Source organism: Halodesulfovibrio aestuarii DSM 17919 = ATCC 29578, assembly GCF_000384815.1.
Taxonomy (GTDB): domain Bacteria; phylum Desulfobacterota; class Desulfovibrionia; order Desulfovibrionales; family Desulfovibrionaceae; genus Halodesulfovibrio; species Halodesulfovibrio aestuarii.
The window spans coordinates 230,687-288,357 of the sequence record NZ_ARQF01000020.1; the positions used below are offsets into that span (position 1 = coordinate 230,687).

At 45.0% G+C, this 57,671-nt stretch carries 57 protein-coding genes and 1 tRNA gene (2 of these 58 running past the window's edge); 39 read left to right on the forward strand and 19 right to left on the reverse strand.

Annotated elements, in window-relative coordinates; genetic code table 11:
* Positions 1-281: the end of an LTA synthase family protein gene (locus F461_RS0107050; protein WP_020000450.1), read on the forward strand. It extends 1,675 nt beyond the left edge of the window; 281 of the gene's 1,956 nt are visible here — the last part of the coding sequence; the start codon falls outside the window, past its left edge; it ends in the stop codon at positions 279-281.
* 138 nt (positions 282-419) lie between these two features.
* Here the strand turns inward: F461_RS0107050 and F461_RS0107055 are convergent, their stop codons facing one another.
* On the reverse strand, positions 420-2,003 hold the full coding sequence (locus F461_RS0107055) for a glycerol-3-phosphate dehydrogenase/oxidase (protein WP_020000451.1): 1,584 nt from the start codon (positions 2,001-2,003) through the stop codon (positions 420-422).
* A 461-nt stretch (positions 2,004-2,464) separates the two neighbouring features.
* Positions 2,465-2,965, reverse strand: a complete 501-nt coding sequence (locus tag F461_RS0107060; protein ID WP_143154786.1) for a hypothetical protein — start codon at positions 2,963-2,965, stop codon at positions 2,465-2,467.
* Positions 2,966-3,210: 245 nt separating this feature from the next.
* Between F461_RS0107060 and F461_RS0107065 the strand changes: the two genes are divergently transcribed.
* The 10 genes from F461_RS0107065 (at position 3,211) to F461_RS17305 (ending at position 13,492) form a co-directional block, all read left to right on the forward strand.
* Positions 3,211-3,296: transfer RNA gene (locus F461_RS0107065), tRNA-Leu, on the forward strand.
* A 171-nt stretch (positions 3,297-3,467) separates the two neighbouring features.
* Entirely contained in the window at positions 3,468-5,876 is a 2,409-nt protein-coding gene (locus F461_RS0107070) for a methyl-accepting chemotaxis protein (RefSeq protein WP_020000453.1), read from the forward strand.
* 1,634 nt (positions 5,877-7,510) lie between these two features.
* The gene (locus tag F461_RS0107075) at positions 7,511-8,782 is read left to right on the forward strand and encodes a proton-conducting transporter transmembrane domain-containing protein (protein ID WP_020000454.1); all 1,272 of its coding nucleotides are present in this window, start codon (positions 7,511-7,513) and stop codon (positions 8,780-8,782) included.
* Between the two features lie 124 nt (positions 8,783-8,906).
* Positions 8,907-9,866: a respiratory chain complex I subunit 1 family protein gene (locus F461_RS0107080; RefSeq protein ID WP_020000455.1), complete on the forward strand. Its 960-nt coding sequence runs from the start codon at positions 8,907-8,909 to the stop codon at positions 9,864-9,866.
* Between the two features lie 11 nt (positions 9,867-9,877).
* On the forward strand, positions 9,878-10,315 hold the full coding sequence (locus tag F461_RS0107085) for an NADH-quinone oxidoreductase subunit B family protein (RefSeq protein WP_020000456.1): 438 nt from the start codon (positions 9,878-9,880) through the stop codon (positions 10,313-10,315).
* A 7-nt stretch (positions 10,316-10,322) separates the two neighbouring features.
* Entirely contained in the window at positions 10,323-10,847 is a 525-nt protein-coding gene (locus F461_RS0107090; RefSeq protein WP_020000457.1) for a 4Fe-4S dicluster domain-containing protein, read from the forward strand.
* Positions 10,840-11,367, forward strand: coding sequence for an NADH-quinone oxidoreductase subunit C (locus F461_RS0107095; protein WP_020000458.1), 528 nt, complete (start codon positions 10,840-10,842; stop codon positions 11,365-11,367). The genes F461_RS0107090 and F461_RS0107095 overlap by 8 nt, the downstream gene beginning before the upstream one ends.
* 1 nt (position 11,368) lies before the next feature.
* Positions 11,369-12,454: a hydrogenase large subunit gene (locus F461_RS0107100; protein WP_020000459.1), complete on the forward strand. Its 1,086-nt coding sequence runs from the start codon at positions 11,369-11,371 to the stop codon at positions 12,452-12,454.
* A gap of 113 nt (positions 12,455-12,567) precedes the next feature.
* Positions 12,568-12,933: a hydrogenase maturation nickel metallochaperone HypA gene (gene hypA, locus F461_RS0107105; RefSeq protein ID WP_020000460.1), complete on the forward strand. Its 366-nt coding sequence runs from the start codon at positions 12,568-12,570 to the stop codon at positions 12,931-12,933.
* On the forward strand, positions 12,923-13,492 hold the full coding sequence (locus F461_RS17305; protein ID WP_020000461.1) for a 4Fe-4S dicluster domain-containing protein: 570 nt from the start codon (positions 12,923-12,925) through the stop codon (positions 13,490-13,492). The genes hypA and F461_RS17305 overlap by 11 nt, the downstream gene beginning before the upstream one ends.
* A gap of 71 nt (positions 13,493-13,563) precedes the next feature.
* Here the strand turns inward: F461_RS17305 and F461_RS17310 are convergent, their stop codons facing one another.
* Complete coding sequence (locus F461_RS17310) at positions 13,564-14,322, reverse strand: C-GCAxxG-C-C family protein (RefSeq protein ID WP_020000462.1); 759 nt, start codon at positions 14,320-14,322, stop codon at positions 13,564-13,566.
* A gap of 988 nt (positions 14,323-15,310) precedes the next feature.
* Positions 15,311-15,907, reverse strand: a complete 597-nt coding sequence (locus F461_RS17315; RefSeq protein WP_020000465.1) for a GDSL-type esterase/lipase family protein — start codon at positions 15,905-15,907, stop codon at positions 15,311-15,313.
* Positions 15,908-16,518: 611 nt separating this feature from the next.
* Between F461_RS17315 and F461_RS0107135 the strand changes: the two genes are divergently transcribed.
* Entirely contained in the window at positions 16,519-16,896 is a 378-nt protein-coding gene (locus F461_RS0107135; protein WP_020000466.1) for a ferredoxin-thioredoxin reductase catalytic domain-containing protein, read from the forward strand.
* Positions 16,897-17,185: 289 nt separating this feature from the next.
* On the opposite strand, the gene F461_RS0107140 is transcribed toward F461_RS0107135, so the two are convergent.
* The 4 genes from F461_RS0107140 to F461_RS0107155 form a co-directional block, all read right to left on the reverse strand.
* Positions 17,186-18,601: a sigma-54-dependent transcriptional regulator gene (locus F461_RS0107140; RefSeq protein ID WP_020000467.1), complete on the reverse strand. Its 1,416-nt coding sequence runs from the start codon at positions 18,599-18,601 to the stop codon at positions 17,186-17,188.
* A gap of 2 nt (positions 18,602-18,603) precedes the next feature.
* Positions 18,604-21,027, reverse strand: coding sequence for an ATP-binding protein (locus F461_RS0107145; RefSeq protein ID WP_020000468.1), 2,424 nt, complete (start codon positions 21,025-21,027; stop codon positions 18,604-18,606).
* Between the two features lie 239 nt (positions 21,028-21,266).
* Positions 21,267-21,527 (reverse strand): hypothetical protein, encoded by a 261-nt coding sequence (locus F461_RS17320; protein WP_143154783.1) that lies wholly within the window; start codon positions 21,525-21,527, stop codon positions 21,267-21,269.
* A gap of 104 nt (positions 21,528-21,631) precedes the next feature.
* Positions 21,632-23,368: a YeiH family protein gene (locus F461_RS0107155; RefSeq protein ID WP_020000470.1), complete on the reverse strand. Its 1,737-nt coding sequence runs from the start codon at positions 23,366-23,368 to the stop codon at positions 21,632-21,634.
* A gap of 468 nt (positions 23,369-23,836) precedes the next feature.
* Between F461_RS0107155 and F461_RS0107165 the strand changes: the two genes are divergently transcribed.
* Positions 23,837-24,682, forward strand: a complete 846-nt coding sequence (locus tag F461_RS0107165) for a hypothetical protein (RefSeq protein ID WP_020000472.1) — start codon at positions 23,837-23,839, stop codon at positions 24,680-24,682.
* Between the two features lie 34 nt (positions 24,683-24,716).
* On the opposite strand, the gene F461_RS0107170 is transcribed toward F461_RS0107165, so the two are convergent.
* Entirely contained in the window at positions 24,717-25,628 is a 912-nt protein-coding gene (locus F461_RS0107170; protein ID WP_020000473.1) for a mechanosensitive ion channel family protein, read from the reverse strand.
* Between the two features lie 98 nt (positions 25,629-25,726).
* Here F461_RS0107170 and F461_RS0107175 point away from each other — a divergent pair, with 98 nt between their 5' ends.
* The 3 genes from F461_RS0107175 to F461_RS0107190 all read left to right on the forward strand — a co-directional run bounded on the left by F461_RS0107175 (position 25,727) and on the right by F461_RS0107190 (position 29,705).
* Positions 25,727-27,076 carry a sigma-54-dependent transcriptional regulator gene (locus tag F461_RS0107175; protein ID WP_020000474.1) on the forward strand — a complete coding sequence of 450 codons (1,350 nt, stop codon included), beginning with the start codon at positions 25,727-25,729 and terminating at the stop codon, positions 27,074-27,076.
* Between the two features lie 549 nt (positions 27,077-27,625).
* Positions 27,626-29,053, forward strand: coding sequence for an aminopeptidase P family protein (locus F461_RS0107185; RefSeq protein ID WP_020000475.1), 1,428 nt, complete (start codon positions 27,626-27,628; stop codon positions 29,051-29,053).
* Between the two features lie 115 nt (positions 29,054-29,168).
* Positions 29,169-29,705, forward strand: coding sequence for a ferritin-like domain-containing protein (locus tag F461_RS0107190; protein ID WP_020000476.1), 537 nt, complete (start codon positions 29,169-29,171; stop codon positions 29,703-29,705).
* A 166-nt stretch (positions 29,706-29,871) separates the two neighbouring features.
* Here the strand turns inward: F461_RS0107190 and folE2 are convergent, their stop codons facing one another.
* Genes folE2 through F461_RS0107205 form a run of 3 tightly spaced genes read right to left on the reverse strand, consistent with a single transcriptional unit; the run spans position 29,872 to position 31,753 of the window.
* Positions 29,872-30,651 carry a GTP cyclohydrolase FolE2 gene (gene folE2, locus F461_RS0107195; protein ID WP_020000477.1) on the reverse strand — a complete coding sequence of 260 codons (780 nt, stop codon included), beginning with the start codon at positions 30,649-30,651 and terminating at the stop codon, positions 29,872-29,874.
* Complete coding sequence (gene nikR, locus F461_RS0107200) at positions 30,644-31,063, reverse strand: nickel-responsive transcriptional regulator NikR (RefSeq protein WP_020000478.1); 420 nt, start codon at positions 31,061-31,063, stop codon at positions 30,644-30,646. The genes folE2 and nikR overlap by 8 nt, the downstream gene beginning before the upstream one ends.
* A 24-nt stretch (positions 31,064-31,087) precedes the next feature.
* Positions 31,088-31,753, reverse strand: a complete 666-nt coding sequence (locus tag F461_RS0107205; protein WP_248642540.1) for a class I SAM-dependent methyltransferase — start codon at positions 31,751-31,753, stop codon at positions 31,088-31,090.
* 249 nt (positions 31,754-32,002) lie between these two features.
* Here F461_RS0107205 and F461_RS0107210 point away from each other — a divergent pair, with 249 nt between their 5' ends.
* Both F461_RS0107210 and F461_RS0107215 read left to right on the forward strand, forming a co-directional pair.
* The gene (locus tag F461_RS0107210) at positions 32,003-32,539 is read left to right on the forward strand and encodes a biotin transporter BioY (protein WP_020000480.1); all 537 of its coding nucleotides are present in this window, start codon (positions 32,003-32,005) and stop codon (positions 32,537-32,539) included.
* Entirely contained in the window at positions 32,536-33,270 is a 735-nt protein-coding gene (locus F461_RS0107215; protein WP_020000481.1) for an energy-coupling factor ABC transporter ATP-binding protein, read from the forward strand. The genes F461_RS0107210 and F461_RS0107215 overlap by 4 nt, the downstream gene beginning before the upstream one ends.
* Positions 33,271-33,437: 167 nt before the next feature.
* Here the strand turns inward: F461_RS0107215 and F461_RS0107220 are convergent, their stop codons facing one another.
* From F461_RS0107220 to F461_RS0107235, 4 genes are all read right to left on the reverse strand, one after another.
* A complete protein-coding gene (locus tag F461_RS0107220) occupies positions 33,438-34,619 on the reverse strand; it encodes an iron-containing alcohol dehydrogenase (protein WP_020000482.1) in 1,182 nt (393 codons plus the stop codon).
* A 334-nt stretch (positions 34,620-34,953) separates the two neighbouring features.
* Positions 34,954-36,342 (reverse strand): aminopeptidase, encoded by a 1,389-nt coding sequence (locus F461_RS0107225; RefSeq protein WP_020000483.1) that lies wholly within the window; start codon positions 36,340-36,342, stop codon positions 34,954-34,956.
* 34 nt (positions 36,343-36,376) lie between these two features.
* On the reverse strand, positions 36,377-37,780 hold the full coding sequence (gene selA, locus F461_RS0107230; protein WP_020000484.1) for an L-seryl-tRNA(Sec) selenium transferase: 1,404 nt from the start codon (positions 37,778-37,780) through the stop codon (positions 36,377-36,379).
* Between the two features lie 10 nt (positions 37,781-37,790).
* Entirely contained in the window at positions 37,791-39,056 is a 1,266-nt protein-coding gene (locus F461_RS0107235; protein ID WP_020000485.1) for a bifunctional folylpolyglutamate synthase/dihydrofolate synthase, read from the reverse strand.
* A 399-nt stretch (positions 39,057-39,455) separates the two neighbouring features.
* On the opposite strand from F461_RS0107235, the gene F461_RS0107240 reads away from it, so the two are divergent.
* The 11 genes from F461_RS0107240 (at position 39,456) to trbJ (ending at position 48,098) form a co-directional block, all read left to right on the forward strand.
* Positions 39,456-39,893: a DUF1937 family protein gene (locus F461_RS0107240; RefSeq protein WP_020000486.1), complete on the forward strand. Its 438-nt coding sequence runs from the start codon at positions 39,456-39,458 to the stop codon at positions 39,891-39,893.
* 18 nt (positions 39,894-39,911) lie between these two features.
* Entirely contained in the window at positions 39,912-40,286 is a 375-nt protein-coding gene (locus F461_RS0107245) for a hypothetical protein (protein WP_020000487.1), read from the forward strand.
* 213 nt (positions 40,287-40,499) lie between these two features.
* Positions 40,500-41,792: a helix-turn-helix domain-containing protein gene (locus F461_RS0107250; RefSeq protein WP_020000488.1), complete on the forward strand. Its 1,293-nt coding sequence runs from the start codon at positions 40,500-40,502 to the stop codon at positions 41,790-41,792.
* Positions 41,785-42,123 carry a TraK family protein gene (locus tag F461_RS18580; RefSeq protein ID WP_020000489.1) on the forward strand — a complete coding sequence of 113 codons (339 nt, stop codon included), beginning with the start codon at positions 41,785-41,787 and terminating at the stop codon, positions 42,121-42,123. The genes F461_RS0107250 and F461_RS18580 overlap by 8 nt, the downstream gene beginning before the upstream one ends.
* Before the next feature lie 18 nt (positions 42,124-42,141).
* Complete coding sequence (locus F461_RS0107260) at positions 42,142-42,882, forward strand: nucleotide-binding protein (protein WP_020000490.1); 741 nt, start codon at positions 42,142-42,144, stop codon at positions 42,880-42,882.
* Positions 42,882-43,298, forward strand: a complete 417-nt coding sequence (locus tag F461_RS0107265) for a hypothetical protein (RefSeq protein ID WP_020000491.1) — start codon at positions 42,882-42,884, stop codon at positions 43,296-43,298. Before F461_RS0107260 ends, F461_RS0107265 begins: the two co-directional genes overlap by 1 nt.
* Before the next feature lie 2 nt (positions 43,299-43,300).
* Positions 43,301-44,281 carry a P-type conjugative transfer ATPase TrbB gene (gene trbB, locus F461_RS0107270; protein ID WP_020000492.1) on the forward strand — a complete coding sequence of 327 codons (981 nt, stop codon included), beginning with the start codon at positions 43,301-43,303 and terminating at the stop codon, positions 44,279-44,281.
* Positions 44,262-44,582, forward strand: a complete 321-nt coding sequence (locus tag F461_RS0107275; protein ID WP_020000493.1) for a TrbC/VirB2 family type IV secretion system protein — start codon at positions 44,262-44,264, stop codon at positions 44,580-44,582. Before trbB ends, F461_RS0107275 begins: the two co-directional genes overlap by 20 nt.
* Positions 44,582-44,872: a conjugal transfer protein TrbD gene (gene trbD / locus F461_RS0107280; RefSeq protein WP_020000494.1), complete on the forward strand. Its 291-nt coding sequence runs from the start codon at positions 44,582-44,584 to the stop codon at positions 44,870-44,872. The genes F461_RS0107275 and trbD overlap by 1 nt, the downstream gene beginning before the upstream one ends.
* A gap of 3 nt (positions 44,873-44,875) precedes the next feature.
* Positions 44,876-47,290 (forward strand): VirB4 family type IV secretion/conjugal transfer ATPase, encoded by a 2,415-nt coding sequence (locus F461_RS0107285; protein WP_020000495.1) that lies wholly within the window; start codon positions 44,876-44,878, stop codon positions 47,288-47,290.
* 133 nt (positions 47,291-47,423) lie between these two features.
* Positions 47,424-48,098: a P-type conjugative transfer protein TrbJ gene (gene trbJ / locus F461_RS18925; RefSeq protein WP_162139289.1), complete on the forward strand. Its 675-nt coding sequence runs from the start codon at positions 47,424-47,426 to the stop codon at positions 48,096-48,098.
* Here the strand turns inward: trbJ and F461_RS0107295 are convergent.
* Entirely contained in the window at positions 48,095-48,283 is a 189-nt protein-coding gene (locus F461_RS0107295; RefSeq protein WP_020000497.1) for a hypothetical protein, read from the reverse strand. The two genes, trbJ and F461_RS0107295, sit on opposite strands and share 4 nt — an antisense overlap.
* 39 nt (positions 48,284-48,322) lie before the next feature.
* On the opposite strand from F461_RS0107295, the gene trbL reads away from it, so the two are divergent.
* Both trbL and F461_RS0107305 read left to right on the forward strand, forming a co-directional pair.
* A complete protein-coding gene (gene trbL, locus F461_RS0107300; RefSeq protein ID WP_020000498.1) occupies positions 48,323-49,528 on the forward strand; it encodes a P-type conjugative transfer protein TrbL in 1,206 nt (401 codons plus the stop codon).
* Between the two features lie 3 nt (positions 49,529-49,531).
* Entirely contained in the window at positions 49,532-49,942 is a 411-nt protein-coding gene (locus F461_RS0107305; RefSeq protein ID WP_020000499.1) for a hypothetical protein, read from the forward strand.
* 26 nt (positions 49,943-49,968) lie between these two features.
* Here F461_RS0107305 and F461_RS17335 read toward each other — a convergent pair whose 3' ends face one another.
* Positions 49,969-50,193, reverse strand: a complete 225-nt coding sequence (locus tag F461_RS17335) for a hypothetical protein (protein WP_020000500.1) — start codon at positions 50,191-50,193, stop codon at positions 49,969-49,971.
* Positions 50,194-50,271: 78 nt separating this feature from the next.
* Here F461_RS17335 and F461_RS0107310 point away from each other — a divergent pair, with 78 nt between their 5' ends.
* Positions 50,272-50,790, forward strand: a complete 519-nt coding sequence (locus tag F461_RS0107310; RefSeq protein WP_020000501.1) for a hypothetical protein — start codon at positions 50,272-50,274, stop codon at positions 50,788-50,790.
* Here the strand turns inward: F461_RS0107310 and F461_RS17340 are convergent.
* Positions 50,771-51,520: a hypothetical protein gene (locus F461_RS17340; RefSeq protein ID WP_020000502.1), complete on the reverse strand. Its 750-nt coding sequence runs from the start codon at positions 51,518-51,520 to the stop codon at positions 50,771-50,773. The two genes, F461_RS0107310 and F461_RS17340, sit on opposite strands and share 20 nt — an antisense overlap.
* Before the next feature lie 47 nt (positions 51,521-51,567).
* On the opposite strand from F461_RS17340, the gene F461_RS0107320 reads away from it, so the two are divergent.
* The 7 genes in view from F461_RS0107320 to F461_RS0107350 are tightly spaced (at most 34 nt apart) and all read left to right on the forward strand, a layout consistent with a single transcriptional unit that may run on beyond the window.
* Positions 51,568-52,218, forward strand: coding sequence for a VirB8/TrbF family protein (locus F461_RS0107320; protein WP_020000503.1), 651 nt, complete (start codon positions 51,568-51,570; stop codon positions 52,216-52,218).
* A 34-nt stretch (positions 52,219-52,252) separates the two neighbouring features.
* A complete protein-coding gene (trbG, locus tag F461_RS17345; RefSeq protein WP_020000504.1) occupies positions 52,253-53,350 on the forward strand; it encodes a P-type conjugative transfer protein TrbG in 1,098 nt (365 codons plus the stop codon).
* Positions 53,347-54,126 carry a TcpQ domain-containing protein gene (locus tag F461_RS0107330; RefSeq protein WP_020000505.1) on the forward strand — a complete coding sequence of 260 codons (780 nt, stop codon included), beginning with the start codon at positions 53,347-53,349 and terminating at the stop codon, positions 54,124-54,126. The genes trbG and F461_RS0107330 overlap by 4 nt, the downstream gene beginning before the upstream one ends.
* A 2-nt stretch (positions 54,127-54,128) precedes the next feature.
* Positions 54,129-55,628 carry a hypothetical protein gene (locus F461_RS0107335; RefSeq protein WP_020000506.1) on the forward strand — a complete coding sequence of 500 codons (1,500 nt, stop codon included), beginning with the start codon at positions 54,129-54,131 and terminating at the stop codon, positions 55,626-55,628.
* The gene (pilO2, locus tag F461_RS0107340) at positions 55,621-56,886 is read left to right on the forward strand and encodes a type 4b pilus protein PilO2 (protein ID WP_020000507.1); all 1,266 of its coding nucleotides are present in this window, start codon (positions 55,621-55,623) and stop codon (positions 56,884-56,886) included. Before F461_RS0107335 ends, pilO2 begins: the two co-directional genes overlap by 8 nt.
* On the forward strand, positions 56,873-57,613 hold the full coding sequence (locus tag F461_RS0107345) for a hypothetical protein (protein ID WP_020000508.1): 741 nt from the start codon (positions 56,873-56,875) through the stop codon (positions 57,611-57,613). The genes pilO2 and F461_RS0107345 overlap by 14 nt, the downstream gene beginning before the upstream one ends.
* A 3-nt stretch (positions 57,614-57,616) precedes the next feature.
* On the forward strand, positions 57,617-57,671 hold the start of the coding sequence (locus F461_RS0107350) for an ATPase, T2SS/T4P/T4SS family (protein WP_020000509.1). 1,532 nt of this gene lie beyond the right edge of the window; only the first 55 of its 1,587 coding nucleotides appear in the window; it begins with the start codon at positions 57,617-57,619; its stop codon lies beyond the right edge, outside the window.

Here is a 57,671-nt window from a genome sequence, read left to right on the forward strand (position 1 = left end):
GAAAAGACATTGCCCAGATGGCTCCAGAAGAAGGAAGAGCATTTATTGGCAACTACCAATACCTTGGCTTGTTTGACGGAAAGCGGATGGCGGTACTTGGACCTAGAAAAAGTATTGAGGTTGAAACCATTGAAAACGAGAGAGCAGTGAAAACCCAAAAGGGATCAACAGATGATCCCCTCGTGCAAAGAGCTATCTCCTACTATCAAAATGCGGCATGGGCTTACAAAAACAAACTAAATACTGACACACTTCTTTCTAACAATACTTCCAAAAAATAGAGTCCTGTGATGATAGTCCATCGAATGAACACAACTGTTCCTCCAACACATTTCCCTATTCCCAATTAGCTGGAGATGGCTTAATATAGTTCCCCAAACAAAAACGCCCCGCGTCTTAATCGAAGCGGGGCGTTTTTGTTATAACTGACAGCAGGTTCCGGCCATATATTGTGATGCGACTTCGGTGAACTCTGCAAGTTGCGTATCAATCCAAGCTGCTGCATCTTCTCCTGAAAGGCCAAGCTCAACAGCCATAAGCCGTGCCACTTCCGGCGCAGCCTCAACCGCTGCTGCGGCATCGAGGAGAAGAGCACGGGTGCGCAATGCAAGTACACCGTACAGAGTTTGTGCCATTTCGGATCGTACAGCCCATACAACTTCCACTTTTCGGTATGGAAGACGTTTGTGCAGCAACTCTGCAAGAGTCTCATCTTCATCCATCAAATCATACAAATACTGCACATCACTACCATACGCGCGGAACGGATCATCCTTATCGAAATCACGTGTCCAGCCATGCAATGGCATATTACTTGTGCGGCACTCCACGGCAGGAAGTTGTGCTGTTTTCGCACAGGTATTTACGACATCTTCTGCCATTTTGCGATACGTAGTCCACTTACCACCGGCAATGGTCACCAAACCAGATTCAGATACAGTAAGGTAGTGGTCGCGTGAAAGCGCAGACGTTCCATCTGCTCCTTCAGCCTTAATAAGAGGACGAATGCCGTTAAACACACTGCGCACATCTTTTCGTTGCGGCTTACGGGCAAGGAAGCGGCCAACATGTTCAAGCAGGAAGTCCACTTCGTCATTTGTTGCTTTCGGTTCCATCTCAGGTCCGGAAACTTCCGTATCAGTGGTACCGATAATAAGTTTGTCGTGCCACGGCAGAACAAAAACAACACGTCCATCGTCTGTTTTAGGAATCAATATTCCGGCTTCACCCGGACAGAATGTTCTGTCGAGCATAATATGAATCCCCTGACTCGGCTGCAAAATAGGCGTTACAGACGGGTCGTCCATCTGACGGATCTCATCTGTAAAAATACCTGTTGCGTTTACAACAGAACGGGCATGGATCGTATGTTCTTTACCTGTCAGCAAATCAACAGCAACTACACCACGCACAACGCCATCCTCTTTAATCAGAGAACGAACCTGCATATGGTTCACAGGACATCCACCCAACTCATTCATAGTTAAGGCAAGAGTCATCGCATAGCGGGCATCATCAAATTGACCGTCATGATACCGGACACCAGCCTTTACCCCGACAGGATTTAATCCCGGCACATGATAGAATGCGCTGTTACGCACCATGGGATAGGAACGGCCAAAGCTGAACGGGCCGGAAAGAAGGTCGTACATGACAAGGCCAATTCCATAGTAGAATGTTTCCCACCAGCTATATGTCGGCACAATGAAGGACTGATCGTCCACAAGATGCGGAGCATTACGGCGCATGCGGCCACGCTCATGCAATGCATCATATACTAAGGAAAAGTTCATCTGCTCCAGATACCGAACACCACCGTGCGCAAGCTTGGTGCTTCTGCTTGAAGTGGCCTGACAAAAATCTGCCGCCTCAAGCAGAACGGTTGAATACCCTCTGGATGCTGCATCAACACCGGTACCTAGACCAGTTGCACCACCGCCAACGATAAGAACATCCCACATATCCTGACTTTCAATTTTTTCTATAGATTCTGAACGTTGCACACTCATCTCCTCATAGTTTTGTTCCTACCGAATGGGCGGTGATAGAAACACTCCGTAAAATATGCATAGAATGCACACATATGTACTTTCGCACAAAAACAATTAAGGGAAACTTTTTATTTCCAATAATACTGTTACGAATGTTCTGCTTATTTTTTTTCAAAGCAGATAATACACTATTTTACCATGTTAAAAGCTTACATAAGCTACTTAACCAAATATAAACGTTTCATCTTCGCAATACGCTACCTCTTACAATAGCAATTCTATAAAAAAATGAGATATTACTATCACCACAGACTCTTAACTGCTTTTTTTTATAAATATGTATTCCCTCAGAATTGTAAAGCTATTAATTATCGTTACTATTATCATTATATAAAATCAATCATTCACTAACAAATTTACAAAAAAACACCCCGCAATTGCAGGGTGTTCCTAATAAAAAAAGGAGTAAAATTTTACTTCAGCATACCGCCGTTCATCATTAACGGTATAGTCATAGGCATCATCATCCCATCTTTCATAGCCATAGGCATCATCATGCCTTCCTTCATCATTATTGGCATCATCACCATAATTCCATTGTTCATCACTACAGGCATCATCATACATTCCATATTCATATCTTTCATCAGCATAGACTTATTGTTAGTACCTTTCATCATCGGCATCATCATTCCATCTTTCACCATCATAGGCATTTTCAACATACTGCCTTTCATCATCATCATAGGCATTTTCATGTCTTTCATCATCATGCCGTCTTTCATCATCATCGGCACCATCGAACCATCTTTCATCGTCATTGGCATAAGCGTACCATTAGGAGCCATCATCATCATAACCATACCGTTTTTCATCATCGGCTGCTTCACCATCATGTCTTGCTTCATTGCAAGTGATGACACTGCGATGCACATAACTAATGCTGTTGCTATAAAAAATCGTACAAGCTTCATGAAAATCTCCCTATCAATATGTTGACCCATCGCCTTAATCTCCTCACTCAAAAGCAAATACAAGGTACATACTACCTCATCATCAAGACATCACAACCATGGTATTTTGATTCGCATCATTCTTTCTTCAAAAAAAAATAAAAAAAGCTTGCCAAATGGAAGCAATCCGCATAAACAAATTTCCGCGCTAAGGAACAACAACTTAGCGAACCTCAGAGTGACGCACTAGCGAAGCTCATATAAGTGCCCAGGTGGTGGAATTGGTAGACACGCTATCTTGAGGGGGTAGTGGGCCACGCCCGTGGGAGTTCGAGTCTCCCCCTGGGCACCATGCACTTATGAAAAGATCATACGAAAGTATGATCTTTTTTCCCGCAACGCTTTCTTCCAGAAGACCGGTTCTCCCAAAAGCACATTTTTCACCCCGCCTTAACCAGTCTGTAACATTAGTGATCTATCTACCTCATCACCCTGATAACACTAATAAAAGGACTGAAAAACAATGCGGCTACGCACCAAGTTGACCCTTTTCAGTATTTGTATAGGCCTCCTTCCATTGCTCGCGATGGGCACCTACAGCGTACACACCGCTGCAGTCAGCTTGGAAGAAAACTCCTTTTCGCAACTTAAAGCCACACAGGACGCGCAACGACGACATATACAGACACTTATCAACGTCTGGAAACAGGAAGCTGTCATCTTCTCCAAAGTAAAAGAAGTATACAACGCTATAGGCATGCTCCGCGATGCAACATACACAGCGGTAAAAGGGGAACCGCTTGAGCTGGATGAGGAGTACGAAAACATATATCAATATGTTGCCCCATCCTTTCTCCCGTTTGTTAAAGAATTAGGGTTTGAAGATGCCCTGCTCATGGATGACTATGGCAGAATTATTTTTTCGGTAAAGCGCGGAAAAGAACTTGGCTACGATTTCAAACACGGGGCGCAGAGCGGCTCACCGCTCTCAAAAGCATGGGCAAAGGCCATGAAGGGGGAAATCTGCTTTACAGACATTGCGCCTTTTGCTCCGGACAATAACACACCTGCAGCCTTCATCGCCGCCCCGGTTTACAGCTACACGCAGGAAATACTCGGAGTTGCAGTCCTGAGACTGCCGGTCAACATGCTTTCTACCCTCATTAATGATAAGGACAACTCCAGCAAAAGTGATTCCTACCTTGTAGGCATGGACAAGTTAATGCGTTCCGACTTATCCCGCGCAGCACAAACCCACAGCCTAAAAAACTCCCTTGCTACACCGTCAACAGGACGCGCCACACAACAGGCAGTAACACTGGCGCTTTCCGGAAAAAGCGGGACACTTATAGATACAAGTTTTGACGGCAAGAAATACGCAACAGCATATTCTCCCGTCCATTTCGGCTCACACACATGGGCAATCATCAGCGAACTGCCTACCTCAATCGCCTTCTCAGCCGTGCAGGAACTACGCAACGCAACCCTTATTCTCGGCATAATCAGCACACTGATCATACTAATTGCGACATTCAGCATGATTCATATTTCGCTGGCAAAACCATTCCAACAAATTCTCACCTTTGCCAAAGAAGTTTCAGAAGGAAATCTCTCTGCACGACTCGACAACAGTTTCAGCGGTGAGATTGCAGAATTGACAGCAGGAATGCTCCACATGGTCAACCAACTTAAAGAAAAGCTTGGGTTCGCGGAAAGCATTCTTTTAGGACTGACACACCCTTGCATCATTACAGACAATGAAAACAAAATCGTTTTCACAAACACCCAGCTCACTACCCTTGTAGAATCCACCAGTGAGCCGTCTTTTTACATCGGAAAACCAGCTGCTTCATTATTAGAACACAGCGAAACATCTACAGAACATGTACTTCGTGAGCAGCAGGCAATTCTCAATAATGAACAGATCTGGACAACTCCGGACAACAGGAAACGCATAGTTCGTGTCGACTGTGCACCACTATACGACATGGATAAACAGCTCATTGGCTCCATAGCTCTTGTCAGCGACCTCACAGATATCCGAACCAAAGAGCAGCAAATTCAACTGCAAAACGATAAAATGCTTAAGGTTGCGGAGCAGGCAGAAAGCATTGCATCAAACGTTTCAACAGAAGCCGTTACTTTATCCGGACAGGTTGAACAGATCGGGGTGGGAGCACGTCTGCAAATAACGAAACTGAAAGAGGCAACTGACATTGTGGACGACATGAACACCGTCCTCGGACATTCTGCATCCTACGCAGAAGATGCTGTAAAAAATGCCCAGACAGCCAAAACAAAGGCCGAACATGGTGCAGATGTTATGAAGAAGACAGCAACAGCAATGCAAAAAGTACAAAATCTTTCAGGCGAGCTCAAAGAGAGCATGCACGAATTCGGTTCACAGACGGCAGGCATTGGTAACCTTATCGGCGTAATTAGCGAAATCGCCGATCAGACAAATCTGTTGGCACTTAATGCTGCAATTGAAGCAGCCCGGGCGGGTGATTCTGGACGCGGGTTTGCTGTTGTTGCCGACGAGGTACGCAAACTGGCAGAAAGAACCATGGAAGCGACAACTACAGTAAACAAAAGTATAGACACAATCCGTACGCAGATAACAAACAACATATCCAGCACAAACGCAGCAGTAGAAGCCGTCGCGGAAAGTACAAGGCTTGTGGCAGCATCTTCTGAGGCACTTCAGGATATCACTTCATTATCCACTTCAATGGGTGAACACATTGAACAGATAGCGCAATTCTCCAGAACACATGCCGACCAGCAGGCAACAATTCTCAACAGCGTAACTGCAATCAATGAAGTTGCTACAGAAACAGGGGCAGGTATGGGTGAATCAACAGAAGTAGTGAAAGCCCTTGCCGAAAACTCAAGAGAGCTCAGTAAGCTGATAGGTACATTGCGCGGCTAATCCCCCCCCTTTCAATAAAGCGTGTAAGCGCAACGTAACATTACCACACAAAAAAAGCCTGATCATAACATGATCAGGCTTTTTTTACCGGCACACAGTCCGGCTTCATACATTATATAAATCTATGGTGACATTTTCGAACATATGTTTAGTTTGGCGCTTACCATATGAAAGATAATGCGGTGTGCCTTGCATTTCTTTTCGAAAACATAGATTTTTTCTTTCATGTGAAAAGTATCACATAGCTACGGTACTTAGCAACTATTTTGCACCATTTTAGTATGATAGCAGAACAAACATGCTTTACTGCTATATTATGCTTTTATTTCAGAAAGTTAAAACAAAAACTAAAACAGTCTTCATCTATAGCATCCTACGGTAACACTTTGAAATACGGGACTAATAATGCATTTTTTTAGCTTGTGACATTTATCACTATGCATTAAATATTATACAGTCCCCAACTACGCCTTCTTTGCCATTTTCGACAAAATATTTAATTAGCAATTCAATGAAATATATATTTTTATTTTTTACTTTTTTACTCGTGCAACTCGAATCATTTTTTTCACGTTTTTTTCTCATTTTTTTATCAACAAAATATTTTTTCTACATAGAATTTTGATTGCAACTTTTAAAAGAAAAATACTTTTTAAAAGTACTACAATATATTTTTACGCATAAAATACTTTTTACAATGCAACGTTTTCTTTAATAAGTTATTTTTACATACAACTGTTTCTTGTAGAAAATTTTTTACATTCCTCTTTCTACGCCTCACCCCACGGATATTATTGATTTTTTTCTTTTCGCAGTCTTACCCACAAACAGACACTAAGAGAATATTCCCCTTATTTTTAGCAACTTATAGCTAAATCCTCTGCAAAAAAGAAAGATTGTGCGATTAATCAAAAAAATGTATAGACTGACTGCATGATCAAACAATGGAAATACATCAATCCACTAATCCATAGGACTAACACCCCATAAGTAAATGGGTACAAACCTCGTTTTGCAAAAGCATTCCTACACAGCAATCACATTTTTTGTTTAGAAAGCGAGATAATACAGCAGTTTAAGCAGGCAAGTGCTACACTGCTCTCCCCAAAAGCTGACCAAAACACTCAGAAAATGAAACAAATGGTCGCTAAATTGTTTAATTGATTACTCATTCAGTTGTAAAGAGATGTAAAAAGACTATATTGCCCGTTAGATTTGTGTTTATGAAATCCCTCACAATCGCATTCTAGGGGCTCCATATTCTTTTCCTTCTTTGAAGGTAGTCACCAAACAAAAGAACTGACGAGCTGTCAGCTACTTCACAACACTATTTCGATTGGCAGGAGTGCCGACCCGCACAATTTGAAAAAGTGTCATGCGTTAAACTCGTTCCTCCGCACAGAAAGGGCACAGTGCTGATGAACTAGTTCAACATACAGGAAGTACTGCGCCGTGTTGCGACGGCGAACTGGATTCGGATTGAAAGAAACAACAACACAGTTTGAACATAGCTGCGCTATGAACAGGAAAATGGGGTTTCCTTTGTGTTGTACTGGAAGAATACCGTAGATTCACCTGCTATAGGTGCGTCTGGGCAATCGGTATTGTCTTCTTTCATAAGGAGCAAGAATTGCATGTTACTTGAAGTTACCACTTCTCACTTCTCAGTCTACATTGGGTGTTTGATTCTTCTGCTTGCTCAGTTCTGGGCATGTAAGCAGTTCAACAAATTAACAACTGTTCTCCTTTTTTCCAGCATTGCGGAAATCGGGGCTGTCCTTGCCGGGCTTGGAACAGGAACAATCTCCGGTAATGCAGGCGCTGCATTACACCTTTTTTACCAGTTCTCTATCAGAGGTCTGGCTGTTTTTGCACTTTTCGGACTGGCAAAACAATTCGGCTCGCTCGATCTCGCAAACCTCCGTGGTGCGTTCAAACGCTCACCACTTTTCGCGGGCGCATTCGGGTTTGCCATGTTTTCCGCCATTGGCTTTACTCCATTCAAAGGTGCAGTAAGTAAGCTGGCGTTGACATACGGGCTTGTCAGTGCAGAGATGTACCTCCCGACAATCATGTTGCTTGCAAGCAACTGTATTGCTTTGTGGTACACAATCAAAATTGTTCAAAGCATCTGCTTTGAAGCGCCTGAAAACGCGGACAGCAAACCGGCTACATCTACCGTACTTGGTGGTATCACCATTCTGTTGGGTATGGTTGTTGCCCTTTCCCACGTTTTTCCGGAGCAGCTTGTTCACGCAGTCGTGGCGACTTTCGGTGCAGAGGCAACTATTCCTCAGTTCGAAGCGCACTGGCCGCTTGCAGCAACTCTCCCATATGTTGGCGCATTCCTACTGTTTATTCCGTCTAAATTCATTCCGGCAGCGATTAAACGTTTTGACTGGCGTTTTGTACTGGCGACTACATTATCTGTAGCAGCATTGGTACTTACCGCTTCTGCTGATGTACCGGCTCTTTCTAAGCTCTTTGCCTGCATTATGGCTGGCATCGGTCTTATTGTTACCGTGTACTCAGGCGGATACATTCATAAAGAAAACGCTACCCGCTACTGGTTTTTCCTGCTTCTCATGCAGGGCTCTCTCATCGGTCTCACCCTTACACAGCACCTTGGTGCACTGTATGGCTTCTGGGAACTGATGACGTTCAGCTCTTACTTCCTCGTTATTCACGAAGAAACAACAGACGCGTTTAAAGCAGGCTTTAAATACTTCTTTATGTGTGCAGCCGGTGCATATGCCCTGCTGTTCGGCATCTTTCTTATCCACAGTGCAACCGGAAGCTTTGAATTTGCCGCCATTGCTCAAGCAACAGGAAACATGAGTCCTGTTCTTGCTGGTATGGCTGCATTACTTTGTTTCTTCGGTTTTGCTGTTAAGGTTGTGGTGTAACAGACATCAGCCCAGAAAAATCTCATGTTAGCGGCTCAAACTTCTACGAACCTGCACTGACCGTTCTGGAACAGTGGCTGAACCTTCCGGCCGAGTTCCTTTCCGGTAGAAGGAAAAAATAGTCATGTTAGATATGCTTACACATAGCTTTCACTTACTCATATTCCCGGGCGGACTTTTTGCTCTGCTTCTGGGACTTCTCCTGAAAGGATTTGACCGTAAGATCTGCGCACGCCTCCAGCGCCGCGTAGGTCCTCCGATCCTTCAGCCTTTCTACGACATCATTAAGTTAAGCCAGAAAGAGACAATCATCCCTGACACCGCAAACAAAGCAATCTTCAAATTTGCTCCTGTATTCGGTTTTATGGGCATGATGGTAGCGGCAATGCTCATCCCTGTTCCAGGTGTATGGAACGGTGCTACCGGTCTTGGTGATATGCTGATGCTGCTGTACTTGCTGCCGATTCCTGCAATTGCATTTATGCTCGCAGGTTCCGCGTCCAGCTCTCCGTACGGTGCAATCGGTACTTCCCGTGAAATGGTACTCATGTTCGCGTATGAAATCCCTCTGCTTGTTGTGCTTCTCACTGTTGCACTCAAAGCAGGCGGCGCTGACGGCTCTGAGTTCTCCCTTGCACAGGTTGTATCGTACCAGCATGCAAATGGCTCCTTCGGCTTAAGCCTGAGCATGATCCCTGCTTTCATTGCATTTCTCTGCTTTATTCCGGGTACAATGGGCGCAGTTCCATTTGACCTTCCGGAAGCTGAGCCGGAACTGCTTGAAGGCCCGCTGCTTGAGTACTCCGGTCCGTTACTCGCCATGTTCAACCTCGCGAGCGCGCTCAAACTGGTTGTTGTTATGGGTCTCGGCGTGACACTCTTCTTCCCGGGCACTATCCCGGGCGGCGCCCTGGCCAACCTTGCATGGTTCATTTTCAAATGCTTCATGCTTATGCTTGTGTCCGTTACCATTGTTCGCACTGCTACCGGACGCCTGCGTACTGACCAGACCTTCAAGTTCTACCTCAAGTACCCGTCAGTACTGGCATACGTGAGTCTTGGACTGACCCTTCTGCTCAAATAAGGAAAGCTGATATGTCTATTATCGATTCTATTAAAAGCAAGGCTGTCCGTTCTCCGTGGCTGTACCGTATTAACGCGGGCTCCTGTAACGGCTGTGACGTTGAACTTGCTACCACAGCGCTTATTCCGCGCTACGACGTTGAACGCCTCGGCTGCAAATACTGCGGCAGCCCGAAGCATGCTGATATTGTTCTTATCACCGGCCCTGTGACCGCTATGGTTAAAGATAAAGTGCTGCGTGTATATGAAGAGATTCCAGAGCCAAAGGTAACCGTTGCTGTGGGCATTTGCCCTATTTCCGGCGGCGTGTTCCGTGGCAGCTATTCTGTACCGATTATGCTGGACGATATTATTCCTGTTGATGTGAATGTACCGGGTTGTCCTCCTCGCCCTCAGGCTATTCTTGAAGGTGTAGCAATGGCGCTGGATATTTGGAAAACACGGATCTAAGGGGGTAATGGTGCTTAGTATCTTTAAAGTTCTTTGGAACAACCTGAAGCAAGGCCCTTCCACCGACCCGTTTCCGTTCGGTGAAACCTTCACTCCAGCCCGGCTTCGCGGCAAGGTCACTATTGACCCTGACTCCTGTGTCGGCTGCGGTGTTTGTGCAACTGTTTGTGCTGGTAACGCAATCAAACATGTAGAACGCGAAGACGGCTCCGGTAAGGACTTTTACGTATGGCATAACACCTGCACTTTCTGCGGGATGTGCCAGCATTACTGTCCAACGAAGGCAATTCGTCTAACCAATGACTGGTCTACAGCGCATTGCAATGAAGACAAGTACAAGATGAAAGAACAAGAGTTCGTCGCGTACGCGCGTTGTACTGAATGTAATCAGGCCATGCCTAATATGCCGCATGCAATGCTTGACCACATCTACGGTACACCAACCAAGGAACTCGAGACCATCTACGGACTTTGTCCAGAGTGCAGAAGACAGAAATCTGCTCAACAGTTTGGAGCTCATATCCATGATTAATACAATGAAACAGCGAGTCATAACGCTCGTTGATAAAATACCTAACGGCGCGAAACTTAGCTGGACTACTGATCTTAAAGATAACCAGTTCGGCTGGATTACGCTTAACGATGTTTCAGACCTTCCTTTCCTGGCAGAAAAAATTCTGCCGGAAGGTCGCCTTGTGACTATCTCCGCATGTAACGCTAAAGCAGAAGACGCTAAAGCCTTCCACGAAGTGTGCTACCACTTTGTTATGAAAGGCCTTACTGTCACTGTTACCGTACTGCCTACCGGAGTTGAACCGACTGTGCCTTCCATTACTCATTGGCATAAGTCTGCAGACTGGACTGAACGCGAAATGGCAGAAAGCTACGGTATTACCGTGAGCAACCACCCAAATCCGCGTCCGCTGTTCCTGCACGATGCTGTAAAATCCGAAGCAATGGAACGCCTTGTTCCTCTTTCCACCATGACCAACAGTGCGTCTACCAACTCACTGTGGGAAAAAATTATGGGTGAAAAAGGAGAGGAGAGCTAGCATGTCTAACACATACACTATTCCGGTTGGTCCACTGCACGTTGCGCTCGAAGAGCCAATGTACTTTCAGGTGGACGTGAAAGGTGAGATCGTTCAGTCCATCGAAATGTTCGCAGGACACGCTCACCGTGGTATGGAAAGCCTTGCGCTTGAGCGTAACTTTTTCCAGAACATCGTGCTCACAGAACGCGTATGTTCCCTCTGTTCCAACAACCACCCGCTGACATACTGCATGGCGCTGGAAAACATCGCGAAAATTCAGGTTCCTGAACGCGGTCAGTACCTGCGCGTTATTGCAGACGAAGTAAAACGCATTGCTTCACACATGTTTAACGTGGGTATCGGCCTGCACGTTATCGGTTTCAACACACTCTTCATGCATGCCATGGAAGTTCGTGAAACCATGCAGGATCTCAAAGAGTCCATCTGGGGTAACCGCATGGACATTTCCGCCAACACTATCGGCGGAGCCAAGTACGACATTGATGACGAAATCGAAGTGTACCTTCGCAAGACTCTTAATGAACTGAAAAAGCCTGTTGAAGAGTTCAGACACATGTATGCAACTCACCCGCAGGTTAAAGCACGAACCAAAGGCGTTGGCATCCTTCCTCCGGAAGCTGCCATCGAATACGGTCTTGGTGGTCCTGTAGCCCGTGGTTCCGGCATCGACAACGATGTCCGTAAAGAAACCCCGTACGCTGCATACGACAAGCTTAAGTTCAATGTTATTCTCGGCGAAGACTGCGATGTTCGATCTCGTGCACTTGTGCGTCTTGATGAGATTTTTGAATCCATCAGCCTTATCGAACAGTGCCTCGATCAGATGCCTAAAGGCCCAATCTGCTGCGATCCGCTTCCGGATATCCCAGCAGGTCAGGCAGTGGCTCGTTCCGAAGCACCACGCGGCGAACTAATCTACTACATGCGTACTAACGGTACCATGTACCCTGAACGCCTTAAGTGGCGCGTACCAACCTACGTAAACTGGGAAGGTCTACGCGTAATGCTGAATAAAGCGAAAGTGGCGGATATCGCACTTATCGTAAACAGCATTGACCCTTGCCTCTCTTGTACAGAGCGATAACGGTCAGTTTATAGGTATATCTGTTTGCCGACTGCGTGGTTATAATCTTGTTACACAAGCTTGAACCGACGCACAGAAGCAACAGAGTTAAGTAGATTAAGAGGAAAAATCTGATGCATGAATTAGCTATAACCCAGAGTATGATCACCATCGTTAACGAGACCGTAAAAGATAAAGACGTAATCGTACGTGAAATTCGCATAGAAGTTGGTCAGCATACCTGCATAGAAAAGCATACCCTTGAAGGATGCTTCGAAGTCTGCACAGAGAAAACGCCTCTTAAAGGTGTAAAACTGACATTTATAGACGTTCCCACAAGCTGGAAATGCAGCGAATGTCATTACACGTTCGAACAACGTCTCGCGGACACATGTCCCCGATGTTCCAATACAAATCTCACAATGGTTACCGGTCGAGAACTACAAGTTAAGAGCCTCGAAGTGGAACCTGTTAATAAGGATGATTCTTATGGAAACTAAAGAGTACGCACTGGTTGTTGATGCAGAAAAATGCAAAGGCTGTAAAAAATGTGAAATCGCTTGTGTAGAAGCACACACCAACCTCACCCGTAAAGAAATCATTAAGAACAAGGCTACAAGCTTAAGCCGCATCAAAGTATGCAACATTGAAAAAGCTAAAGTGCCTGTACAGTGCCACCAGTGCCACAATGCACCATGTGCACGTGTTTGTCCTACCGCGGCTCTCGTTCGTGAGCCAGGCATGGTTCGTGTTCGTCAGCAGCTCTGTGTAGGTTGTAAAATGTGCGTAATGGTTTGTCCGTTTGGCGCAATCAACGTTGCTCACAACGAACCAATTATCGGCGACGCTACACCTACTTCCCGCAAAGTTGCTATCAAATGCGACCAGTGCTCCGAGTGGCGTGCAAAGAATGGCGAAGAACTCACAGCATGTGCAAAAGCATGTAAGTTCGGCGCAATCAAATTTGTGGAAATCCACGAATATCAGGCTCAGAAAGCTGAAGAAGCTGCTCGTTGCTGCATTGATGCAAACGCCGCTGATGCTCAGTCTGTTAACTAGCACTAGCTAGTCCCCTAAAAGTAAGAAAAGGGCGTACCCATCTGGGTACGCCCTTTTCTTCTGCTTTCAGCCTAGCTGGCCTTAACAGGCCGAAACTCAGGTTGCTTCACCAGAATAACGGATGCAGGATCATCCTTCACTGAAGAAGCATTTATTTCATATTTCATACCGGCATTCTTGTCGGCTGTTGGAACGAAGGTTCCATCTATTTTTGCATTTAAAATTTCTATGGCCTTGCGGGCAACATCTGCGGTGAGCCGTGCACAACGTTCTGAAGATTCTTTAGATTTGATCGGAAAACCGGAAGAGTATGCCCAACAAGTTTTCGAAGTTATACACAAAACGGAATCGCTAATGCTGGTTGGAAGATCTACGTCCAGCTTACAATTTGTTTTTGGGCGGTAGATTGGTAACGCGGTGGTGTCGTGCCAGTAGAACAGTTCCCGTACAAGCTCATTATGCTCTTTTTTCTCGTAAAAAAGGCCATAGGCGAAAGCGGCACCAAGCAATGCTCCACAGGTTGACTTCCAGCCGCCGACTCCGGAACGTCCTGCTTTCATGACATGAAACGGAAAATCTTTATACGGTGCGCCGTGCTTTTCAGCCATCTGGCCGATAATGCTGTAGAAGGCAGCATAACAACAGCCGTAGCCCCCATTACAACCATCATATGCCATACGTTCGGCTACTGCCGGATCAACTGAATGCGGCTGCCACAACGGACAATCAGGAAACGTTGTTTCCAATATTGTCTTATTATTACGGTTAACAGGTGCAACAGCAATCGGCACTATTACTTCCTGTTCTTGGTTTTCTGATGAAAGTGACATCATCTCTCCTACCTGATTTTCGAGTACTATCTAAAACACTTAGTTGTTCCCGTCATAAGCAAACAAAGTCAAGCGCTACACGTAGAAACTTTTCATCAGGCAAAAAAAAAGTGCCTTTCGGCACTTTTTACTTTCTGCAACGTTTGCAGCCAGTACACATGGGTCCGCAACCAGCTTGCGCAAAAGTTGCGTCTACCAAAGCATCTTCTAATTTTTTCCAAGCACTCAAAATGTATTTCATGGTTATTTCCTCCGTTGAGGAGGTAACTATGCCTGACCGTCTTCGAAGTAAAATTCAAACTTTTTAGCTTTTTCATAAAAAAAATTCATGAAACCATTTTCCCCTTTTGTCACGGGCTGTTATTGAAATATAAACAGACAAAAACATCTGAACTATCTTTTTAAGTTATACCTTGCGTGCATATTTTTGCTCTATACTTTCAATTTTTGACTCTATTCATTATAAATTTGGACACAAAAAAACCTGTAAAACATGTTTTACAGGATAATTATCTACAATATGTATTTGTAAAAACGAAATTGGAAAAAAATAATCAATAGTGAAAATTTTCACTACGTCTACTTTTCTATTCAGATAAAAAAAGAAAAGCGCCTACAGGCGCTTTTTCTACTTTCTGCAACGATTACAGCCAGTACAAATTCTTCCACAACCACCTTGTGCAAAGGTTGCTTCTACTAATGCGTCTTCAAATCGTTTCCATGCGCTTTTAATGTATTTCATCTTCGTTCCCTCCGTTGAATTACTTGTATGTCTCAGCAGCTAGAAAGTAAAATTCAAAGAATTCACCTTTTCCATAAAAAATTTTTATGGAAGGTTTTTATTCAATAAAAAAAGTATAATATGACCAGTTAACATGATTGTTTTTTGAAAAAAAAAGGCCGTGCACCCTGCACAGCCTTTTCATATACCACATTCGGGCTTGCCTTTCGACAATACATAGCACCCGTTAAACGTCTTAAAGAATCATTAGCTGTTCATCCACAACACAATATGTTCATGTTCATGAAGGACACTGGCAATAATCGCATTGCCATCTTCATCAGGATGAATGCCATCAGACAAGTTATTCAAATACGGTTCGTGTTCTGAAAGCTTTGTAAATACGTCAACATACGAAATATCATAATCCGCACACATATCATAATATGATGCGGAAAGCTTGCCGATTCGCTCCCGATGCTCCAGATTCACAACAGGAAACGGGCTAACCATAATGACATTCCTTTTGCCGTAGGTCTCCACAGCTTCAACAAGAATAGTCCGTGCGTTTTCAACAGAAGCTTCTATAGAAAGATTTTGTTTTCCTGCCGGTGCGGCCATATCAACAACACCAAAGGAGAACAACAGGCGTGGCTTACTTTCAGGAATTAGTCTGGCTTCAACTTCCGACTTCCAACGCTTAGCTATTGACGTGCTGGTGTGTTTACGCGCACCCAGATTGTAAAACGTAGCAGGAGGTACCGGAACACCGGACACCAAGCTTAACGGACCAATCCACCCACGTAATGACGGGTCATTAACACCGAGAGTTAACGAATCGCCAAAAAAGAAAAAAGTTTTCATACTCTCACCTGTTCCAATCCTACTTCAAAAAAAATTAGAATAGTGCTCAAATAGGTTTATCAGCACGTATAACCACAGAAGGACGGAGTTCCCCCCCACCGATTGTTATCCTTGGAAAAACTTAAACGTTGCCTTGCATTATACAACGATGGTGAGCAAGGCTATAACGTAGTGGAGACTATCCGATAGTGTACTTAACGCTATTCTTGTTCAATTGTCTAGCCACCGGATTTCAATATCAATTTTTTTATTTTTACAGCCACATTTCAGTTTTTCTGCTGGACTTTATTTCTCACGCTTTGAGTCCGGAACAACACTTCTCAATGTAGACAACACTGCACAAAAATAAAAAATACATTTCTACAACTGTACCAGTACATTTCTTAGCAAGCGGCCCGCCGCACAATTCATACTTTCGAAGACGGAATTTAACTTATAACAAAGCTAACACCTATAAGACAGAACAAGATGTAATTCTTTACAGGACATTATGAAATATTCTTGGAATTTAAGCTGGTTCCTGCACCGTTCAATGCTTGACAGCGCACCACAAAATACTTACCAAATCTAACGGGATTATATCCCGCCAAATAATTTTTCAGGACACCAAAATGAGCGAACCAACAGAAGAGCATATTAAACGTGTGCGCAACTACGTTGCAAAATATTGCACAAAAACGGGGCTTACCACCCACTCAATGGCAGAAGTTACCGATGCGGTGGTAACAGGCCTTGCAAATAATATTGAGACACTAGGGAAACCTCTCTGTCCATGCCGTTTTTACCCGGACAAAGCAGAAGAAATTAAATCCCGCACATGGCTCTGTCCATGTAACGACATGAAAAAATACAAGTACTGTCACTGTATGCTCTTCGTTAACGAAGATGGAATGCCAGTAACAGAACACCTTCCGGAAGGTCACGAAGGTCTTGCAACCTATGGTGTGACAAAAGATCCTGCACCGGAAAAATATAACGCACCGAAATAGAATTTCCTTATGTACGATTTCAATAGTCCCCGTAGACAGGCAACTCCGGGGACTTTTTTTATATAGACAATCTTCTATTATGCCTCATGCATTCCAGCCCAAACAAACTATCCCGTACACCCCCTGCCTAACATTGAATATCAGTCCCGCCTGCCACCTGCCGCCTTCCCAAAAAAAGAGGCTTCCACCACAATAGTGAAAGCCTGCAAACCATATGACTAGCGGCAGACAATACTGCCGTAAAAGCACATAAATTCTGCAATAAGACAGTCTGTGTTGCAAGTAACTTTTACCTAAAAGTTGCAGCATCCATCATAAGCCGAGCCAGAATTTTCTGGAGTGCCACGCGGGATAAGCCGGACACTCTTGCAGCTTCCGAAATGTTTCCTCTTGTGCTTTTAAGCAGATCAGACACATATGCTTGCGTAAACTCATCAATAACTGTGCTTTTTGCTTCCTTATATTGGATAAAACCGGATAAGCCGCTTTCGTTAGCAACAACAGTAGATGAAGTACCGGTATCTACAAGACGCACGACGCTCATATCCACTGTATTTCCGGAGCAAAACACAGTCAGACGGCGAACATAGTTTTGCAGTTCACGTACATTTCCATGCCATTGTTTTGTTGAAAGATACGTTAATACATCCGACTCAATGCCTTTTTCCGCCAACCCCATTTCGTTACAGGATTGGCGTAAAAAATGATGCGTCAGCAATGGAATATCCGTTACACGTTCACGCAACGGCGGAATTGTAACGGTAAGGACATTCAAGCGATAATACAGATCCTCACGAAAAGCCTTATCCTGAATCCGCTTTTCCAGTTCCTGATTTGTTGAGGCTACCACACGAACATCCACTTGTTCATTGTGGTTTGCGCCTACGGGACGTATCTCACCTTCCTGCAACACCCGAAGCAACTTTGTCTGCACCTTGAAAGATATATCGCCAATCTCATCTAAATGCAGAGTGCCTCCATCTGTTGTAGCAAAAAGTCCCTTGTGATCTTTATCAGCACCAGTAAATGCACCTTTTACATATCCGAAGAGTTCGCTCTCAAGCAGCTGCTCCGGTATAGCCGGACAGTTAATACTTAAAAAGTTCTTCTCAGTGCGAGGGCTCAACTGATGAATCATCCGTGCGACCATCTCCTTACCGGTTCCGGATTCACCACGAACCAGCACGGTATAATCCGAATGCGCCACAGCCTGAATAGAAAGCTTAAGCTGCTGCATGGCTGGAGATTCGCCTATAAGCTCTCCGGAAGTACTAAAAGAGCGCACTTGTTCTTTTAACAGTCTGTTCTCGTTCATCAGTGTTGCGCGTTCCTGACTTTTAGCCACGACTCTAAATAATTCGGCCGGCTCAACAGGCTTAGTCAAAAAATCATACGCACCTTGCTTTACAGCCTGAACAGCCAGTTCAATAGTACCATGTGCAGTGAGCATCACCATTGAAAGATCAGGACGCTGCTCCAATGCAAGTGGAAGCAAATCCATGCCGGTCATTCCCGGCATAAGCATATCCGTAAGCATGATATCCACGTGCGTTGATTTCAAAACATCAAGAGCAGCTTCGCCCGTATGGGCAAGCAGCACTTCAAAATCCGGAAACTTACGCACAATCAGACGCTGCAACCCACGGGCAAAATCCCGCTCGTCATCAACAAGCAATATAGTTAGTTTTACACCTGATAGTTCCACTACTATTCTCCAAAGTCACATGGTGTTGCAGCCGGAAGCTGCACTACGAATTTAGCCCCGCCAAAGTCTATGCTTGAATTCGCTTCAACTTTGCCGCCAAGGTCAGTCACCATGCCGTACACAATAGCGAGCCCGAGACCTGTACCGGAACCGGGGCCTTTTGTTGTAAAAAATGGATCAAAAATTCTATGCATGTTTTCCGGCAAAATACCTTCGCCGTTATCCTCAACGCTAACCACAACAGCATCACCCTGCTGAACGACACTCAGGTGAATATGTCCATTTCTCTCTTCCACAGCGTCTAGAGCATTCAGCACAAGGTTGGAAAGAACCTGCTCCAGTTCATGTTCCCCCATTGCGACAAAGGAATTGTCTGTCATGACGGATGCCGTGAGCTCTACTTTTTTTACTGCAGCCTGAACAGAAAAAACCTCTGTTATATTCTGCACAACCAGCGCGATATTCGATACGCCCTTATGGCTTACCTTCGGGCGGGCAAAATCAAGCAAATCGCGCAGCACCCGTTGTGCATGACGGGTATGACGCAAAATAATATCAATATCCTGAGTTTGTTGAGCATCTTCAGCATCGTCTTTCAATAGTTCTGCATAGCAAAGAATCACACCCAGTGGGTTGTTAATCTCATGCGCAAGGCCTGCCGCAAGCTTACCGATTGTCGCCAGTTTTTCATGCTGCTGCATCTGGGCAATCATTCGTTTTTCACGCGTAACTTCGCGCACATGTACAACAACACGATCAGGAAGATTATTCCCCTGAATAACGGGATAAATACCTATAGCAAATGTGCGGCTATCATCCACAACAACCTCATCCACAAACGGAACTTTCCGGGAAAGGGCAAGCTGCATGGAACAGCCACCCGTAGCATTATAAGCTGACAACATGGAAAGAATATTACCGCTGGTATCATGACCTCCGCTGAATTCCGCAGAAAGATTGCATGCAGCTTGGTTCGCCGTAAGCAAATTGCAGGATGAATCCATCAGCACAAGCGGATCAGTAATACCTTCAACAATAGTTTGCAGGGTCTGCATCTGACGCATCATATTATCGAGTGCCACAAGGTTTTCTCCTGCAGCACCAAGCTGTCTGCCAAGAGCGCGCATCAATCCCTGATCCTGCAACGCAACGTATCGAGGATCATCCCAGTACAAGATCAACACACCTTCTGCATTACCCGCACTGGACTCTACAGAAATAATGATACGGTTATCTTCAAATTTAATTCCACTTTCGGTGATTACATAGAGCCAATCATCAGGAAGTTTTTGAGCCTCTGCACCATCAGGCCATGAATAACTGTTATTTGAAGCAAAGGTACAGATATACGTAACCGTTGTGGCGCGGAAACGGTTGCCAATTTCAGGCATTGCAAGATTCAGCAACTCACCACGGGAGCGACTCTTCTGCATAAGTGAAAGCATTGTAATAAACAAAGCAACATCTGAACGACGCTCCAGTGCTTCGTGCGTCAATTCCTGCGTACGCTCTTCAACCATTTCCCGAAGATTTTCTGCATACTCTTTCAGCTGTGCACGGGCAGAAAATAAATGGTTGTTTAGCTCAAGCAGTCCTGACTCAAGTTCCTCAATCTCATCTTGCTCTACAAGGCTGTCCAGCAGTTCTGTACCGCCTGTTTCTTCAAGATTTGAACGGAACACGGTGGAAATTCGCTTAATATTATCCACCACAATCACTTTAAAAAGCACATTGGTTATGGAGAAAAACACAACCGCCCCCACAACAAAGAAGGCAAAATAACCAATAATAATCTTTTGCAATTGTCCGAGGCTTGCCATGACATTAACGCCTACCAAGTCCACCCCGCCGATCGAATCCACATCCTTATTAAAGCCGCGTTCCCCATACTGCTGAACCACTTCCTCAGGAGCATCATTAATATCACCGTGACAACGCATACAGCTTTCAACATACGTAACAGGGCGTGCCATTACATAGTAACGCTGCTCTGCTATATCTTTATACCCTTTCCAAAGTCTTTCGCCAGGATGCTCTCGGAAATATTCCACTAAACCACGCTCAAGCGTATTGGCTTCAAATTGCGGATTACGGGAATTAATAGCCACACGGCGGTACAGATATCCATGGTCTCCCTTAAAATGCTCCATGACACTTCGGGAAATATACGAAGAGCTCATGGCCTCGATAACGAACGTACCGGGGATCATTTCGTACATCTTAGGCCGTAGTACCTTTCGCACATAGTTCTGGACAGCATCCACCTGTGTAAACGTAAGTGTAGCCTTTGCCTCAACTTCATCTTCCAAAACTGTCCGCATATGAATGTAGAAGCCAATGGCAAACATTATCCCGAGCACAAGAGATGCCACGGCAAGTCCACTTAAGAACTGCTTTTGCAAAGAATACGGCTTACGAAAAAACATACGGATGTGTATCTCCAAAAACTAAGACGCGTAACGTTGTGCAGCAAAGCGTCAAATTACATACATACTCGCGGTTGCAAGCACATAAAGAAAAGGCACCGTAGCGTAGAATCTATGGGGCTACAACTCAATGCAGGGCCAAATTTGCGCCACACTGTAATAAGTCAGTTTAAACATAAAAAACCCCGTAGAGTGTGCACCACGGGGTCTCGGACAATAAACAAGCAAGTAAAACGACGCTACTTTGCGACCACATTCATTGAGCGGGGCATATGCTCAAATGTCGAGCGGGCACCTAGGTCGGCTTCTCCGCAAACTTCTATATCAGTATAATAAAATTCACCTGTTTCAATCCCGCTATCGTCAATGAACTTTGCCATTGTGGTAAAATCCTCAGAGCTTGCGGTAATAGCAGGACAAATCACGTACGTGAACGACCAAAAGATTGCGAGTCCGGCTACAAACTTGGTCCATCTATAAGCTGCGCTTGTCTTATCCATTGTCATGTTCCCGTTCCTTATGCGGCGTAGTTACACCGGATAAGGTGAAAATTTATTTTGCTTAAGGACAGGAGAGGCCGGAGCCTCTCCTGAAATGTATATACTTAGATTTTTGCTGTGATCTCTGGGAATACCACATAGAACATGAGATATGCCATTGTAAGAGTCAGCATCAGGTTAAGGGACTGACCACAAACATACAGAATAAGCGGCTTGCCGCCTTTAAAGTACCCTGCAAGTTCACGGAAGTTAGTTGCAAGACCAATTGCTGCAAAACTGAGGCAGAAGAACCAGCCGCGGAAGATTTTAGAGAAGCCGCGGATTACACCGTGGTCAACCATCGCAAAGCCTGCGTCGGAACCAAGAGAGGTGTAGATAGTTGAGAAGATGATAGAAGCGATGATAAAACCGATAACAAATTTAGGGAAGCGGTGCCAGATTTCCATCCAGCCAACTTTCTTGCCTGCTTCAGCTTCAACTTTAGTACACCAGTAAACTGCTACACAAAATGCTGTCACACCGATAAGCACGTTCTGAATCATCTTAATTGTTGCAGCAACAAACATTGCTTTCTCAGAAAGGAATGCACCAGCAGCAGCTACAGCACCAGTTGCGTCAATGGTACCACCCATCCATGCACCACCGAGAACGTGCGGCATTGCAGTCGCTTTGATAACTGCTGGCATCACGATCATCATGATGGAGGTGAACACGAGAGAAAGACCGATTGAAAGAGTAAGCTCTTCTTTTTTCGCACGACAAGCAGCAGCGGTAGCAATAGCAGCAGAAGTACCACATACAGACATATCTGCTGAGATTACCATGTTAAGGGTCTTGGAAGGCATCTTGATTACTTTCTGACCGAAGATAAAGGTCGTAATCAAAACAACAGGTGTCACAACCCACGCTACAAAGATACCTGGAACACCAATCGCAATAACTTTACTGAAGAGAACTTCAGCACCGAGAAGTACGAGACCTGTTTTAATGTAGTATTCAACCTGAAGAGCTGGTTTGATCCAGTTAGGAGTACCAACAGTGTTTGCGATGAGCATACCAATTGCAATAGCCCATGCAGCATAGCCGATACCATAATGCTTCATAGTTGCCTGATACCCCATGAGGTATGCGAGAACACCTACTAAGAATACTGCAAAGAAGCCTTTAAGGAATCCGCCGGCATCTTTACCCATAACTTTGATACCCACAGAGAACATAAGTGCCATAGCAAGGCAAAGTCCGAGAAGAGAAGGGAACAAGTTATATGGCTTATGTTTGATTTTCTTTTTAGCTTTGCTGGAAGCCTGACGAGCTTTACGCCATGTTGCAATTTGAGAAATAGCTTCGTCATTAAGAGCTGCATTTGTAAAGGAAGCTTGTGCAGCAACTTCCTGAGCAGCAAGTGCTACCGTTTTGGCAGCCTTAGTTTTGGCCTGAGCAGCTTCGTACTTAGGTTTGTATTTAGCGTTCAGAGCATCTGCAGTAGATTGGTCCATGTAGAACGCGTCAAGCGGGTTAGATTTCCATTTTTGAGGCTTATTGGTCCAAGACTTGATCATCTTGCCAACAGGAGAACTTGTAGCTTTCAGCTTACCTTTACTATCCTGAGCATCATAATAGGCAACGGTTTTAAACGGTGCATACTCAGCCTGTTCCTGCATTATAGAGTTTGCAGCTGCAATCTTCGCATCAAGGTCTTTAGGCGCATTGTTAAAATAGATAACGCTACCAATAAGTAAAATAAGAGCACCAAGCCAAATAGCCCAGTAATCTTCCTTAAGCCATAAATCGGAGATCTTTGAGTTCCCCTCATCAACTACAATATTTTTTTCTTCAGCCATTATGCATTTCCTCCTTTGCAATTGGCACTACCATTTGTGTTACACCCCACGAATAAAACCTGAAGGTTTGACAGTGAGTTAGCAAAGAGAATGCCATTTCTTTCACAAAAGAAAACACGCATGTTTTCAGAATGTTACAGTAAAAAAACTTTATTTACCCGTACGACAATAAAGAACATGCATACTCAAGTTTGCACAAAAAAACAGGCCATTATGCACACTAGTAAATATAAAACTAATAAATACAGCATAATAAAGAACTGCAAACCCAACTTTGCAACAAATAATGAATAGCCCTTCCTGAAGTATGCGCCATGTCTGCGAGCAGAGAATAACAGCGATTTTTCGGTTAAAACTCTACATGACAGTATGTTATGTCTGGACAGACATATAGATTTAACACTATCAGCTACTAAGTAAGCACTTACAAATTAATGTTCAACGATTCTACTTACCAGGTTTAACACTATGACTACCAAACGAAACATACTGATTATTGTCCTGCTCATTATCGGCGCAACTGCTATCGTCGGCTCTTTTGCACTCATAAAACAGAACAAAGAGCTTGCAGCAAAAATGCTCAAGGATGCAAATTCACAAAAGATTTCCGTCACATGCGATAAAATCGATGCCGGAATTTTGTCGATTGAATACAGTGACCTAAAAATCCATGAAAAGAGCAACAATAATTCTTCAGAAGCTATTACCATTACAAATCTTACCATTACGAAATCACCTTCACTGGCGACACTTATTTCTCAAGATATGAAACAAGGTAAAACGACCATCCATTGTAATGGCGTTCTTATTCCGCTCACTGCTCCTGTTTCAAATCAATATGGCTCTGATGTGCTTGAGCTTAACCTTTCTACAACTTCCGTCATTCAAGATGAAAACGTTCACGCTATTTCAACAATAGATATTCCAAAACTAGGAAGCATTACGTCTACCCTCGCACTCAAAGTTAATCCAAAGCTCTACGAACTAAAGGGCAAAGTCGATGGTACAACATTTGTCCGCAATATCGCCCTGAACTCTTTTGAGTTTACACTGGAAAATAACGGCGGAGTTCAGAAGCTCTTAGCCGCCAACAACATACAGGAAGATTCCATTAAAAAAGCCGAACATGAGCTACAAAAGCTCTCTGCTGTTGACTACAAGGCAGACTTAAAAAGTTTTATTGATGGTTCAAAAAAGTTATCCCTGTCCTACAGCTTTCCGAATGATACAAGCGTTCCCCTCAGCCAGCTCTTTCTTGCATTTTTGATGAAAAATCCAAATGATCCTTCCAAGATCAAAATTGCTTCATTCTAATAAAAAAAAAGCTGCCGATTACGGCAGCTTTTTTTTATTTCAATTGCGGTTGTTCTATAGCTTCCGGTGAAAGACTAAGCTCCACCTTGGATGCCTTTATTTCATGTTTGTGGAACACCTTAATAATCTTGGATCGAACTTCATGCCCAAGCTCCCATGCGGAAGGAGGATTTTCAGCCCACGCCACAACCCAGCATTTAAAATTCCGCTCATCCATACTGATCACCCAAAAACGCGGGTCTTCATAATCAGCAAAATGGTTGGAATTTACCACTGCACGCTTAACGAGCCGCTCCACGTTATCCAAATCACAATCATACGAAACCAAAAATTCAATGTTAACCCATTGGTATAAATCTGTTTTCGTATAATTAATAACTTTCTGTGAAAGCATCATACTGTTGGGGAAAATTACCCGTTTCCAGTTCCAAAGCTTAAGCACTGTATGAATTGTAGTAATATCTTCAATAGTCCCGTAATGACCGTCAACAATTACAGTATCATTAACACGGAAAGGTTGAGAAAAGGAAATTACCATCCCTGCAATAGTGTTCTCGATAAGCGGACGAGCCATGATCCCCACAACAACACCGATAGATGCAGCAAACACAGATATGTATGTTGCCGGGATACTACCCATATACGGAAAAAACAGTGCAATCATCCATATCAATATGAGAACAAATAACGAAATACGACGGATAATAGAAAAACGGTTCTCAATTGACTCCATAGCCTTTCGACGGGCCCGCCTATTTGGACGATCCACAGGGCTATCTGTATTTTTCGCTAAAAATTTATCCAGAGAAGAAATTCGCTCCTGACGCTGCGATTCGGTATCATCAATTTTATTTTTCGCCCATACAATGACAAACACCCCGAAAAATGCTGTCAATATCGTCAATACCGGAAGACCTTGTGAGTATAAGATGATCTCTTTAAGCATAGCGTTATATTAGCGTCAGCGAACAGCATGCGCAACTTCTTTCCTTCCGGTACATACCCATTGACCTCATAGCTACTCTCCACTACTTTTTATTACATATGCGACGCAATATTTTAGTAGTAGATAAAGATAACGGTTCCCTTGCAGCTCTTCCAGAACTCTTGAAAGCTGCAGGCTATGAGGTGATTCATGTCCATACTCATCATGAAACACGTTCGACTCTTACAAAAGAACATTTTGCAGTAGTCATTGCCGGGCTTGAAGAACACCACGCACAAAAGCAAAGCCTGCTTAAATCCATCAAAGCAAACACACCCGACACAGAAGTCATTCTAGTCTCACGTGCCGCACGTGTTGATGCTGCCGTACGCGCCATGCAAATGGGCGCATTCCATTTTTTATCACTGCCTGAAAACCCTGCCGATCTTCTTGTTATTGTTGATAAGGCAATGGAAAAATGCTTCCTGCAATCAGAAGTTAACGAACTTCGTCAAATCTTGAAAAAACAGCAGACAATGCCGACACTCATCGGCCAGAGTGCGCCCATGCAGGAGCTTAAAAAAGAGATCGCCCGCATTGCTCCGCTCGACTGCACCGTTCTCATTCAAGGAGAAACAGGTACAGGTAAAGAGATGGTCGCCAAAATGATCCATAAGCTCAGTTCACGGGCGGACAAACGCTTTTATGCCATAAACGCCGGTGTATTCAGCCCAGAGCTGCTTGCCAATGAACTTTTTGGACACGAAAAAGGTGCCTTCACAGGCGCACAGTCCACCAAAGAAGGGATTTTTGAAGCTGCTAACAACGGCACCCTTCTTCTCGATGAAATCGGTGAAATGCCCGTAAATATGCAGGTACAGCTATTACGTGTACTTCAGGAACGCACTATTACACGTGTTGGTGGGACATCTGACATCTCCATTGATGTACGCGTCATAGCCGCAACACACCGTAATCTGGAAAAATTAGTCGAAAAAAATCAGTTCAGACAAGATCTCTTCTATCGTCTCAATGTATTCACTCTGCGTTTACCTGCTCTGCGCGAGCGCCCTGACGATATCCCCTTGTTCTGTAACTTCTTTATTGAAAAGTACTGCAAAACATTTGGCAAAAAAGTCACAGGACTTTCTGAAAATGCCATGCTCGCTTTAATGCGCCATTCTTACCCGGGCAACGTTCGCGAACTGGAAAACATAATCGAACGTGCCGTTGTGCTCTGCGACAGCGGAACTATTCATCTAGCCCACCTTCCACAAGAATTTTCTATAGGCACAAAACGAACACGCAAGACTCACACAAACAACACGCACAGAACTTTGGCCGATGTTGAACAGGAACACATTACACAAGTCCTTCACAGTGTTGATGGCAACAAGGCAAGTGCTGCCAAAATATTAGGAATTGATCGTGCTACACTTTGGCGGAAATTAAAAAAATATTCTTTGTAAAATCAGTCTATTACTCCGCGCCTCTAATGTTGCACTTTGCAACGCGTTGCATTACGCAACACCCTCGCTGCATTCCCCTAAATGACAGTGGTTTTCAATCCAAAATTCTTAAAGCGTTGCACATTGCAACGCTTTTATTTTTTATACATTTTGTAACTAAAGAATTTTATTCAATAGATTTCAACATATTATGCATACAATCAATTTTGGCACGACATTTGGATATAGTAAATTGAACAGTAACTAGGCTTATTTGGACCTCCTCCAATTTGTCTATCCAGTAACGTAAATCGTCGGCAACCGAGTTACGTTGATCCACACATAGTGCTCCTCTCACTTAGTTTCAGTGTCGCACGGAGGACCCACCTCCTCTTCCACCACCATCCATCATTCGGCACTGGAACAGAAAAGGCTTCATGACGTCAGCGCGTCATGAAGCCTTTTTTGATTTCCAAATACCATATAAGCGTATATAACCGTCGTAGCACAACATTTTACATTTTTTCGCACCAATTACCCACAATGTATACAAGATAAACTGGAGGCTACATGTTTTCTGCTGCAACATACGCTGAGCGAAGAAAAATCTTATGCACCCGTCTCACAGAGCGCGGTGAAAAAGGTCTGCTATTATTTCCGGGACATTCTGCATCCCCCATGAATTACACAAATAATACATATCCATTCCGTCAAGACTCCTCTTTTCTCTATTTTTTCGGACATGATCATGAGGGATTAACAGGCGTCATCGACCTTGATGCCGGAGAATCGTGGTATTTTGATCAAGGCTTTTCCATGGATGACATCATATGGTCTGGAGCACTGGCTACGCCTGAAGAACTCGCAGCCCGTTGCGGAGCAGAAAGATACGGTGCAGAAAAAACACTTACCCACATGGTGACCGAAGCAAAAAAATCGCAGCGCCCTATACATATTTTACCTGTCTACCGTGCCGAAACCCGTATGCGCCTTGTTCAACTGTTAAACTGCGGCATTATGGAAGCAGACAAATTTGTCTCCACTCCTCTCATCGAAGAAGTTGTCAAACTACGTTCCGTAAAATCCATTGAAGAAGTTATGGAGATCGAGCAGGCATTGGAAACATCCTATGCCATGTACGCCAATGCACTCACCGCAACACGTCCGGGTGCTTCAGAGCGCCAACTTGCTTCCGTTCTCCATTCAACATTAGCGTTGGCAGGCTCCGCTCCGTCATTTACCCCTATATGCACTGGACGTGGTCAAATTTTACACAACCACGAATATAGCCACATGCTCCATTCAGGAGACCTACTGCTCATCGATTCAGGTGCTGAATCTGAAAATCACTACGCATCAGACATCACAAGGACATTCCCTGTAGCCGGCACATTCACCGGGCAACAGCGAGATGTATACTCCATAGTCCTTGCCGCGCAGGAAGCAGCTATTTCTCAATGTGCACCAGACATTCCTTTCATTGACTGCCATATGACCGCCGCAACCACTATTGCTTCCGGCTTGCGAGATCTGGGCATCCTTAAAGGGTCTGTTGAAAGCATTGTAGCGGCCGGCGCTCATGCGCTCTTCTTCCCGCATGGTCTCGGACATATGCTCGGACTGGATGTACATGATATGGAAGGTCTTGGTGAAGACTTCGTGGGCTACGACAGCACCATTACCCGTTCTGAACAATTTGGATTACGCGGCCTGCGCCTTGCACGCAAACTTCAACAAGGTTTTGTCGTCACCATTGAACCGGGTTGTTATTTTATTCCGGCTCTTATGGAACAATGGGAGGCCGAAGGCACTTGCAAAGAATTCATCAACTTCGATACAGCAAAACAATTCAGTGAATTTGGCGGCATCCGGATTGAAGATGATATTTATATCACCAGTGACGGGCATAGAGTTCTTGGACAACAAATTCCTAAAACAGTCGCTGGAATCGAAGGCCGTATGCACGCTTGTTCACAACGCATGTTCCAAGGCAGATAAAACTGATGCGACTATCATAGGCTCCTCCCCATACAATAGGCTACAGTCTTTCCCAAATACCAAAAGGACTGCGTCAGTATGCTGACCTGCCGATACCTTTGTAGGAGGAGATTGCATGAGTAATTCTGACAAAGAGGCCCGTCGTGAAAAAGTCATTGAAGTATTGAACAAAGCCCGCAGCATGGAATTGCATGCCATTACTCAATACATGAACCAGCACTACGGTCTGGACGACATGGATTACGGAGAACTCGCAAAGCAAGTTAAACTGATTGCTCTTGATGAAATGCGGCACGCTGAAATGTTTGCAGAACGCATTAAGGAACTGGGCGGTGAACCGACAGCTGAACTATGCTGTCCAGTGGAACGCAAACAGGCTGTTGAACGCATTTTCCCTTTCGATGCAGATCAGGAAGATGACACCATAGATAAATATAACCAATTTCTTATCGTATGCCGTGAAAACGGAGACAGTGTAAGTCAAAAGATATTTGATACAATCATCGAAGAAGAACAACTGCATTACAACTACTTCGATGCCATCTCAGGGCATATCGAAAAACTCGGCGACGTGTTCCTTAGCAAAATTGCAGGCACACCAGCATCAACAGGTTTAGTAAGTCAGGGCTTTGCAGTTGGTGGCGGAGAATAGCATCAAGTTGCCTCAGGTGATCTTCGACGAGCCTCCGGCGGCAAAAAACCTTGTAGCCCCGCGCTTTGGACTCCACTACCTTTCATAAGTTTTACAATGAAAAAAGGCTGTCCCATGTATGTAGGACAGCCTTTTTTATTTTCAAAGCAGTAAAAAACTTATGCTCTTATCGACTTTCAATCACAGCATAGGCACTGTGGTTGTGGATAGACTCAAAGCTTTCCACTTCAACTCTGTACCAGTCGATTTTTTCGTGTTCACTAAGTTGTTTTGCAACAGCACGCACGACGTCTTCCACAAATGTAGGATTTGCAAAGGCATATTCTGTAACATACTTTTCGTCTTCACGCTTAAGTAGTGAATAGACTGGAGATGAACCAGCGTTATTCGCAATTTCAATAAACTCTTCAATCCATGCAAAGCCATTCATGTTAACCTGAAGGCGAATTTCGGCACGCTGGCTATGTGCGCCTTCTTCTGAAATAGCTTTAGAACACGGGCACACTGTCATAACCGGCACGCAGACTTCAAGCATGCAACTCATTTCATTTTCTTCAAGCGCACCAGTAAGCGTCACTTCGTAATCCATACGACTGTTGCGCTTTGTTGCCGGAGACGACAACGTCATAAAATATGGGAACGTGAAAGAAATAAATGCATTCCGCGCGCTAAGGCGTTCCTGAATCTGCGCAAGTAATTCTTTCAGACTATTATAATCCAGCTTTTCCCCAAAGTTTTCAAGGGACTCCACAAAACGACTCATGTGAGTACCTTTAAAAGCTGCTGGTAAGTCAACTCCCACTTCCACTTGAGCAACGGTATGCTGTGCACCACTTGCACGATCTTGGACAGAAAGTGGAACCCGTAAATTTTTTACACCCACACTATCGATAGGAATTGCCACGTCAGATGAGCCCATCTGAATATCTTGTAACTGCTTAGGCAATGTCTTGTCCTGTTGTAGTTAAGTTTAATTTACCATGCTTAACCCCCTTGGTGGAGGTAAGCTGTTGAGCTAACGCACGGATTCCGGAACCACTTCCTTTAAGAACAAGAACTTCAAGACAGTTGTCGTGATCTAAATGTACGTGCATGGAAGTAATAATCATATCATGCGAATCATGCTGAATTTCTGTAAGGCGCTGCGCTAAATCACTCTTATGGTGATCATACACAAGCGTCAGTGTCCCTGCTAATTCTTTATCGTCCTGTTCCCATTCCTGCTGCACAAGGGTATTACGAATTAAATCGCGGATAGCCTCAGAGCGCGTCTGGTAACAGCGATCTTCACATAAATCATCAAACTTTTCTAACAGTTCAGAATCAAGGGATACGCCGAAGCGAATTGTACGTCCCATATATCCTCCAGACTTCCCGAAATTTTAGCGGGACAGTTCCCAAAGATTAACAGTAACTTTCGATGGCTGCTCATAGATCGCCGTTGTCTTTTCAGTACGCAACTTGTGGGACATCCATCCCCTTTTATCAAGCTGCGCTTTAAATTCGTTGTACACGTTTCTATTGGGTTCTGCCACCCATGCCCGGCCCCCCGGTACGAGGCAATGATCCAAAAATGTAAGCACAGGCTCTACAAAACGAGTTTCGTACATAATGTCGCCGCCCCACATCAGATCTACAGACTGCGCACGGACAGCCGGGAAGCGCCAGTCCATAAGAGTCCAAACCGGTTGCGGAACATTATTTAACGCTGCATTCTTTCTGGCAAAACGCAGTGCCTCAAATTCATAATCCATTGCTATGACATCGGCACCCAGCCAGGAAGCGATAATAGCTGTCAGTCCAAGTCCACAGCCAATATCAAGACAACATTTACCAGTAATAGCTTCTTTATTAGCAAATAAATGTTCACCAAGCACCAGACTGGAAGGCCACAGTTCTGTCCAGTATGGCAAACGTTCGTCATCATCAAGATCGTCGTCCACCATGGCTTCCCATAATGTTTCGAGATCAGCAGCTCTATCCAGCGTCCAAGTCCGTCCGCAAAGCGGTACTTCCAGACGCGGTGCATATTCAGAAAGTTGATTCATTAATGAAACTACCATTGGGTTTTGCAAAAAAACGTTCAATAGCGCACCTTGATTCATCCGTCTACAAAAGACACATGCTCCCAAATGCGGATATACGCAATTCAAACCAATATAGTCACGCTTGTGACCTTTCCATATCCCCGTTACTATACATTTCTAACCGTTAATATTACGACTCCGTCTAAATGCCGGAAGGCACCATAAACTCACCGCCTAAATGTATACTCACAATATATAGTAAGGATATATATGCAACCGTCACCACTTACAGGACTACACAGACAAGTTTGGATTGCGTTACTTGCAGCACTTATCGCTGTAGGAGCACTTATTCAAATTCCAATCGGCCCGGTACCGATAACCCTGCAAATATTTTTCATAGTACTGGCAGGCTATATTCTTGGTCCGGTCGGCGGTGCAGTTGCTATGCTGCTCTATATCCTTGCGGGAATCATCGGGCTTCCAATTTTTGCTGGCGGAAAAGCTGGTTTTGCAGTCCTGTTCGGCCCGACTGGTGGGTACCTTCTGGGCTTTGTGGGCACAGCCTACATTGCAGGCATAGGAAAGCATAGCAAAAACAACGTCATGCCCCTTGTCTGGGGACTTCTCGGGCTAGCCTTCGTGTATGGCATTGGTTTTTTACGATTAAAATTTGTTCTGGATATTTCTTTCGCTAAAGCCGCTGCAATTGGCATTATCCCGTTCATCTGGAGCGACCTGATTAAAATAGCCGCAGCAGCAACCGCGTTCCGGTTCTTACGCTTACAGGGACTACTACCAGAATGATCACCGCAGAAAATCTTACCTTTACGTATCGTGGAACGACTGCCCCTGCTCTCAACAATCTATCCTTTTCTATTCCTAAAGGAGAACTTGTCTGCCTGTGCGGTACAAACGGAAGCGGAAAATCAACATTGTTCTCTTTGTTGGCAGGTCTGCAAACGCCATCCGCAGGGACTCTCCACGTAGGCTCCATAACTGCCAAAGGAAATGAACAGCAACTGCGGGCGCAAAGTGCACTTGTTTTACAAGATGCTGATTTACAAATTATCGGTGCAACTGTGGCAGAAGATATGATGCTCGCATTCCCTACAAATGATGCTGACGCAGAAGTACTCTGCCGCGCCATGGCAGAACGTTTTTCACTGCTTGACCATTGGGAGTCTCCTGTACACGTGCTCTCCTACGGACAAAAAAGAAAACTTTGTCTCGCTGTATCGTTGCTTTCAACACCATCCATTCTGCTTTTAGACGAACCATTCTCCGGTCTCGACTATCCCGCCATGGTTGAAATGCGTTCCATTATGAAAGCCAATAAAGAGCAAGGACTCACGCAGATAGTTTCCGTGCACGATCTTGAGCCTGTTATTGATCTGGCAGATTCCATGATTGTCCTGCATCAAGGTGAACTCAAAGGGGCTGGTGCCCCCGACGGCCTTTTAGGGTCGCTGCTGGAATATGGCATCCGACCACCGTATTCGTGGCTATGCGAAAATACTATATCTCCTTGGGGGTAATGGTTGGTATTTACCCCCGCCTCTGCACTCCCCTCCTGAAAAAATGATTAGAGCTACCGCACAAAATATGCGGTAGCTCTAATTGTTACTTTGGCAATGTGCTTATCAGTGGACTACTTTTGCCTCATATGAGGAAAAAAGCTCTGCACACCGACAAAAAACAGTCGCTAAAATGACTCTTCGAAAATTGCAACAACGTCTTCTTCAGAAGTTTCCACAGGAGTAGAGGCGAAGAGCACTCCCATAGTTGTCTTGGCATTCTTTGCCATCTTCGCACAGTCTTCCTTCTTCACTCCGTATCGAGCCAAAGACAGTTCACCCATGCCGATATTGTGGATGAGCTTATCAAGTGCATCAACAAAAGCGTAAGGTCGTTTATCTTCCGGCAATGCATCTACATCAACATCCATAAAGTATGCGAGGTCAATCATGCGCTCCGGCATATGCGGGGTGAGATATTTGAAGTACGCTCTGGAGAGCAGAATTAAACCAGCACCGTGTGGTATTGCCGGATAGTACGCAGAGAGCGCATGTTCCATTGAATGCAGCGACATACAAGATGACAGAGACTGACACACACCTGCCGCAGTGGAAGCCCATGAAACCATGGTTCGAGCTTCAATATTCTGCCCTTCCTTCACAATTTCAGGGAGGAAGGTATTGATAAGATGTACAGCCTGTTGAGCAAGCAAATCACTGGTTGGTTGACGCCGTGCTGAAAGGTACGTTTCTACTGAATGAAAAAATGCATCCATTCCGGTAAAGGCTGTCACCTTAGGCGGAACAGTAAGGGTAAACCAAGGGTCGATAATAGACAGAGTCGGATATGTGGAATCATTACCCCAACCAATTTTCTCATTAGTTTCGGTATTGGTAATAACAGTCCAAGGGTCTGCTTCTGTACCGGTACCTGCTGTAGTCGGGATGGCCACGATTGGTAACGCAGGATTCGCAGGAATTTTCTTACCGCCGGTTCCTTCCTGCATATAATCCCAGTAGTTGCCTTCGTTTGTTGCCATCAGCGCAATAGATTTTGCAGAATCAATGGAGCTGCCACCGCCGAGACCGATTACGAAATCACATCCATGCTGTCGAGCCAATGCGGCGCCTTCAGTAACATGATCAAGAATCGGATTTTCTTGAATTTTGTTGTAGACCACGCTCTCAACTTCATTATGAGCAAGCATGTTTTGTACAAAGGTCAGGTAGCTGTGACGAATCATCGAACCACCGGAGCTGATTACAATGAAGGCTTTTTTACCCGGAACATTTGCCGGATTGGTCAGCTCTTTCAATTTACCGCTACCGAAAATCAATTTCGTCGGCATGTGGAACATAAAATCAATCATATTCTAACTCCTCGCAACTTGAGCATATTTTCAAACATTTCATACCATCGCTTCCCGCCGCATCAAACGACCGGCAAAGTCAGAAAGTTCCAACGGCAAGAGAAGCCCATTGCACCCAATTTTATCTGTAGCAGACTCATCAAAAGGTGGAACGTCTTCTAACTACTACTCTTACAGGTATTTTTTAAAATAAGGAACAATAGCGGATTATTACTAATCAAAGTCCAAGGAGACAGTATCCCCTTGCAGATGCAAGGTAGAGTCTGCCCGTCGGAGACAACAAGTAACTAACAAATAAAAAAGCGATGGAAACATTTCCCATCGCTTAGTCATATTATTTAGCTTCGAGGAAAGCAGAAAATGCTTTCATGGTCGCATATAAATCTGCCTTACTTGCTAACTCAAACGGGCTGTGCATTGCTAGTAGCCCCGGCCCGAAATCGACAATATTCATGCCGTACATGGCAAGGTACATAGCAACGGTACCACCGCCGCCATGGTCAACTTTACCAAGCTCTGCCATCTGCCAAGGAACACCGGCGGAGTTCATCACGCCGCGCAGCCAACCAAGGTATTCCGGATGGGCATCATTTGCTTCGTATTTACCGCGATGTCCGGTGAACTTGCAGAAACACGGCCCATAACCCAGAGTTGCGGAGTTGAGCTTTTCATGCACCTCCTGATAGTCTGGATCCATCGCACCGTGCACATCAGAAGAAAGAGCTCGGGTGGCAAGCATTACCTGACGGAAACGAACGTTCGGATCCCATGCTTCAATAAGGTCTTCAATGCAATATTCAAAGAAACGGGATTTAGCTCCAGTCGAACCTTCTGAGCCGATCTCTTCTTTATCCCACAGAACAATAACCTGTGCGTAGTCAGAAGCCTCGGTTTCAATAAGAGCTTCAAGCGCAGTGAAGCAGCAAATTCTGTCGTCCTGACCATAGCCACCGATAATAGATTCATCCAGCCCGACCATACGTGCAGAACCAGCCGGAACAGCCTGTAACTCGGAAGAATACAGGTCTTCTTCATTAATACCATATTTGTCGTGCAGAATATTAAGTACGCGTTGTTTAATTTTTTCTTTCGGTGCATCCTTGCTTTCTTCGTCCTCAACTTCAACAGGACGATGTGCGAGGATAATATTCAATTTTTCTGCATCAAACGCGTCAGAAAGAACCTTTTTAGACTGATCCTGCGCAAGATGCGGAAGAAGGTCTGCAATGGTGAACACTGGATCAGAAGCATCTTCACCAATATTTACGATAACTCTTTCGCCATTTTCTTTGACAACCACACCGTGCAGTGCGAGAGGACGGGAAAGCCACTGATACTTACGGATACCACCGTAGTAGTGGGTTTTTGCCTGAGCCACGCCGCAAGTTTCATACAGAGGATGCTGTTTGAAATCGATACGCGGGGTATCTGCATGTGCACCTACAAGATGTACACCTTCAGCTAAGGACTTAGTCCCCTTGCGGGCAACAAAAAGAGTCTTGTCATGAAGGATTGTGTAGTATTTTCCAGAAGAAATATCGGTTGAAAAACCTGCTTCTTCAAGGCGCTTCACTGCATAGGCAATAGTCTCACGCTCGGTCTTGCAGGTAGAAAGAAATTCAACATAGCGTGCAGCAAGGGAATCCATTGCTGCAAGATCGCTTTCACTGTTATAAACTTCCCAGCAACTTTTTGGTTCGCAGGATAAGGAGTCAGAACTCATAAATATCTCCAATGCACCAATGGTGCTTCATGTATTAAGAAACAGCCTGTAAAGCTTGCTGCAACGCATCGATGACGAGAGAAAATTCTTTATCAGTCAACGTACGCGGGTCTAAACAAAATGCCTGCTGTTCAATTCTGCCGACAAGCGGCGGATTTGTGTCGAGCAATGCTTTTTTAAGCACTGTTTCTGAAACAGCAGACGGCGTAATCGCAACAAGAGCTGTCGGTAAATCTCGTTCAGGGAAGGAGCCGCCGCCTACGCGGGAATTTCCATCCAGTACGGTTACAGAAACCTGTTCACCGCAGGCTTTTTTGATACGGTTTGCAAGGCGACGTGCTCGCTGTTTCAGCGTAGTCTGCTCTGCAAACATCATCGAAAGAGTCGGGATTTGTATACGGGCAAGCTCCGGCTCACGGTACAAACGCAATGTGGCTTCCAATGCTGCAAGCGTCATTTTATCAATACGCAATGCACGGTTCATCGGGTTACGTTTAATCATGTCGATATATTTCTTTTTACCGACAATAATACCCGCCTGAGGCCCGCCAAGCACTTTATCACCGGAGAAAGTAACCACATCGGCACCTGCTCCTACAACCTGCTGCACTGTAGGCTCTTCACCAATGCGCAAAGAAGAAAAGTCTGTAAAGCTACCGCTGCCTAAATCTTCAATCACTGGAAGATCATGTATTTTGCCAAGGGCAACCATCTCTTCCAGCGTCACTTCTTTATGAAAGCCTACAATACGGTAATTTGAGGTATGCACACGTAGCAACGCGCCAGTCTCTTCAGTAATTGCCTGTTCGTAGTCCTTCACATGCGTACGGTTAGTCGCACCTACTTCACGCAGGGTTGCACCGCTCTTTTCCATAACCTCCGGAATACGGAAACTACCGCCGATCTCCACAAGCTGCCCACGGGAAACAGGCACTTCTTTACCCTTACATAAGGTATCAAGAACAATAAGTACCGCCGCAGCATTATTGTTTACAACCAGACCGGCTTCCGCACCGCACACCTTGCAAAGCAATTCTTCCACATGGCTATAGCGGCTTCCACGTTCTCCGGTAGTAAGATCAAATTCTAAATTCGAGTAGTGTGCGCAGGCCTCAGTAACAGCTTCCACAGCAGACTCTGCAAGCAAAGAGCGTCCAAGGTTTGTATGCACAACAACGCCAGTGCCGTTAAGTACTCTTCTAAAATGAGGACGAGACTGCGCACGGATATACGCTTGCATTCGCGGCTGGATTGTATCCAGAGCAAGCTGTTCCGGCTCAGTGATAACACCTGCGCGAATCTCTTCACGGCACACATCGAGAAAGCCGTTCACATGCTCACGCACAATCGATCGAGGAATACTAGAAAATTCACCGGAAGTGGTGAGGGCATCGAGGACTTTATCAACAGATGGTAAGGCGCGGAAAAAAATTGACACGCAAGGCTCCTTAGCGCTGTAAAAATTCTGGGTGCAGAGCAAAAAATTCGGCAAGCAAATATAATGAACCGCACAATAAGACAGGGTTATCTCCTGCGATTTCTTTACTGCGAGTCAACGCATCCTGCAATGACTCACACACAACAGCCCTCTCACTAAAATGCGTGGCAAGACGCGCAGCCGGCTCTGCTCTCTCCAAATCAGTAAACTGAGGAAGCAGAATAGTACCTTTCGTGAGAGCCTCCACCATAGGAACAAGTGTCTGGATATCTTTGTTTCCCATGCAGCCAAAAATAACTACAGCCGGTTTAATTCCGGTCTCCTGCAACGCGGCTGTAAGCACGCTGAATGCCGGTTCGTTATGCGCACCATCAAGGTATAATTCAGGAAGAGATTCCGTTGCGGGAACATGCTGGAAGCGCCCAGCTATCCATGCATCGGCAACACCAATTTCTTTTACATCATCCCAGTCCATAATATCGGCAGGTTCCCATCCATAGATGCCAACAAGCTGCCTAAACGCCGCAAGGGCGAGTAACGCATTATCTTTCTGGTGTGCACCGACCAATCCAAAACGATCTGTCTGCGGCAACGTCACAGTGCCTTCAGCAGTCAAAAAAGTTGCTCCAACCTTCTGGGCTTCTTCCTTCAGTACTGCCATGGCTTCTTTAGGCTGCACATGAGTAATGACAGGCAAATTCTTACGCATTGCCCCTGCCTTATCACGGGTAATATCTTCTAACGTTTTACCCAGCACATCGACATGGTCCAGCCCGATTGGCGTATAGACCACAAGATCACGCTCTATAGCTGTGGTAGCGTCATGTTTTCCACCAAGCCCTGCTTCAAAAATGGCAAGGTCGACTTCGTAGTCAGAAAACAGAAATACAGCCATTACGGTAAGCAACTCAAAATATGTGAGATCTTTACCACCACACTCCATAACATCGTTCGCAACATCGCACCACTCTTCTTCATCCAGCATTTCGCCGTTGATAAGAATTCGCTCACGCGGGGTAACAAAGTGTGGAGATGTATACAGTCCAACAGTCAATCCTGTTGCCTGCCCAAATGCGGAAAGAAACGAACTGGTGCTGCCTTTCCCGTTTGTGCCAACAACTTGAACCACCGGATAATCAGGGCGTTTTAATTCCGCTTCTTCTAACACTGCATCAATTCTGCTGTGTGCCAGATCCATATGGAACAAGCCAAGCTTCATTAAATGCGCTTCAAAATCTTCATACGTTGCAAAAAAATTTCGTTCTGTTTCACTCATGCAGTCGCCCTAGAATATGATTGCTTACAGGTCAAATGCTTTTACAGCATTCATTCATGTTAACTAGCTACTACCTGTTGGTAGCACTGTTTTGTATTGCGGGTATTTTGCAGCAACTTGCGATACTCTGCAAAGCAATTTTTCACTGCAATTATCATCCCCTAGCGATCATTTTCCGTCTAGGATTCCATCCTGACCTAACATAACAGTACCCTTCATATTTTCTTCAAAAATGCAATTAATTACATAAGGGGACTTGACCTGTCATCTTTGTTCAGATAAACACACCCCTCAATGAGCGCCAGTAGCTCAGTTGGATAGAGCAACGGCCTTCTAAGCCCTGCATCCCCTTCATATTTAAGGATAATCCCCACTTCAGTTTAAACACTGGAGAGTGGTGTGATTAATCTTCTTCTTACTTGTCCCGACATTAATTCAAACAGTTCCAATGAGCTTATACAGTTCAATATTGTATCACGTACTGTTGCACAAATTATGAGCAACGGAATGGGAGTCTTTTCTCCTGCACTCCATAAATACAGTATTGAAAAAAACTCAAAAAGTTCTCTTGAATCAAGCTTCTGGAAACAATTTCATTCTTCTTTCCTTTCATGGGCAGATGCACTTCTGGTTCTTGACCTGCCAGAAGTAGACAATTGTTTTGAAGTGCAAGAAGTCATAACTATTTTTAGAAACGCTGAAAAGCCAGTACGTTTCATTACGCCCGATTTATCAAACGCCCAGTTGGGTGTGCTGCTTAGTGATCTCACAATTAAGCAACACACCCAACTGGGCGTTTCTTGTCAGGCCCTTCAAGACTTACCAACAATTAATTAATCACTGTGAGGTGATATCATGCAAGAGCACATCATTACAGAACCTATCAACATCAATGTTTGCGTCTTTCTACCAGACTGGATTCTGGTACGTCGAGACATCTCTATCGGCGCAAAACTCGCATTTGCAACTCTAGGAACGCTCGTAAAAGCAAAAGACTACATCGCGATGCTGGATGCAAAAGAAATAGGTAAACGCATGGGAACTCATGAAGGTGCGGCAAAAAAATTTCTACGCGAATTAAAGCGCGCTGACCTGATCGGGCCAGAGAACATGCCGCAGCCTTACTTGCAAAAAGCTGCTGAAGAAAGCGACGCAATCTGCAATGCCCAATTCATGCAGCAAGCAATCTGGGCAAGTGATCCGAGCGTAAACGTACCTGCGTTTAACTAGTCGGTTTACAGTGGCTTTGAAGAGAATTTTCGAAAGGAACGTACAAGAAAACATACGCTTGAAAAAAGAAAAAGGGTGAACCGGCAAGTTCACCCTTAGCAGTCGGGTTTGTCCCCAAAAACATACAAAAAGGACAATAGCCCAAGGGAAAAACCGTGTCAAGCGGTCTGCACTACCCTTTTGCCTTTTTTCTAGCGCCATCAAGGTGCTGAAATGAAAGAATTTTTTATTCAGAAGTGCGAAAACGCATTCTCTCCTGTTCCCAACTGGGTACAACGTCTTGCTTCACTTACAATGGGCGCAAAGCTCACATATGGTCGCCTATTGCAATGCGCTAACGATGAAGGTGTAGCCTGGCCTAGCCAGCGCTACCTTTCTAAAGAACTTGGCTGCTCCTTGCGAAGTATTGTCACCTACATCGGTGAGTTGAAAAAACACGACCTCATTGCCGTATCAAAAACTTATATCGGGGACTATCCACGAACAGTTTACCGTTTCGTTGTTCCCGACGATCAACGTTCTATTCCTGAACCAAAAGAATTTACTCCATCCATCTTAGATGACGATGCAGACATATTTTTTTGCACAGATGCAGGAACCTATCTCTACGCCACTCCATCAACACAAATTTCATCAGCACCCGCCTCTGAACAAGGTTTGCACGAAAACAGTGCAGTAGAGTGCAAACCTTGCGCAGGGGTAAGCAACTCCTGCGTAGAGGGTACGCAACGTTTGCGTAGGGGGTACGCAACACCTGCGCTTTCTTATAATGATGATAAGAACAAGATATTAGAACAAAGAAAAAACAATACCCCCCATATCCCCCCACGTTCAAAAGAGCACAGCTTTCCCAACAAAGCACAGCAACCTACATTCGGGGAAAAAGCATCTTCTTTTTCTCCTACTTTTCCTTATTCCCCAAGGAACGATTCTACTCCTACCTCTCTCAAGGACGGACGGGGCAAGATCACTTCTTGCCCTGCGTCCCCCCTTCCAGAAAAGCTCACTTCCGACTTTGAAGCTATTTGGGACATTTTTCCTCTCAAGCAAGGAAAAATTCCAGCACAGACTCGTTGGAATCAACTCGTAAGACAAAAAAAGCTTCCAGAACTCTCGGTAATTCTCAACTCAATCAAAGAGCATATCGCTACCGACAATCGGTGGCAGCGAGGAATAATACCAAATTTAGAACGCTGGTTGCGCGAACATAGATGGACTGACCAACCTTTTGCTGATCCAGCTGCACGAGAAAAAGAACTCACCGAAGCTCGCAAGCAAGAACTTGAGCTTCAGGCAGCTAAAGAACTTATGAGTCTCAGAGAGGCGATAAAAGGTTATCCGACACCAATCACTGATCCTGTCACGGTAGAATTAATTGACTCGCACGGTGGTCTCTCTACACTTTCTCGAATGCCGGAACGAAACCTGCCGTACATTCTAAACTCGTTTGTTAAAAATTACACACAATTATCTCTCAAAAAAGGACTGGAGGAAGTTCATGTCTAAAAAGCGGCTAGGTTTTGCAAGGATTGAATTCATCGCTTGTAAACAAGAAATCGAAAATCTCCTTACCGCCGGATACACGATTATCGGAGTTCATGAGGAGTTAACAAAACAAAACAAAATCACCATGGGTTACGCTCGTTTTACTCAACTTCTTCGAAATGGTGTCAAAAGATCAAAATCAACTCCGCCCAAAGAAAAAGAAATCTCAACAGAAAAAATCGTCACAAAGCAGCACCCGCAAGAAGTTCAAAAACAACAGGCAAAAGTTTTGGGCGTTGCAGAAACTAACAGTTTCAAAAAAAGCAGTTCAGAAAAGAAAGACCTAATCTAACAAAACAAGGAAATACGAATGGCTACTGTAAACATGGTACTTCAGGGAAAAGGCGGCGTTGGCAAAAGTTTAGTTGCGAGTCTTCTCGCGCAGTATTTTATCGAACATGACTACCCTCTTGCTTGCATTGATACCGACCCAGTGAACACAACCTTCGCTGGTTATGAAGCACTCAAGGCAGACGTTATCGAAATCATGGAAGGCGACAACATCAATCAGCGCTGTTTTGACAAGCTCATGGACCGCATTGAGCTGCTGCCAGAAGATGATTGCGCACAAATGGTCGTAGATAACGGCGCAGCGACCTTTGTCCCTCTTGGCTCATACATGGCCGAAAACGATGTCACTGACTACATCCGTGATAAAACTCCGCATAGATTGCGCCTTCATTGTATCGTTACTGGCGGACAAGCAATGCACGACACGCTTGACGGACTCAAAAAGCTGCTTGAAGCGTTCCCAACTAGTCCGATCGTACTGTGGCTTAATCCGTACTTTGGCAACATTGTTTCAGACGGAATTCCGTTCAGTGACTTCAAAATTTACAAGAACAACATTCACCGTTTCGAATCAGTCATTCAGCTCCCGATTAAGAATCCAAGCACATTCGGCCAGGACTTAATTAACGTCCTGAACCAGCGCATCACCTTCCGCGAAGTTGCAGAGTCCAACATGCCTACAATGCAGCGTCATCGTATCAAAAAGTACTGGGCAGAAATTAAAGCTGAAATGGATAAGGCCGGACTACTGGAGTTCTAATGGAAGACCACGCAAAGCAAAAAACCGCAAAACTTACTGCTGAAAAAGTTCGTCACGCGCTGATCGAAAAGCATGGCCAGCCCTTGAGTGAAGATGATCCGATACTCATGGTCGCAAGCATGTTTGAGATGTTTCAAGATGAATACGACTCCACGTTGAAAAAGCATCAAAGCGCCATTGAAAAGTTCATGGTTAGCAGCTCGAAGCATTACGCAGACAAAGTACAAAAAAGTACTGACGACCTCCTGAACCGGGCCGTCCAAGGAAACATTCGTAACAACATTGAGGCAATGGCTGACTTCAAAGACTCTATGAACGATTTCACAAAAACAAATCGAATTTATGCCGCGGTTTCCCTTTGCTCATGTGTCATTTCAATCTGTCTGTTTTTGAGCTGGTATCTTTTCAGGGGATAGCAATGGATATTTTAGAAGATGAAGATCTGGCGAGACTGCTTGCGAACCTTGAGCACAGCTTGGGCAAAGTCATCTGTAATGCCTTAAAAGACCCGACAGTCGGGGAAATTATGTTGAACCCCGACGGCAAAGTCTGGATTGAACGATTCGGCAAACCGATGATGCATGAAGCTGACCTCACCACGAGAGAAGGTGCCCTCATAATCTCACTTGTAGCCAGTTCGCTCGAGCTGACCGCAAACCGTAAGAACACGAGTATTGCGGGAGAATTTCCTATCGGTGGGCATCGCTTTCAAGGGCAGCTGCCTCCGAACACCCCGCGCCCGATGTTCAGCGTTCGAAAAAAGGCAGAACGGGTCTTTACCTTGGACGAGTATGTTGCCGGCGGCATTATCACAAAAGAAGCAAAAACGATCATTGAGGAGCAAGTACGGCGCAAGCGGAACATCTTAATCGCCGGTGGAACAGGGTCAGGAAAAACCACCCTGACCAATGCGATCATCCATTCCCTGAGCCAGATCAGCCCGAACGACAGGCTGTTTTTACTGGAAGATACGTATGAGCTGCAAAGCCAGAGTGAAAATACAGTTCGTCTCAAAGCTACGAAAGAGTTCCCGATGACATCTCAAATTGAAGATACATTGCGCCTCCGTCCGGATCGCATTGTTGTCGGAGAAATACGAGACGAAGCAGCGTTGGGATTACTCGAAGCCTGGAACACGGGACACCCTGGAGGTATTTCAACCCTTCATGCAGATTCCGCGTTTGATGCGCTCCAGCGTCTTGAGACTCTGGTCAGGCGAAAATCAATATCTCCATTGTCTGAAGTCATCGGAAGCGCAATAGACACAGTCATTTACATCACAAAGGCAAACACTAAAAGCTGTCGTAAGGTCACTGAAATTTTGGACATTGCTGGATTTGACACCTGTACACAAAAATACACAAAGGAACACCTCTACTATGAACCACAACAATATTAAATTTCTCTTTTTTGCAGCTATAGCCGTCGCATTAATACATCCGGATATTGCTCATGCTTCAAATGCGATCAGCGACTTCAATGATCCCTTTGAAAAAGTCGTGGGAACAATCACCGGCCCTGTAGGACGCTGGATAGCCATCTTCGCAATGGCAACATCTGGCGGGATGCTCATATGGAAACGTGAAGATCCAATGGGCGGTTTCAAAATGCTTCTCAGCGTTGTCTTCGGGATTTCATTTATCGCCTTCGCTGCGAACATCGTCGATTCAATCTTCTCCTTTACGGGAGCACTCATCTAATGCGTGTAATCCCAGTCCATCAATCCCTACACCGCCACACGTTGGTATTAGGTGCAGAGCGTGACCTCGTCATGACTTCAGGATTACTTTCATTTCTTATCGGCATTGGTGGGTTCACCCTGCCCTCTGCAATGGTGGGCATAGGATTGTGGATCGTTTCAGTCTTTGTTTTACGCCAAATGGCAAAAGCAGACCCTCAAATGTCTGTGGTCTGGCGTAGGCACATCGACAAACAAGATTTCTATGAAGCTAAAGGGACACCTTGGCAGCACAATGTTTGGAAGGGGTAAGTAATGCTTTCTCTGAAAGAATACCGCCATAAAGACCGTAGCCTGGCCGACATGCTTCCGTATGCCGTTCTTGTCGATAACGGAATCGTGATGTGCAAAGATGGCGCTCTTCTCGCTGGCTGGAACTTTTACGGACAGGACACTGCATCAAGTACTCCTGAGGAATTAGCCGCTATCAGTTCTCGGGTATCAAATGCTTTTAAGGAATTGGGTACTGGGTGGACAATTAACGTAAACGCCCAGCGTATTCCGGCAAAAAACTATCCACAAAAGGAAAGAAGCTACTTTCCAGATGGCGTTACCAAAGCCATTGAAGCTGAACGAAGAAACATTTTTGAGAACCACGGCGGCTTTGCGACTAAAAACATCCTTACGATTTCTTACCGTCCGGAGGCCACCGCTGAAAAGTTGAAAAAACTCGCCTACAGTCGCAATGAAGCAACTCTGCAACACAATGCACTTGAAAAAAGCATCATCCACTTCAAAACAACCATCGCAGAAGTTGAAGACGCATTGAGCACCGTGCTTTTTTTAAAGCGTCTCACTGACACCACTGAAGAGTCTGAAGATGGTGTTACAAGCGTCTTTTCTGAGCTGCTTACGTTCCTGAAGGAATGCATAACCACGGACAACTCACCCGTGGCGCTTGCTGATACTCCTATGTACCTCGATGCTCTACTTAGTAGCGCTGATCTTGTGGGAGGAATTGCTCCAAAAATTGGTGACAATCATCTAGGAATTCTTTCTTTAGACTGCTTACCTGCGAAAAGTTGGCCGGCAATGCTTGCAAGTCTGGATCATCTTCCTATTTCTTTCCGTTTTTCCACCCGGTTCATATTACTCGACCAAATGGACGCACTGGAAGAGATTACTAAATACCGTAAGACATGGAACCAGCTTAAAATTAAGTTTTGGGATGCTATGTTCAACAATCCACAAGCTCGTGTGAACCGCGACGCGATGATCATGACAGAAGATGCAGAAGAGGCAGCAACAGACGTGCAAGGTGGTATCGTTGGTTCTGGATTTTACACAGCGACAATAATTTTAAACGACACCGATCCCGAAAACATTGAGGAAGGTTTACGATTATTACGCCGCACTCTGCAACCGCTTGGCTTTGGGTGCAGAATTGAAACAGTTAACGCTCTGGAGGCATGGTTCGGAACTCACCCGGGCAACACATATGCTAATGTCCGCCGACCATTAATCAACACTCTGAATCTTGCGGACTTTCTACCTCTGTCTTCAATATGGGCAGGACAAGACACCAATCCGTGTCCTTTTTATCCACCGGAGTCTCCTCCGCTCATGTATTGCACTACGGACGGCTATACTCCATTCCGTTTTAACCTCCATTCTGGTGACATTGGACACTCTCTCATATTCGGACCGACTGGTTCCGGTAAATCTACACTACTCGGAATCATAGCAGCACAGTTCAGGCGCTACCCCGATGCAACTGTCTATGCCTTCGACAAAGGCATGTCCATGTATCCACTTTGTAGCGCTACTGGGGGAACCCATTACGAGATTGGTGGAGACGGATCAACACTCGCGTTCTGCCCTCTCAGCAAAATTGAGTCTAATAATGAAAGAAGCTGGGCAGAAGACTGGCTCGCGACCTGTTGCATTATGCAAGGACTTACAATCCAACCCGTGCATCGAAGCGCAATCCATGATGCGGTAATCCTATTGCAAAGCAAGCCTGCCACACTTCGCTCACTTTCAGATTTCTATCATGCAGTTCAGGACGCCGAAGTAAAAGAAGCAATCAAACACTACACCATCAAAGGAGCAATGGGGCGTCTGCTTGATGCACAAACCGATTCCCTTGGTCTTTCAAATTTCACTGTATTTGAGATCGAAGAACTCATGAATCTTGGAGATAAGAACTTAATTCCAGTTCTTCTGTACGTATTTCACCAGATTGAGAAGTCATTTAATGGCCAACCTTCCCTGCTCATCCTAGATGAAGCCTGGATAATGCTCGGACACCCTGTTTTCAGAGAAAAAATCAGGGAATGGCTCAAGGTTCTGCGTAAATCCAACTGCGCCGTAGTTCTCGCAACACAGTCTCTTTCGGATGCAGCAAGTTCAGGAATCCTTGATGTTCTTGCGGAGTCTTGTCCAACAAAAATCCTATTACCTAACGTAACCGCAAGACAAGACACACAGCGTGACTTGTACATCAGTATGGGATTGAACACGAAACAGCTTGAAATCGTGGCTCTCGCTACTCCTAAACGCGAATATTACGTCATGTCTCCTGAAGGAAACAGACTCATAAGCCTGGCGCTTGGACGAATTGCACTAGCCTTTGTGGGGGCATCCGACAAAGACAGCATCACACGAATTAGAGAATTGGAAGCTACACACGGAGAACATTGGCCAGAAAAGTGGCTGAAGGAACGTTAATATGAATATTCTGAAACAAGTAGCCCTTAGTTTCGCTCTTCTTTGTCTTTTTCAGACTCAAGCGCAAGCATTCACAGTCTATTGTGCAAACTGTTCCAACAATTTCGTTCAAATGTTGGAACGGATCACAAATATGGAACAGTTGACAACGGCTTGGAAACAATACGGTGAAGATGTGCAGCAGACAGCGCAGCAAGTGCGAATGGTGCAACAGAACATCGAACAGTACGCCAACATGGTTCAAAACACAGTGACACTACCGGTTGATACCATGAACAGAATGGTTGGAGATTTTAACAGGCTGTCTGGCTATGTGGAGAGAGTTTCCGCTCGAACAGGCGAAATTAACGGAATGAAAGACCTCTACAACGCCTTCTACGCCAAACAATCAGCATTGAGAGGTTTGGTTAATACGGCTGAAGGTACAAAAAATTATTCAACCATGTGGGATCGCTGGTCTGGTGAAGTTGATCGTGCAGCTGAAGCAACTTTTAAAATGACTGGAACCCAGCTCGCGGATCTACGTAACAACGGTGAGCTGGAAACGCATATTAGAAGCCTTCTTTCAACTCCAAAAGGAAGAATGGAAGCAATACAGGCAGGAAACAAACTTGCAGCCATCCAAATAAAAGAAGCTCAGGAAACCCGAGCTCTTATGGCTACATATTTGCAGCAAGAAATGGCTAGAACACAGAAAAAAGAAAAGGTCGAGCAAGTTCAGGAAGAGGCAAGGCGTAGCTTATTTCATCCAAATCCTGATTCTTACTTCACTGCACCGGACAAACCAGTCACATCCAACAACTTTTAAAAGTTATTTGTTGTAACAGGCTTGGATTTTTCTTCAAAGTAACTGTCGGAATTTGAATTAAAAAGTTCTTTATAGGCTTTTTCTTGCTTAGGCGTTCTTGAATTTACATCTTTTGTATCCTCTGAACACCCTAATAAAGCTGAGCACAAAACAAGCATCAATATCGTTACAACTGTTTTTTTCATAATAATCAATCTCACGAATAGACTTTATAAGGAAAGGTAATGAAAAATTTTACCATTAACCATGCAGCATTGATAGCATTTACTATATGCTTATTCCATCCAAAAGTCACCTTTGCGGCACAACAAAATGCGCATGTCCTTTCTGAAATAGCCTTTCAGTTCCAACAAAAAGCCTCTGCATGGCAACCCGTTATCGAATCTCACGCTTTATCTCTCTTTCGCATTTTACTCATCGGTAGCGTTGCTTGGATGGGAATCACAGCAGCGATTAAGCAAGAAGAGTTTAAAAATGTTTTAGGAAACTTTATCCGTTTAATTTTTTTCGCTTGTTTAATGCTTGCTGTTTTACGGTATTATACCCAATGGGCTAACCTTTTAATCTCTGGGCTTTCAGACATTGCAACCGAACTTAACGCTCCTCCAGCTGACCCTAGCAGTGTCTTTATTGTAGGCATGAAACTCATCTTCAAAGTGTTAGATAGAATCAGTGTAATGAAACCTGTCGACAGTTTAGGACTATTAATTTGCGCTCTAGCTATTGCAATTACATTTGCCCTAATTGCAGCTCAAATGCTTCTTGTTAAATGCGAAAGCTACATTGTCTTAAGTGCCGGTACAATTTTACTTGGATTTGGCGGCGCAGAACAAACACGAAGCTATGCAACAAACTTTTTAAGGTATTCTCTTGGAGTCGCAGCAAAACTTTTTGTCATGCAGCTGCTTATTAGCTTAGGCACTTCATTCATCAATGAGTTTGGCAGTGCTGCTATTCAACTTCAAGACCTCTTCATTTTGATCGGGGCCTCAATCGTTCTCTTAGCACTTACTATGAGCATCCCTGACATCGTCTCAGGAATTATCAACGGTTCCCACGTTTCTACAGGACAAGCAATTACATCCGCTGCTTCTACCGTGGCCATGGGAACTATGGCTACGATGGGGGCGATGAAAGCTGGTGGATTCAATGCCTTTGATGGAGCTCAAGCAACAAGAGCTGCGGCTGGAATGGCGAATGCTGACGGTGCGAGTGGGCTCGGTAAAGCTGGGCATATGGCAAAAAATCTTGGTTCGGCAGCTCTCTCCACTCGTGGGCAAGGACGTATACAAAATATCCGTTCAGCTATTCAAGGAAAAAGCGAATTGCAAGACCTTATGAACAGCGGAGAAGCTCCGTCTGCCCCACCTATGGAAGATAAACCATATCAAAGTCCTGCTGTCGACTTAACAAAGGGAAAGGAGAGTTAAGTAATGAACCACAATAATTTTTCAAAATTCAGAGTACCGTTGATGGACGCTGGATTAGCGTTATCAACCATCGGACTTATTCTCCACTACAGAACGGATAACCCTTTTATGCGTATTCTTATCCTAATTGGAATAGCTATGTACTGCGGTGCAAGGGGATACTGCTACGTAACAGAAAACGCCCCGCTTTCAGCAAAATTAATTGCCTTAGATCTAGTGACCATCACCGGTGTAGTTTCATTGTTGTATTACATTACAGAATCTTACATGTGGGAATTACGATGGATATTTTTAACAAGCATTGCCTATTACGTCACAGTCCGAACGGCCTATGGGGTGGAATTGACGCATCGTCGAGCGATACCATTAAAAGAAAAAATTATAGGCAGCTGCCAAGTCTTCTTTAAAAAATAAGGAGAACACTCTGTATGTATGGAGAGTTACTCCAACTTTTTTAGTCCGGCAGTGGATTTAACCTCTCCTAGCGCAACCAACGAATACTCAGGAATGTTGAAGAAGCAAAAGTAGTTAACGGAGACAATGCCACTTTGAAACATGGCGGGAAGGAAGATGTTGCGGTCGATAGCAAAATTTACGATGCCAATGGCGAGGTCACCGGAACTCAAAAAATCAATACGATGCTCTAGCAATAAAATCTTCAGCACTAATCATTTCATCTTCAAACATAGCTTTTTTAATCAACGCACCGCAACAATAGGGAAATGACCAAAAGGGATATTAATATGACTCAACCTTCTCTAGTACAAACTATAAAAAACACATTAGCCCATAATAAAAAATGCACATTCACTCCAGAGACTCCAGTTATCTTTGTGACATCTGGGGTTACGGGAGGAAAAGAACTTCTTGTTCCAATATTTTTAGATCACATTGGCCACAAAGGCTTCTGGTATGGCTACATTCAACATGCAACAAAAGGCCTAAGTGGATACTTTTCACTTCTTGTTTGGCTTAACCAACCAATTAAGGGCGAAAACAACAATCAACTTCTTTCCTCATTTCATAATCTAGCATGGAAAGAAAAACTTTTTGAACCATCCACTATTCAGAATGAACATGACGCATTTATTCATGCGCATTCCTTTAATGATGCTGTAACAGGGCTAATTCACATAATTTCCCAGTTTGACATCGAAAAGCGATTTCCAAATGAAGATAGCAGGTACTACGACGACCCTATTGAACTAAATATCATCATGTATCTGACTAACTGCCAGGAACTTATTCTTGGGGAAGAATAAGTTTATGGAACCGACTGGAATCGAAATTCATCCATTCTAAATTACTAGTTTTTTCGTCAAAAGTTTGCTTTGCAACCTCCATCGGATAACTAAAACATTCCTTTTTATTGAATGATATTCCGCTATTAGAAAATACTCGCTCAATCTTGTAGCCAGTAGAGTTTTTCAACATTTTATCCATTGAAAACTCACCTTTATGGGAAAATAAAAAATGAAATTTATACGGTTTCTCTTCGTTAGAGGCAACAAAGTCTCCGACAAAAAGAAGGATATAGGGCATCATCCAAGCTTTCATTCCTACATAATTCCATACATTTTTTCTGTTAGCGTTACGCAATGTATCTTCAAAGGTTGCGTAAGGAAGACATCCCCTTCCACAGGATTTCAGCATAAAGTAGTAAGCTTTTTTAACATACCCATCCTTTACAAATTGCTTTCTAAGCTCTCTCCCAGAGCGTTCATCTTTTTCAGAACAATCAAGTACAGAATAACGTTTACTTGCTTTGCTAGAGAGCGGGCAAATATTCATTTCTGATGTTCCTGCTGGCGAAGGATGATGGTGAAAACTTGCTTCAACATTCAAACTTGCTAAGGCATGTGGAAACACTCTCTCACCACAAGCTCGGCAGTAGGGAATATATTTTGATCCACTCCGCTTATGAATGCCTTTCCGTTGATATTCATCAATTGTAATTATCGGCCCTTTTCTACCAAGACGTGCTTTTCTCATATCTACCTCTCTTTTTGTAATATTTTGTATAGGAATTAAGATAAAAAATGTCTACCTCACCATACTTAAAAGGCCGTGAAGAATGGCTTGAACGATACGGAAACTACATCAAACGTGCGCGCAACTGGCAGGTCGCAACGTTTTTGGCACTTTGCATTGCGATTCTCTCTATTACTGGAAACGTCATTCAAGCAACGCAATACAAAGTTGTGCCATACGTTATTGAAGTAGATAAAATAGGCAACGCTGTTGGAGTAAAACCGGCTGCTGAAGCTTCTACAATTCCAAAAGCAGTTATTCAGGCAAACATTGCAGAATGCATTGTAAACTGGCGCACCGTCACTGCGGATCTAAGTTTGCAGGAACGCATGATCAAGAAGTTTTCTGCATTCGTGACCGGCTCGGCAAAAGGAACGGTCGGCGGCTGGTACCAGAAACATAATCCTTACGAACGAGGTCGCGACGTCCTTGTTGATGTCCGAATTAAAGGCATTCCGCTTCCCGTCAGCAAGGAAAGCTGGCGTATTGAATGGGAAGAAACCGTCCGTAACCACTCTGGAGTTGCTTTAGAGACTGCCTCGTATGAAGCAACCGTCAGTATTCGCCAGAGTCCCCCTACCACTGAAGCTCAAATCATGCGTAACCCCGGAGGGGTGCACATTACTGCTCTGTCCTGGAGCAAACTTCTTAGCTCGTAATACACCCTAAACATAACGATTCAGGAGAATTACTATGAATCTGTGGAACCCCTACATTTTAGGGGGGTTGCTCTCGCTTTACCTAATTTCAGGATTTACGCCTCCTGTAATGGCAGAACAAATCCCTCTGGATAGCCCGGCAAACAAGGCTTTACAGGCAAAAAAGCAATTGCCGGCTGCACAACAAAACTCAACTGGACTGCTGAACAGAATCTTTACTGATGGCCGCACAGCTCCATCCGCAACACAGCCGGACAGGAGCCAATATGGCTACACAGCCAGCACTGAAATCAATGAAGCAGATATCTACAATACGCCGCTTCCTGAATACCTCAGTCCGGTGAATGTGCCGTTGAATGGCAAGGAAAAGAAGGCGGTGAAGCTGTCCAAAAAGTGGATCAACAACGATGTCACTCCATTTTTAAGCAATGGAGGGAAGCTGATGTACGTATTCGGCTCCACCCTGCCTACAATTATCTGCTCTCCTCTTATGGGGTCAGACTTAGAACTTCAGGCCGGAGAGTCAGTCAAAGACGTGTTGTTAGGCGACACAGCCCGTTGGCGCTGGCAAACAACAAGCTCCGGAGAAGCTGGCAGAGAAAAAACTCACATCATTTTTAAACCGACAGATACCGGCCTGGTAACGACCGCTGTCATTCCGACAAACAGGCGCGTTTACCACATCAAACTGGTCTCAAACCGGAAGAACTACACGCCGTATGTCGGCTTTGAGTATCCAGAGGATCAGCGCCGACTCTTGCAGCAGCAGTTTGCACAGCAGGCCAAGAAGAAAACATGGAAAACTGCGCCGACAACTGCCGGCACTGCCGTTGATCTTTCAACACTCGACTTTGGCTATGACGTGACAGGCAAAGCCAACTGGAAGCCGCTTCAAGTCTACAACGATGGGACCCGTACAATAATTCGGCTCCCACAAGAAGCTGCTCAAAGCGACCTTCCTGTTTTGCTTGTAGAAAAGGCCGGTCAGGAAGCGCTGGTGAACTACCGAGTCCGGACAAAGGGCAAACACACCAGTCTGATCGTAGATGAAATATTTGAAGAAGCCATGCTCATCGCCGGAGTCGGCTCCCATCAACAGAAAATTAAAATTCGCAAGCAGGAGGAAGAATGATCTCCCCATCACTACGCCGCATGACCTTGCTTCTCATAGCACTCGCTCTGCTTTCAGGTTGCGCAGCAAAAACACAAAGGCCCGTCATGGAATCATGGCAAGCCTACAACGGCATGTCTGATGTTCCTGAAGAACTTATGGCACCACTGGCAGAACTGACAGCTCAAAAAGTTGCTGACAGATATCCTCCAGGGAGAACAACCATTGGACTCCACTACCGGAATACGGACGAATTCGGTTCCATGTTTGAATCAGCCCTACGTGAAAAAGGGTTCTCTATCGACTCCACTGAAGAACCTGAAATAGACGTGCTTCAATGCTCTTACCTCATGGACAGCATTGCTTCTCCGGACACGAAAACGCGTCCAAGCTACCTGCGATTAAAATTTTCAGATGGTTACAGCATTGGCCATATTTACACTTACAGCCCAGAAACAGGGTTCATAGAAAAAGGCGTGGCAACAAGTACTGAAGCTCTTTTCACCTTTGTCAGCTCCCAAAGCGCTACAATGGAACCAAGCGAAAAGATCGGTGACTACACATGGCAAATCAAGCCTGGAAGCCTAAAGAAGCAGCTCGCAGCATGGGCGCGTGCTGCCAATTATCAACTCGTATGGAAGGCCGCACACGACTTTGAAATGCAGGCCGAGGCTACCTTCAAAGGCAGCTTCTACGGCGCTGTAAAACGTCTCTTTACCCGCATGAACAGGAGCGGAAATTCCCTTCGCGTCACTCTCTATCAGCAAAACTCCGTACTCGAAGTACGGGAGGACTAATTATGCGAAAGACTCTTATAGCCTTACTGCTTGTAATTTTATCTCTCTCCGGATGCGCACTGAATCAGACAAATGAACCGCAAACACGTGTCCAACACCAGGCAGCAAAACTAAAACAAGCTGTTCAGCCACAGACCGTTCATGTAGTTCAGCAAGCTTACCTTGGCGCTGATCCGGTGAAGATAGATCAAGATGCTGTACTTCCGTTTATCTTTAGCCAGAAGATTACACTTCGCACCAAAGGTACTCTTCCTGAGCTGGTGAATGCCATTCAAGACATAATCCCGCTCGGTATCAAATACTCCGTTGATGAGAAGTCTATTGTTGAATCAAAAGACGGCATTGCAACTCCTCCAAAGCGTATGGCGTTGGCGTACCACGGCACAGTTGAGAACCTGCTGAATACCATAGGCCAGCACTTCGGCCAGAGCTGGGAATACGAAAACGGCATTGTCGAATTTTCATATCTCAGAGTGAAAACCTTCACCCTCTTCACGTCTCCGAGTGAAGTTGGTTACGAAGGCACGATTACCAACAACACAGAATCAAAAAGTACTGACTCAGGTTCAGCTGCCAGCGCGTCCGGATCTACCTCTCAAACCTCACAGACAAGCAAAAGCCATTACAAGGCTGATGCCTGGACAGAATGCAAAACCGGCGTTGAATCCATGCTCTCCAAGCGTGGCAGTGTTTCCATGAGCAAATCCAGCGGTACTATCACCGTTACAGATACGGCTCCAGCTCTGCGCCGCATTGAAAAATACATCGACAGCGTAAACGCAAAACTCGGCAAACAGGTAGCGCTTAGCGTCCATGTCTGGGCATTAGAGCTTTCAGACAACACAGACACCGGCATCAATCTTAAAGTATTGCTTGAAGGTTCCGGACTTAAATTAGCTTCAAGCGTTGTGAACCCTTATCAACTCTTGGATGGCGCGGGTTCACTCACTGCAACAATTCTTGGGAACGGACAACTTAGCGGCTCTGAAGCCGTACTTCGCGCGTTGAAAAAGAAAGGTCGCACCACGCTGCTTACTTCCGGCAGCGGTATCAGCATGAACAACCAGACACTTCCTGTTCAGGTTGATCGTCGCATCGCCTATTTAGCTGGAACAAAAACAACCAGCACAAATGAAAGCTCCAGCACAGAACTCACGGCTGGTGAAGTTTCTCCTGGCTTTGCAATGGCTGTTATCCCGCACATCCTTGATCGCCGCCGTGTGATCTTGCAATGCAACGTATCTCTCTCTTCACTCGACAAACTCGTGGAGTTCAAATCCGGAGAGCAAACAATCCAGCTTCCACAGCTCTCCACTCGTAGTTTTGCACAGCAAATCAGTATGAACATGGGCCAGACTCTTGTTCTTGCAGGCTTCGAGCAGGAAAAAGGTGTTGAGTCTGAAGGTGTGGACATTTTCGCAGCCGGCCAAAGCTCCCAGCGTGAAAAACGCATCATCATAATTACCATCGATGTGGAAAGCGCCGGAGATTTAAATGCATAGCGTCAAACTCAACGGAAAAACCTACGCTGCCGGTCTTTGGTGGCAGGTTCTCAAAGGCAGCAAACGGCGAGATCAACTTGAGCACATCCGCAATCAGGTTGCTGAATTCAAAGACGAAAACTTCAACTGCTATGTCATCCGGAAGTCTCAGTTCGGGCTGGGCAACCTGAAGGGAAAAATAAAATCACCCCCTTCTCTTGTCTGCGCTCTGATTGATCGAACTCAAGACACATGGCTTGGCCGCTTTCTTCTTGAAGAAACTGGCGGGAAGCTAGTCTGGTGGGTTTGCGCCATTAAGGACGGGAAGCCGCTCGCTGAAGGTGATGCAATTTTCGAATCACAGAGCGAGGCTGACAAACATCTCAACAAGCTCCGCGTTATTTCCAAGTGGGAAAACGAGATTTTGACCGAGACGGTTGCTGAAACTGAAGAGCAGTTCAAAGGACTCCTCAAGTCAGCGCAACGCCTGCACTCTCTTGAAGAGAAAAGTATTCCCTCTTCAGTTCGGTTGATCATAATTCTGCTGATCTGCGCCGGCTGCTACATGGCATACACCAGATACGAAGCGCACAAACTTGCTGAGTTTAATCGTAAACAACAGCAGATCAACGCGCAGAACGCACAAAACCGACGTAAGCAGCTCGAAAATTCTCCAGAACAATTCTTCCCGAAAGTCTGGGAAAAAGCTCCGGACGTTGCTCACGTCGCAGCACTCTGCGTTCCGGCTATGCAAGGCTTGCCACTCTACAATCGCGGGTGGGCACTGTTAAGCAGCACATGCGATCTCGCTTCTGTTCCGGCTCAGCTAAAAACAGAATGGAACCATAAATCCGGTGCGCGATTTGATGCACTGCCTGTTGTGTTTGAAGAAGCGGCCATTCTCGATCCGGTCACACCGACTAGAGCATTCTCTACACACGCCCTCTATGTAAAGCGCGAGCGCCCTGCAAAAAACCTTCTCACCAAAGAAGAGGCTGTAGGCAAACTCTATCAGCTCACATCCGCTGCACAGGCACATATCAGCGTGGTTTGGTCTCCGGTCAAAACGCACAAAGAGAGTGATGTCATTGGTTCTCCTCTGGTCTTCACTTCTCCGTGGCTTCACAGCAAATGGACACTCTCCGCCATACCAAGTGCAGCAATCATCGATCAATCCCTTCTCACTTCATTGGGCGAGCTTTCTGGCATCGTAATCGCTCAAATCACCTACCTTCCCCAAGGATGGACAATTACGGGAGAACTCTATGTCCAAAATTAACATCAAAACACTGGCCTTAATGCTGCTCTGCGTTGCCTTTGCAGGCACAGCATACGCGGCTTCAGAAGAGAAGAAGCCAGCACGTTCAACTCAGCCCCCTACACAGGAAGAAACGCAAAAGGCTACTGAGAATCTCAATAAACTTTTTAATGAGAACCGCCCCGCCGCTGTTCAGGCGGCAGGGCAAAATGAAGAGAAAAAGCCTTCTTCTTCGACTCCAGAGGCAGAAAAAGAAGAAAAAACAGCGCCGGCTGACCAAAAAATAGAAAAACCGGTTCAAACGGCACAGATTGAAGACTCAATGACCGATAAAAAGACAAAAACAAGCGCTGCTATCAAATCGACACTTCCGGCCAAAGAAGCAGCAAAACTCAGCGCACTTGATCTTCTCAAATCTGATTTGGAATTGCTGAACGTTAAAGTTGAAATTGCGCAGAAGCAAAAACGCCTGAAAGAGCTGAATCACGTCCTCAAGCCTGTTGCTGCGCCAAAGATCTATCGCAGCCCTCGCGCAAAGGCCAAAAAGGTTAATCCACCGGTTGTTCTATCCGTACAAGGTATTGGTGAGCAACTCACTGCAACTCTTCAGTTCCAAAGTAGCGGTAAACCTGTCCGCACTGTCTCCACTGGCGACCGTTTAGCAACCGGAACAGTTGCAAGCATCGCGCATAACCGCGTCACTCTACACACTCAAAACGGGGTCATCACCCTGCCTTTCAAGGAGTAGTGCATGAACTCCGCAATGCCCGAGAACCTCAAAGGAACTGTCATCATTGTTGATGGTG

What these genes read in the sequence shown, in the direction of transcription:
- F461_RS0107060 (WP_143154786.1), bottom strand. Translation starts at nt 2,965, where the DNA reads ATGAAGCTTGTACGATTTTTTATAGCAACAGCATTAGTTATGTGCATC.
- F461_RS0107070 (WP_020000453.1), top strand. Translation starts at nt 3,468, where the DNA reads ATGCGGCTACGCACCAAGTTGACCCTTTTCAGTATTTGTATAGGCCTC.
- F461_RS0107075 (WP_020000454.1), top strand. Translation starts at nt 7,511, where the DNA reads ATGTTACTTGAAGTTACCACTTCTCACTTCTCAGTCTACATTGGGTGT.
- F461_RS0107080 (WP_020000455.1), top strand. Translation starts at nt 8,907, where the DNA reads ATGTTAGATATGCTTACACATAGCTTTCACTTACTCATATTCCCGGGC.
- F461_RS0107085 (WP_020000456.1), top strand. Translation starts at nt 9,878, where the DNA reads ATGTCTATTATCGATTCTATTAAAAGCAAGGCTGTCCGTTCTCCGTGG.
- F461_RS0107090 (WP_020000457.1), top strand. Translation starts at nt 10,323, where the DNA reads ATGGTGCTTAGTATCTTTAAAGTTCTTTGGAACAACCTGAAGCAAGGC.
- F461_RS0107095 (WP_020000458.1), top strand. Translation starts at nt 10,840, where the DNA reads ATGATTAATACAATGAAACAGCGAGTCATAACGCTCGTTGATAAAATA.
- F461_RS0107100 (WP_020000459.1), top strand. Translation starts at nt 11,369, where the DNA reads ATGTCTAACACATACACTATTCCGGTTGGTCCACTGCACGTTGCGCTC.
- hypA (WP_020000460.1), top strand. Translation starts at nt 12,568, where the DNA reads ATGCATGAATTAGCTATAACCCAGAGTATGATCACCATCGTTAACGAG.
- F461_RS17305 (WP_020000461.1), top strand. Translation starts at nt 12,923, where the DNA reads ATGGAAACTAAAGAGTACGCACTGGTTGTTGATGCAGAAAAATGCAAA.
- F461_RS17310 (WP_020000462.1), bottom strand. Translation starts at nt 14,322, where the DNA reads ATGTCACTTTCATCAGAAAACCAAGAACAGGAAGTAATAGTGCCGATT.
- F461_RS17315 (WP_020000465.1), bottom strand. Translation starts at nt 15,907, where the DNA reads ATGAAAACTTTTTTCTTTTTTGGCGATTCGTTAACTCTCGGTGTTAAT.
- F461_RS0107135 (WP_020000466.1), top strand. Translation starts at nt 16,519, where the DNA reads ATGAGCGAACCAACAGAAGAGCATATTAAACGTGTGCGCAACTACGTT.
- F461_RS0107145 (WP_020000468.1), bottom strand. Translation starts at nt 21,027, where the DNA reads ATGTTTTTTCGTAAGCCGTATTCTTTGCAAAAGCAGTTCTTAAGTGGA.
- F461_RS17320 (WP_143154783.1), bottom strand. Translation starts at nt 21,527, where the DNA reads ATGGATAAGACAAGCGCAGCTTATAGATGGACCAAGTTTGTAGCCGGA.
- F461_RS0107155 (WP_020000470.1), bottom strand. Translation starts at nt 23,368, where the DNA reads ATGGCTGAAGAAAAAAATATTGTAGTTGATGAGGGGAACTCAAAGATC.
- F461_RS0107165 (WP_020000472.1), top strand. Translation starts at nt 23,837, where the DNA reads ATGACTACCAAACGAAACATACTGATTATTGTCCTGCTCATTATCGGC.
- F461_RS0107170 (WP_020000473.1), bottom strand. Translation starts at nt 25,628, where the DNA reads ATGCTTAAAGAGATCATCTTATACTCACAAGGTCTTCCGGTATTGACG.
- F461_RS0107175 (WP_020000474.1), top strand. Translation starts at nt 25,727, where the DNA reads ATGCGACGCAATATTTTAGTAGTAGATAAAGATAACGGTTCCCTTGCA.
- F461_RS0107185 (WP_020000475.1), top strand. Translation starts at nt 27,626, where the DNA reads ATGTTTTCTGCTGCAACATACGCTGAGCGAAGAAAAATCTTATGCACC.
- F461_RS0107190 (WP_020000476.1), top strand. Translation starts at nt 29,169, where the DNA reads ATGAGTAATTCTGACAAAGAGGCCCGTCGTGAAAAAGTCATTGAAGTA.
- nikR (WP_020000478.1), bottom strand. Translation starts at nt 31,063, where the DNA reads ATGGGACGTACAATTCGCTTCGGCGTATCCCTTGATTCTGAACTGTTA.
- F461_RS0107205 (WP_248642540.1), bottom strand. Translation starts at nt 31,753, where the DNA reads ATGAATCAACTTTCTGAATATGCACCGCGTCTGGAAGTACCGCTTTGC.
- F461_RS0107210 (WP_020000480.1), top strand. Translation starts at nt 32,003, where the DNA reads ATGCAACCGTCACCACTTACAGGACTACACAGACAAGTTTGGATTGCG.
- F461_RS0107215 (WP_020000481.1), top strand. Translation starts at nt 32,536, where the DNA reads ATGATCACCGCAGAAAATCTTACCTTTACGTATCGTGGAACGACTGCC.
- F461_RS0107220 (WP_020000482.1), bottom strand. Translation starts at nt 34,619, where the DNA reads ATGATTGATTTTATGTTCCACATGCCGACGAAATTGATTTTCGGTAGC.
- F461_RS0107225 (WP_020000483.1), bottom strand. Translation starts at nt 36,342, where the DNA reads ATGAGTTCTGACTCCTTATCCTGCGAACCAAAAAGTTGCTGGGAAGTT.
- F461_RS0107235 (WP_020000485.1), bottom strand. Translation starts at nt 39,056, where the DNA reads ATGAGTGAAACAGAACGAAATTTTTTTGCAACGTATGAAGATTTTGAA.
- F461_RS0107245 (WP_020000487.1), top strand. Translation starts at nt 39,912, where the DNA reads ATGCAAGAGCACATCATTACAGAACCTATCAACATCAATGTTTGCGTC.
- F461_RS0107250 (WP_020000488.1), top strand. Translation starts at nt 40,500, where the DNA reads ATGAAAGAATTTTTTATTCAGAAGTGCGAAAACGCATTCTCTCCTGTT.
- F461_RS18580 (WP_020000489.1), top strand. Translation starts at nt 41,785, where the DNA reads ATGTCTAAAAAGCGGCTAGGTTTTGCAAGGATTGAATTCATCGCTTGT.
- F461_RS0107260 (WP_020000490.1), top strand. Translation starts at nt 42,142, where the DNA reads ATGGCTACTGTAAACATGGTACTTCAGGGAAAAGGCGGCGTTGGCAAA.
- F461_RS0107265 (WP_020000491.1), top strand. Translation starts at nt 42,882, where the DNA reads ATGGAAGACCACGCAAAGCAAAAAACCGCAAAACTTACTGCTGAAAAA.
- trbB (WP_020000492.1), top strand. Translation starts at nt 43,301, where the DNA reads ATGGATATTTTAGAAGATGAAGATCTGGCGAGACTGCTTGCGAACCTT.
- F461_RS0107275 (WP_020000493.1), top strand. Translation starts at nt 44,262, where the DNA reads ATGAACCACAACAATATTAAATTTCTCTTTTTTGCAGCTATAGCCGTC.
- trbD (WP_020000494.1), top strand. Translation starts at nt 44,582, where the DNA reads ATGCGTGTAATCCCAGTCCATCAATCCCTACACCGCCACACGTTGGTA.
- F461_RS0107285 (WP_020000495.1), top strand. Translation starts at nt 44,876, where the DNA reads ATGCTTTCTCTGAAAGAATACCGCCATAAAGACCGTAGCCTGGCCGAC.
- trbJ (WP_162139289.1), top strand. Translation starts at nt 47,424, where the DNA reads ATGGAACAGTTGACAACGGCTTGGAAACAATACGGTGAAGATGTGCAG.
- F461_RS0107295 (WP_020000497.1), bottom strand. Translation starts at nt 48,283, where the DNA reads ATGAAAAAAACAGTTGTAACGATATTGATGCTTGTTTTGTGCTCAGCT.
- trbL (WP_020000498.1), top strand. Translation starts at nt 48,323, where the DNA reads ATGAAAAATTTTACCATTAACCATGCAGCATTGATAGCATTTACTATA.
- F461_RS0107305 (WP_020000499.1), top strand. Translation starts at nt 49,532, where the DNA reads ATGAACCACAATAATTTTTCAAAATTCAGAGTACCGTTGATGGACGCT.
- F461_RS0107310 (WP_020000501.1), top strand. Translation starts at nt 50,272, where the DNA reads ATGACTCAACCTTCTCTAGTACAAACTATAAAAAACACATTAGCCCAT.
- F461_RS17340 (WP_020000502.1), bottom strand. Translation starts at nt 51,520, where the DNA reads ATGAGAAAAGCACGTCTTGGTAGAAAAGGGCCGATAATTACAATTGAT.
- F461_RS0107320 (WP_020000503.1), top strand. Translation starts at nt 51,568, where the DNA reads ATGTCTACCTCACCATACTTAAAAGGCCGTGAAGAATGGCTTGAACGA.
- trbG (WP_020000504.1), top strand. Translation starts at nt 52,253, where the DNA reads ATGAATCTGTGGAACCCCTACATTTTAGGGGGGTTGCTCTCGCTTTAC.
- F461_RS0107330 (WP_020000505.1), top strand. Translation starts at nt 53,347, where the DNA reads ATGATCTCCCCATCACTACGCCGCATGACCTTGCTTCTCATAGCACTC.
- F461_RS0107335 (WP_020000506.1), top strand. Translation starts at nt 54,129, where the DNA reads ATGCGAAAGACTCTTATAGCCTTACTGCTTGTAATTTTATCTCTCTCC.
- pilO2 (WP_020000507.1), top strand. Translation starts at nt 55,621, where the DNA reads ATGCATAGCGTCAAACTCAACGGAAAAACCTACGCTGCCGGTCTTTGG.
- F461_RS0107345 (WP_020000508.1), top strand. Translation starts at nt 56,873, where the DNA reads ATGTCCAAAATTAACATCAAAACACTGGCCTTAATGCTGCTCTGCGTT.